This is a genomic window from Alteribacillus persepolensis (genome assembly GCF_900099605.1).
Taxonomy (GTDB): domain Bacteria; phylum Bacillota; class Bacilli; order Bacillales; family Marinococcaceae; genus Alteribacillus; species Alteribacillus persepolensis.
The window spans coordinates 1-57671 of sequence record NZ_FNDK01000004.1 but is presented as its reverse complement, the minus strand read 5'-3'; the positions used below and the strand labels follow the sequence as shown (position 1 = coordinate 57671).

Below are 57671 nucleotides of genomic sequence, written 5' to 3'. Positions count from 1 at the left end.
AAAATAAATCATCATTGTCTTGTCCCATCAGCGGCACATGTTCGGTAAGAACGTTTTCGCTTATAACAACCCCCGCAGCATGAACAGATGTATGACGAGGCAGTCCTTCTATGTGCTGTGCCGTTTTCAATACAGCTTGTGCTGTTGATTCCCGCTCCACAAAAACGCGAAACGCTTCCTCTTCTTGATACGCTCTGGCTAGTGTCATTTGCGGGGCCTGCGGCACAAGTTGAGCCAGCTTATCAATTAACGCTTGCGGAACTTCCATAATACGTCCAGCGTCTCTTATCGCTGCACGCGCACCGAACGTTCCAAACGTGACTATTTGTGCCACCCGGTCTCTTCCGTATTTGTCTGCAACATAACGAATGACTTCATCCCGTCTGTAATCAGGAAAATCAATATCGATATCAGGCATCGTCACGCGTTCTGGATTTAAAAAACGTTCAAACAAAAGACCGTGCTTTAACGGGTCAACATCGGTAATTCCTAAAGTATAAGCGACCAAAGATCCTGCAGCCGACCCCCGGCCCGGTCCTACTAACATACCATTTCCCTTTGCATACGACACAAAATCAGCGACAATTAAAAAATAATCATCAAATCCCATACGATGAATCACTGCGAGCTCTTCATTCAAACGAGCTTGTATGTCGTCTGTCATCACGTCATATCTCTGTTGTGCACCTTGTTGGCAATACACTTCTAATGTTTCAGCAGCGCTTTGGCTGTGAGGGAGGGGATACTTAGGAAGCAGCCTTTTTTCAAAATCAATGGTGATATGACACTGGCCGGCTATTTCAGCAGTATGGTAAACAGCCGTCGTATCATTAGCAAATGCCTGGTCTATTTCTTCTGGGGATAGAAAGTGCCCCCATCCTCTTTCTTTTTTATCACTTTTTATGTCCTTTAACGCTTTTCCCTCTGCAATGGCTTGTAATGCAAAAACGCCATTTTTTTCGCTTGCCTCGGTCATGTGTATATTATTTCCGGCAACAAATGGCACGTGATGGCGCTCTCCTAACGCTTCTACTTGCTGCAAAAGCGACCGCTCTTTATATACAGGCTGTTTTTCTATATATAAACGTCTGCTGTCAACATAATCTGCATAGTGCGACAGCACACTTTCAGCACTTGAATTATCATTTGCGCGCAAGGCTTCTGTTACCTCACTATCAGAAAAAGGCACAATAACAAAACAATTACTTAAAAAAGGCAGACAGTCCTGAAATTCCATCGACTGGTTTGTTTGTTTCATTGTCGCTAATGCCAGTAAATGCTTATATCCTTTATCATTTTCAGCCAGCAGCACAATCGGAAATTCTCCTGGCAATACAATTCCTCTTAACCATAGCTCTAATCCAATAATAGGCTTTATGCTCTTTTGTTTGCACTGTTTATAAAAAGGAATCACACCGTGCATGTTGTTTTTATCGGTAATTGCAAGAGCCGGCATGTTGCATGCAGCCGCTTTATTGACAAGATCACGAATTCTCGCCGTACTTTCAAGCAGACTATATTCGGTATGCGTGTGCAAATGAATGAATTCCATCACAGCTTCTCCTTTTTATCTCTTCCGATCTGTTTCGCTTAGCCGCCTTACTAATAAGTATGAAGGGCTTTTCCGCTGAAAACAAGCATATCACTTTCACCCTTGTCTTATATTTGATATAAGAAGGTTTCTCAAACCCAGGAAGGGGGAATTTTTGTGATAAGCCGTGAATTTGCCGGAACCTTAATTATGGATTTTTTTGTTGCATTCGGTGTCATCATCGGTGGGTCTATCATTGGCGGAATGGGAGCATTGTTAATTGGTAAACCCCCGCTTTCTACTATTCACGATTTAGCTGCCAGTTTGAAAATATGGGCATTGGTTGCTGCGATAGGAGGAACATTTGATGCGATTACATCCCTAGAACGCGGCCTGCTGGCTGGGACACATGCTGACATTTTCAAAACACTAGCTATGATCTGTGCCGCTCTTGGCGGGGCAAACCTAGGCACATTACTGATTCAATGGATTACTCAGGAGCAGATCACTCCATGAGAATCCCCCCGTATTACCGGCGCCCGGGATGGCAGCGTTTTTTTGCAGGCGTTGCCATTGGATCACTTGGCGGCTGGGCATTTTTTCTATTTCAGTTCGGGGCTCTTCATGAAGAATTGGTGATTGAAATCAACAAGCAGCGCATTCAAATCGAAGATCAACAAGAACAGATTGAAATCCTGCGCAGCGAGGAAAAGAAATTAAATGAAGAAAATGAAAAAAAATTAACGATTCAAGAGACAGCTGTTCATTTTACCAATGAAAACAAACTACGCTTAAACGAGCTTGCTCTGTATGAGTTGAAACAACAAGTCGAAGATGAAGTAAAATTCCTCCAAAATAAAAATATCGAAAGTGCAGTAGAAGGAAAGGAACTAATAAAAAACGCGATTGAAAATAAAACGTACCAAGTCGGCGACAATGAATATAAACTTCATATGCAAGAAATGTACATTTACACTACCCTGGAAATATATCTGAGAATCCGTGTACATGAATAAGGGACGACCATTTTTAGAATTTTTTCATAACCACACAATACAAATGAGGAAAATTTCTGTATAATAAAAAGTATCCTTTTGTACTCAAATCCCCCTTCTTCTACTGCCATTTACTTCGAGGAGGTGTTCGTGATGGATTTAACAGGCAAAGAAATGGTAATGAACCGGAAAGAAATGGCGCTTCAGAAAGTGGAAAAGATTAAAGCGGGATACTCTGCCTTTGCAGAGTCACAAGAAGTTTCTGCCATGATTCGAAAAGAGCTCGAAAAGCAGCAAATTGCAGTTTATGAAGATAAAACCGATCTAGGCTCATGGTTTATTCCAGCAAATAAAAGAGACTAGCATGCATACGCTCAGTATTACAACTCCGGACGATATTATTTGTCCGGAGTTTCTTTGTAACTTTTGCACAGCATATCCAGCTCTTCTAATATATCTTCCGTTTCTTTTTTATCTTTGGCTTTTGCCCCGGAAGCCATGGGATGGCCGCCTCCATTATGATTTTGGGCTACTTCGTTAATGACAGGTCCTTTGGAGCGCAGCCTGACTCGGTAGTTCTGATTTTCTGTATCCTCAACAAAAAACACCCATGCTTTCAGTCCTTCTGTATCTGAAAATGAATTAATGACTGCAGAAGATTCATTGACAGTCAACCGGTAACGCTCAAGCATATCATTGGTGATATACATATATCCGAGGCCGTTTCCGGTTAAGGTGAAGTTTGTTAATACTTCTCCTCGAAAGCGAACCAGTTTTTCTTCGCTTTTATAAAACCTCGTAATTAATTCAGCAGCATCAAAATCGTATTCAAGCATTTCCGCTGCGCACCGAAGTGTTTCTGGTGTTGTGTTAGAAAACTGAAAGCGCCCCGTGTCTCCTACAATCCCTGCATACAGCAGCCTGGCGGCGTCCGCTGGAATCTGCCACTTGAAAACACTTTCGCCCTCCAAGGCTAATCCAACAAGCATTTCACATGTCGAACTGGATTCAGTTTGTACCCAGGAAATATCTCCGTATGATTCGACTTCTGGATGGTGGTCAATCTTTATGCGTTTCCCGCCATCTTCTGAGCCCTCTCCATCAATGCGTTCGGTGTTGGCAGTATCGCAAACAATAACGAGTGCATCACCGGACGGCTTTTCATCGGTGTCTTTGTTCATTCGAGCAAGAAAATGCATGGACTCATCATCTTCTCCCATCAAAACAACTTGTTTTTCCGGATAATTTGCTTTAATTAATGCGGCAAGTCCGGCTTGCGAACCAATCGCATCCGGATCAGGCCTTTCATGACGATATATATAGATGACCTGGTACGCTTCGATTGCTTTGATAATTTGCTGTTTCATCATCTCTTCCTTTCTGCTTGCAGCAGCCTTATATTTTATTTGCTTCTATACGCATTTCCCCGTACAATAATGAAAGGACAGCATCATATTTTTCAGGAGGATACGCAATGCCAATATTTATTATTATCCTTGTAATCGGACTAGCACTGTATGTGTTTTATAAAATAAAATCCGTTCGCACAAAAGCTCCCATTGAAAAAAAATGGATTCAAACAAAAGCAAATATGAGCCTCGGAGCGTTTTTGGCAGCTTTTGGCGCCAATCTCCTTTATACCAGCCGTGGAACTGTAGACAACATCGTCGGTATTGTTTTCTTAATAGTAGGATTTGCTAATATTTTCTTAGGTTATCGTGCATACAAACTGTATTTGCCGTATGCGGCAGAAGAAGCAGAAGAACAGCACCTGAACACATAATGTTGCAGCGACCTCCTTTTATGAGGTCGTCTTTTTTGTATTACCGGTCTAATAACTGGGCCATTAAGAGTGCCTTACCAACAATTTCACCTTCATGATACAGTTCCACATCAACTTTCCCATGCTTACGGCCTACTTCAAGCAGTTTTCCTTTCATGTCAATTGTGCTTTCAATTTGAACAGGCTTAATAAAATACAGCGTAATATTTTCAACGACTAAATCTCCTTTTTTATACTGCTTTAACAGCCTGCTTCCCGTTTCTGTAACCAGTGTGGTCAGCACCCCATAAGAAATCATGCCAAGGTGATTAGTCATTTGCGGTGTTACTTCACACTGATAATGATACTCAGAACCCGGCCCGGCATCAGAAAAACGGCCGGTAACTAAATCATCGAGCGTTTCTCCCACGTGCGGCTGACGCTGTGTCATTTGTAATGCTTTCAACACATCTTGTCGACTGATGACACCTAAAAGATGGCGCTGGTCATCAATCACTGGAAGCAATTCAATTCCTTCCCACACCATTACGTGCGCAACTGATGCTACAGATGTACGCTCACTCACAGTAATAGGACTTTTTGTCATCACTTTTTCAATCGATGTTTGCATATTAGCTCCCAATACGTCTTTTGCTGCCACCATTCCTTGCACTTTCATGTCACTATCAATGACAGGGTAGCGGCTGTGGCCTGTACGCTGATTCATCTCGTGCCATTTTTCGACCGTATTTTCTGTCGTCATGAAATACGTGTCCTGCAGCGGAATTAAAATATCATTGACGAGCACAATTTCTTTTTTTATTAACTGGTCATAAATGGCTCGGTTAATCATCGTTGCCACAGTAAACGTATCATAACTTGTACTAATGACAGGCAAATCCAGCTCGTCTGCTAATGCGATAACATCTTCATTTGTATCAAATCCCCCGGTAATTAACACAGCTGCTCCCGATTCCAGCGCTAATTTATGGACTTGGTAACGGTTACCGACAATCAACAAGTTTCCTGGCTCTACATAGCGCATCATCGCTTCTAGCTTCATTGCACCAATCACAAATCGATTCAGTGTTTTATGCAGACCATCTCTTCCGCCAAGAACTTGTCCATCCACAATATTAACGACTTCTGCATACGTAAGTTTTTCAATGTTATCTTTTTTCTTTTTCTCGATACGTATCGTCCCTACACGTTCGATGGTGCTGACCAATCCTTGGTTTTCCGCTTCTTTAATGGCACGATAAGCAGTTCCTTCACTAACCTGCAAATCTTTTGCAATACGCCTGACAGAAATCTTTTCTCCGACACCGAGATCTGTAATATATTGCAGAATTTGCTCATGTTTGGTTGCCATCGTATCACCCCGTTTCTTTTATAACTGTATCACTGCAACTTTCACTCTGTATTATTTCCCATTATACGTATCTGTTAAAATAATAGCAAGGACAAATGTCTGACTATTTAGACAAAACTCCTTTCAATACAACATTGTAAGCGTTGCCAATAAAATGGCACCCCCGTTGTGTTTATATATAACACATAAAAAAGCTGTTTCACGTTTTATACAACAACAGTGAAACAGCTTTAATGCAGGAAAGAAATAACACCCTTGTGACAGGTGCAAGCCTTTCGTTCATATGCTTGTACTATTGTACGTTTAGGATAAATCGACAGATTCGCCTGCCTCCAAGGCTTTTCCTTTATGTGGAGAAATCGACTCTACAAAAGCTCCAGCATCTTGTTGAATAGGCGGCATCGTATTGTAGTGGATTGGCACGGTAAAGCCTGGTTTCAGCCACTCGACCGCTTGTTTTGCGTCTTCTGGCCCCATTGTAAAGTTATCACCAATTGGGACAAACAATAAATCAATGTCATGACGCTCTCCAATCAATTGAATGTCAGAAAACAATCCTGTATCTCCCATGTGATAGATGGTCTTTCCTTCTGCCTCAAAAATAATCCCTGCAGGCATGCCGGTGTAAACAATTTTTTGGTTTTCTTCTTCTGTATAAGAAGATCCATGAAAAGCCTGGGTCAGCTTCACACGGCCAAAGTCAAACGTATATGCTCCCCCAATATGCATTGGGTGTGTTTCAAGCCCTTGCCATCCTAAATATGTCGCCAGCTCAAATGGGGCAACAACAAGCGCATTATTTCGTTTGGCAATATCAACCGTATCGCCAACGTGGTCATTGTGGCCATGCGTTAACAAAATTACATCTGCCTTTACTTTATCAGCTTCTAGGTCACACATACCATTTCCCGTAATAAATGGATCAATTAATATGTTTTTCCCATTTGCTTCAATGTGTACAACAGAATGTCCATGATAACTTACTTTCATGCTATTTCCTCCTCTTTATCTTCTACGGTAATGTCTAGACGAAACCACTGTATCAATTTCTATTCTAGTGTTGTTTTTCCTGTCTGTACAACAAAATAAACGTCGAATTTTTCTATTTCTGCGCTGGTTTATGCTAATATTTCGTTCACGTTCGTAAAAGGCAGGTTTTGTGCATCTGCTACTGCCTCATAAACAAGATGTCCAACATGCGTATTTATCCCCTTTAATAAAGCTGCATCATCACGGCAAGCTTGTTGAACACCTTTGTTTGCTAAAGCCAGGGCGTACGGTACCGTAACGTTGGTCAGGGCGAGCGTCGACGTGCGCGGAACAGCTCCCGGCATATTCGCCACTGCGTAGTGAGTAACGTCATGTTTGGTATAAACAGGATGATCATGGGTCGTTATTTTATCGGTTGTCTCAAATATTCCGCCTTGGTCAATGGCAATATCCACTAGAACCGACCCTGCTCCCATACTCTTTACCATATCTTCTGTCACTAATTTCGGCGCTTTCGCTCCAGGGATAAGTACAGCACCAACCACTACATCGGATTCTTGTACCGCTTCGCCGATCGTGACAGAGTTAGAAACTTTCGTTTGAATAGCTGTCCCAAAAATATCATCCAGTTCACGAAGGCGCATCGGATTAACATCTAATATCGTAACATCTGCTCCTAATCCTACAGCAATTTTAGCCGCGTTCGTTCCAGCTGTCCCGCCTCCGATAATAGTTACTTTTCCGCGGCTGACACCGGGGACGCCTGCTAAAAGAATGCCTTTTCCTCCTTTTGTCTTTTCAAGAAACGCAGCACCCATTTGCGTTGCCATTCTTCCAGCCACTTCGCTCATCGGTGTTAAAAGAGGCAGGGAGCCATTGTCTAGCTGTACCGTTTCATATGCCACCGCGGTTACTTTTTTATTCATCAGCTCTTGTGTCAGCTCCGGCAGCGGTGCAAGGTGCAAATACGTAAACAACAACAGCCCTTCCCGAAAGTAACCGTATTCTTCCGGTACGGGCTCTTTCACTTTTAACACCATCTCTTGCTCCCATGCATCCTCAGGACCATCCACCAGAGCTGCACCTGCTTTTTCATATTCTTGATCGGAAAAACCTGAACCTAATCCTGCTCCTTTCTCCACGAACACTTTATGCTGCTGTTGTACAAATTGAACGACGCCCCCTGGTGTGAGCGCTACACGGTTTTCATTATTTTTCACTTCTTTTGGCACACCAATTTTCATCAGGACAGCACTCCTTCCATCTTGCCTCTTCTGCTTTTATACCCGTTTCCGCACCATTTCATGTGTGAAAAGCAAAGAATGAAAAGCGCTAAACATCTCCCCTTCTTAAAGTATAAAAAGCCCAGGAAGTTACTCCTCGGCTTATGTCTGTTTAACTTGTTTGTGCTTCTTGCCATAACCATGTATACAAATCACCGTTTTCATCCTGCCATCTCACATCCAAACGTTGCAGCTCAGAAAAGCCGTTGTTCTTAAATACTTCAGCCAGTTCTTCATCCGTTGTTTGTTTAGTCACTTGAGCGTGATGATAAATGGATTCTACTTTATCTTTTGCTTCGTCACCGTGATATGCTTTTCCTTTCTCGTGATATTCAAAATCATTTGGACTGTTATATTCCCAATGATATACCGCACCATCTTTTGTTTCAGCGGTCGCTTTAAATAGAAAAATTTCGCTTAACCCTTGTGCTGCCGCAAAGGTGCTGTGGCAGGATAAGCTGAGAATAGCTGTCATACATAAAGCCGCTGCTAATTTCACCGTTATCACCTCATCCATAAGGTGCCAATTATTAGCAGACTTTATACATATTCTATCTGCGTTTATGAAGAACATCCACACCGCCGGTTACTTCCACTACTGAGCCGGTAATCATATCAGCATGATCTTCACATAGAAAATCAATGGTTCGTGCAATATCTTCACCAGCAGCAGGGCGTCCTACCGGTGTATTCACATCTGTAACTTGCTTTGCATCAGCAATCGCTGCTTCCTTGTACTCATCGGTAATGACTCCCGGGCATACCATGTTCACCGTGATTCCGTTTTCCGCTTCCTCAATGGATACTGTTTTCGTTAAAGAAACGAGACCTGTTTTCGCAGCAGCGTAAGCGGAACGATAAATCCAAGCAGGTGCTTCTTGAGCCCCTTGAAATCCATAAGTAACGATTCGGCCGTATTGTTGTTTTCTCATAATAGGAACAGCCGCTTGAAAAAGATAGAACATAGAAGACAAGTTGCCGTGTACCATTTCGTGCCATTCATTCTCTGTATAATCCATCAGCTTTTTTCTTTCAAAAATGTAAGGTCCTGCATTGTTGACTAAAACATCCAGGCGGCCAAATGTTTGATATGCTGCTGCGACTAGCTGTTTTAAGTCATCCGCTTTCGTCACATCGGCTTGAACGAATTGAAGGCGGTCTCCTGCGTGTTTCCAATCTGCTTTCATTTGTTTCATTGCCTCTTCATCACGGCGGTAGCTGACAGTGACAGAATAACCCTTATGTAAAAAACGTTCTGCTACGGACTTGCCAATCCCTTTTGTTCCAGCGGTTACCAAAGCATGGCGCATCTAACCCCTCCTTTCAAAATAAGAAAAGCACAGGCACCTTCGTCTCAGCCATACAAGTTCTGAACGTTCATATAACACCATGCCGCCTTGCCAAAAGCAAAAAAATACCAGGCGGCTGAACGCTGAAGCTAGACATCGAATGTGCCAAATATCTGCGATGATACTCTTCTTTTATCTTACTACGAAACAGCAGCCGCGTAAAAAAATTCAATGTTTGTTGTTTAGAAAATCAGGGAAGTATACGAATACAGACAAGATAGCAATAAGGCGCATATTAGATTTTATAGAACAAAATGAAAGACAAAGGGGGTTCTTTCATGGCAAGATACAATAACATTCTTGTAGCGGTAGACGGCTCGGAAGAAGCAAAACGCGCTTTCAAAAAATCGGCAGAGATTGCAGCGGAAAACAATGCAGCTCTTGTCATTGCCCATGTCATTGACACGCGCACGTTTGCGACGATTGAACAATATGACCGGACCATTGTCTCCCGCGCTGAAACATCTGGACAAGAATTGTTAGACCGCTATAAGCAGGAGGCGCATAACAAAGGAGTCGAAGATGTCACCACCATCATTGAATTTGGCTCTCCACGCGTCAAAATTCCAAAAGACATAGCAAAACAATATAACATTGATTTGATTATAACAGGGGCGACTGGATTAAACGCTGTAGAACGTATGCTTATCGGCAGTGTATCAGAAGCAGTTGCCAGGCAAGCACGCTGTGACGTCATGATTGTCCGTTCATAAATAAAAACACAAGCGTCTTGCTCACGAGCGACAAGTCCTGGAGGAGCCGGCACACGGGGATGTATTAAAAGATCATAAAAATGCCTCTTTGACAGCCCCCTCTTGGCCTATAAGCCTTCCATCATATTCTCTCATTCTGGATGGCTCTTCAGGTTCGCCTGCCGCGACGACGTATGTTGACGGAGCAGCGATAGACATTCCTGTGATACACAAATAATCCGAACTGATTTTTAATAAATCGTTCGGATTATTATATGGTTCTTATACTTGTATCCCAGCCTCGTTATTTTTGTTTGAGCTTTTCTCGTCCTGTCTCAATAGCTTTTTTCACCTGTTCAAAACCAGTCCCGCCTGCACTGTTACGCCTTTTCACAACAGTAGACGGCTTCAGCACATCATAGATGTCTTCTTCAAACAATTCACTAGCCTGTTTGTATTCATCCATCGGCAGATCAAGCAGGTATATGCCTTTTTGAATACATAATAACACTAGTTTGCCTACTACTTCGTGTGCCTGTCGAAACGGCATCCCTTTTGAAGCTAAATAATCGGCCAGCTCGGTAGCATTCGAGAAGTCAGAATGCGTTTCTTTTTCCATTACATCGGTGTTGACTGTCATCGTCTCAATCATGCCTGTAAAGATTTTTACCGATCCCTTCACCGTCGTCACCGTATCAAACATTCCTTCTTTATCTTCTTGCATGTCTTTGTTATAGGCTAACGGAAGGCCTTTTAACAAAGTTAACAGGGAAAATAAGCTTCCATACACACGCCCTGTTTTGCCGCGAATCAATTCTGCCATATCCGGATTTTTCTTTTGCGGCATAATACTGCTGCCTGTGGCAAATGTATCATCCAGCTCAATAAACCCGAACTCTTGGCTCGACCATAAAATAAATTCTTCCGCCAGACGGGACAAATGCATCATAATCATCGCTGATGCGCTCATAAATTCAACAATAAAATCACGATCACTAACAGCGTCAAGGCTGTTCTCATAAATACCATCAAATTCTAACAACTCTGCTGTATAGTGACGGTCAATTGGAAACGTGGTACCAGCAAGTGCCCCTGCACCAAGCGGGGATATGTTCAGCCGCTTCAAACTGTCTTCTAGTCTCGTGTAATCACGCTCTAACATCCAGAAATAAGCCATAAAATGATGGGCTAATGACACCGGCTGCGCCCGCTGCAAGTGAGTGTACCCCGGAATAATTGTCTCGACGTGCTTGTCTGCTTGTTCAACAAGCGCTTCTTGCATTTGTTTAACCAAGGCCATCACGTCCTTGGTGTGTTTACGCAAATACAGATGCATATCAGTAGCTACCTGGTCGTTACGGCTTCGTCCTGTATGAAGCTTTCCACCAACTGGACCGACTTCATCCGTCAAAAACTTTTCGATATTAAGGTGAATATCTTCATTTTGAATAGAATACGAAAGCTCGTCCTTCTCTGCTTTGTTTAATAGTTTCTGCAGCCCTTCTGTAATAGCAGCTGCTTCTTCATCTGTAATAATGTCGCAGGCAGCGAGCATTTTCACGTGCGCTAAACTTCCCGTGATGTCTTCTTCTACGAGCTCTTTATCAAAAGGGATGGATGCCCCAAAGGCATCCACCCACTCTTCCGCACTTTTTGTAAACCTTCCGCCCCATAACTTTGTCATACGTTTACACCTTTCTTTTTCACCATGCTGTGCACTTTTGTTGGCAGTCCCCAAAGCTCAATAAAGCCAACCGCTGCATTTTGATTAAATTCATCTTCTGGTGTATAAGTAGCAAGCTTTTCATTGTAAAGGGAAAGCTCCGATTTTCTTCCTTCTACAATGGCATTGCCTTTGAACAGCTTCACTCTCACAAGACCAGTAACATTTTCCTGCGTTTCTTGAAGGAATGCTTCAAGTGCGTTTCTAATTTGGGAGAACCACAGACCTTCGTAAATCACTTCAGAGAGCTTTTTTTCCACAACTGGTTTAAAGTGTGCTACCTCTTTTGGCAGCGTAAGATCTTCTAACTCTTTATGGGCTTTAATAAGCGTCATGGCACCTGGGCATTCATATACTTCTCTTGACTTAATGCCTACCATTCTGTTTTCAACATGATCAATTCTTCCGATGCCGTGTTTTCCAGCAAGCGCGTTTAACTCAAGAATGAGATCATCAAGCTCATATGCTTTGCCATCTAGCGCAACTGGCTTTCCTTTCTGGAATTCAATTTCAATTGTATCTGGCTCATCCGGTGTTTTTTCAATTGGATTTGTCAATTCATACGCGCCTTCAGGAGGTGTTGCCCAAGGATCTTCAAGAATACCGCATTCGTTACTTCTTCCCCATAGATTTTGGTCAACAGAATACGGGTTATCAAGATCAATTGGGATTGGAATTTCATGTTTTCTTGCATATTCAATTTCTTCATCTCTTGACCAGCCCCACTCTCTTACTGGAGCCAGCACTTCAAGGTTAGGGTTTAGTGCTTGAATAGACACTTCAAAACGAACTTGGTCGTTCCCTTTCCCTGTACAGCCGTGCGCTACCGCATCTGCGTTTGTTTGCTCTGCAATTTCAACCAATTTCTTTGAAATAAGTGGTCTGGATAAAGCAGATACGAGCGGATATTTTTGTTCATATAGCGTATGTGCTTGCATAGCCGGTAAAACAAACTCTTCTGCAAATTCTTTTTTGGCATCAACAGTATAAGATTGAATTGCACCCACTTGCAGTGCTTTTTCTTTTACAAACTCAAGGTCTTTTCCTTCTCCAACATCAAGACCTACCGCTACAACGTCATAACCATTATCGCTTAACCATTGAATCGCTACCGATGTATCAAGGCCGCCAGAGTATGCTAAAACTACTTTTTTATTTGCCATTTATACTTTCCCTCCACCTTCATGCATTGAATATTCATACTGAAGTTATTATTTTTATACATTTACGTGCAAAAATATGAGAGGCGTTTGCCTCGTTCTATTCTATGAAACCATGTGTGCTTTGTTATTAATAACTGTAACAGCGCTGCTTCTTTTTTGCAATACTTATTCATAAAAAAGCATAAAAATTTATTAACCCTTATGGATACGTGACGAACTCATTCCTTTCACACCGGTATTTTCCGATGATTCAACCAAAAACCCTTTTTGCATCCATAAAGCATGAAAATACTGAATTGCTCTGTCTCCTATGATACAATTTAGATATGCATACAGCGTTTATACACAAACCTGTCGATTGCTTTGATGATATGTCCTAAAAAGGAGGTGCAACTATGTGCTGCCTATTTATGCATGACCCAAGGCTTGGAATCAAGCTTCCTGTGCTGAAACGAGACTGGGAACTTCTCGAAACAAGCACACAGTCCCGCATTTTAGCACAATGGGAAGCAATACGCGGGCAGATCCCAGAACGAATTGCCGCGATTGAAAGAAATATTGAACACAAACAAGCTCAGCTCGATACAGAGGAAAACTTCGACATCTGCTGCCGTCTTAATGAAGAGATTGCTGAGCGGGCCTCCATCATTAATGATTTGTGGATATGGTACCGAACACATCCCGATGTATCAAAAACATAGTCAATACTGCTGTAAAAAACGTTTTTCGTAGAAAGCACCTGCCCACGCGGCTGTTTGTTTCGTCGTTGAATAGTTGCAAGCTGCGCCTGCGGCCATACTCAACACCGGCACACCTTGCAGCATTTTTTTACGCAGCACCCTCAAGAGAAACAACTTCCCGGCCTGACGAATTGGCTCATGGAACCAATGAATATCCGTAATTCTTTCTTCTCCTTCATAAAACCAAGGGTATTCATTGGAAAGAGCACCTATTTCTTTTTCTGCATTGTTCCATGCCTGCTTTTGCATATGTTTTGGCAAGGATGCCCCGTGAAATACTCGCAGCGCAAGCATCATTTCCGCCGGATGCAGAACATCATAACCATAACAAAGTGCACTGAGCTGGACAGTGCGAAGGTTTAACAGAAACAGAGCGAGCACGTCGCTTAATGCGAAGAGCCAGCTGCCTGCTCCTGCCAATCCTCCCTGTCCTAATGCCAGCAAGCGCTGTCTTGCCATGAACTGATGATGAATAAAATGAAGCTGGTCAAATGACAACATTTTCAATTCTTTTATATCGTTTATGTTCTCATTAAACAGCCGAGCTTCTTTGATTAATCTCTCTTTGGCTTCTTCATGGAACTGGGAATGCAAAATGAATGACTGTGTATAAAAAAACAACCGGTCGGTCATGCTCAGCATATATGCAGCCTGTTTTTTGGGCAAGCGTGCCAAACCTTTTTCTATTTGGTCATCCACAAACCGCTGATACGTGTTCCTTTCATGAAAATGTTCCTTTTCCCACGCGTTAATTTCGTTATACCTCCGTTCTGCCATGGAACCACGGGGCAAAGTCACCATCTGTTTGCATTACTCCCTTCTCTTCTTCAACTGCCTGATAGTCAAAGCCTTTCTGTTGAGAGAGTGTGTACAGCATATTTAAAATCCTCGCCTGTACGATTGCATATACGCTTTCCTTCGAGTAATTTCCTTGCTCATCTTTTGTTCCTGCCGGAAGACCGGTTAAAATTTCTATCCCATCTTTAATCGTTGAAACGGCCCAAATGTGGAAAAGACCAGCCTCTACTGCTTCAATCACTTCATTTCTAAGCATCAAATGCTTGACATTTTGTTTTGGGATAATCACACCTTGTGTGCCGGTTAATCCTTTTTTCCGGCAAACATAAAAAAACCCTTCAATTTTTTCATTTACTCCGCCAATAGATTGTATTTCACCAAACTGATTAACAGAACCAGTTACCGCTATATCCTGGCGCAGCGGTATTTTTCCCAGCGAAGACAATAACGCATAAAGTTCTGTGCTCGATGCACTGTCGCCATCTACCATATTGTACGATTGTTCAAATGTAATACTGGCAGCCAGCGGAAGCGGGTAATTTTGAGCAAATTCTGCTTGTAAATATCCAGATAAAATGTGAAGCCCTTTCGTATGTATCGAACCTGTTAACAACGATTCACGGTCAATATTGACAATGCCTTTCCGTCCTACATACGTTCGTGCAGTCACTCGGGTTGGATGGCCAAACGCATATTCACCTGTTCGGGAAACGACCAGTGCATTTAACTGTCCAACCGCTTGTCCGCTCGTAGAAATCATAATAGTTCCATCATCAATAGCTTCATACAGACGCTGTTCACTGCGATTTGAACGAAAAAACCGCTCTCTTAACGCTTCACTTACGTGATGATCATGAATATACGCTTCTTCTTCTTTTTCTGCCCAATAATTAGCTTCTATTAAAATCTCTGTTATTTCATCGAAGCGGGTAGACAACTTCTTCCGGTTATTTGCCAGCCTCGTACTGTAATCAATCACTTTAGCTAAGGCTTCTTTTGTTAAATGGCGCAAACATTCTTTGTTGCAAAAGGAGGCGACAAATGCTGCATAATCAAGCTTGTGCTCTTTATTCCGCTCCATGTCTGTGTCAAAATCAACTTTTACTTTAAACAGCTTCCGAAAATCTTCATCTGTTCGATATAAGAGCTGATATAGAGATGGCGTACCAATCATAATCACTTTTAAACGAAGCGGAATAGCTTCTGGTTTGACCACGCTTTTCGTAAAAACTTCGTTATCCTCATACGAGTTCTCCATGCGCAGTTCGCCTGTCTTCAACACTTGTTTCAGTGCTTTCCAAGAATAGGGATGGGCCAGGACATCTGCTGCATTCAAAATTAAGTAGCCGCCGTTTGTTGTATGCAAACTTCCTGCTGTCATCATGTAATTATCTGTCACAAATGATCCAAACGTGCTTTTATAGTCAACTTTGCCAAATAAATTTGCATACGATGGATGTATCTCATAGATAACGGGGGCTCCCTTTGTACTGCTGTGGTCAACAAAAGCATTCACTTTATAGCGCTGCTTCATATCTATCGTGCCAGCAAATGTTTTCGACTGATCTTCGTCGCTTTCTTTTTTCGGAAGCAGCTGCTTCCAATGTTTAATCACATCGTGCTCTAACTCATTTAAAAATTCCTGTATACAAGAAAATTCTTGATAGTCGTCTTTCATCCCTGAAATAAAACCGTGTATGGATTGATGCACCAGTTGTTCTTCTGCTTTTCTTAACCTTTTGCGCAGCTTTCTTTTTGCTGTTTGTTGCAAACGCAGCACTTCATTAACATTTTGTGTTAATTCTTTGCTCTTTTTCATAACTTCTTCGCGCCTGTCTTCAGGAAGCTGATCAAAAGACTCATCACTATGGGCTTCTCCATCTTCATTAAGCGGAATAGCCACTACGCCTTGCTGGGTACGTTCAATAGTAAACTCCTGTTCTTTCGCTTTTTGTTCTAAAGCTTCCCATTTTGCTTTCATTTCGTCTTCATGCTGTTGTGCCATTTCCATTTTGCGCCGTTCAAAAGGCTTCCCATTAAGTACTCTTTCAATTTCATCCTCTATGTCTTGCATCAACTCTTCCATGTCTTGCGCAAACTGAACACCTAATCCTGGCGGTAAAGGCATTGCCTTTGGACGATCGGGCTGTTGAAAATTATATGTATACACCCAATCTTGCGGTGTGCTTTGTTTTTTTGCTATTTCCTTTGTTTTGCGCTTAGCATATGTCGTTTTCCCGGTGCCGCTTGGTCCGGTTAAAAACAAATGATGCCTGTCGTTTTGAACATTTAATCCAAAATCCATTGCTTTTACCGCACGATGCTGTCCGATAATACCACGGTTATCGTGCTTCACTTCATCTGTCGTTTCAAAACCAAATAAATTCGGGTCACATCGTTCTGCAAGGTTATCAGCTGATACCATTAAATCCTTACGCATTTCACTCCTCCATTTGTCTTTATAATTTTGTTGTTACTATGTATTCGTGAAGAGTTGTTCATTTCCTGTCCGCAGAACCAAAAAAGCTCTTTGCTTTCTTACCATCACGATAAAAGCAAAGAGCCTCTTTTATACCTTTACAAACCTAATCTCATTGTATCGCGAGCAATCATCACTTCTTCGTTAGTCGGAATAACGAGCACTTTCACCCGTGCACCGTCCTTATTAATGAATGCTTCTTTGCCGCGAATATCATTTTTATCTACATCTACTTCAATCCCAAAGAACTCCAGGCCGCGACAAATTTTTTCCCTGATTTCTTTACTATTCTCGCCAACACCCGCTGTAAATACAACAGCATCCAAACCATTCATGCTCGCTGCATACGTGCCAATATATTTATGAATCCTGCCTGTGTAAACATCCAATGCGGTTTGTGCGTTTTCATTGCCTTGTTCGGCTTGTTCTTCAATATCGCGCAAATCGCTTGAGAAATTACTTAATCCGAGAATACCACTTTGTTTGTTAAGGACAGAAATCACTTCTTCTGCTGTTTTCCCTGTTTTTTCCATCAAAAATGGAATCAAGGCAGGGTCAATATTTCCAGATCGTGTTCCCATCGCCACACCTGCAAGAGGTGTAAAGCCCATCGATGTATCCACCGAGCGTCCGCCATCAACTGCCGTAATGCTCACCCCATTTCCGATATGGCAAGAGACAATTTTTACGTTTTCCGGCTCCTCGCCCATCAGCTCTGCTGCACGCTGGCTGACATACTTATGAGATGTGCCATGAAAACCATACTTACGCACGCCGTACTCCTTATAATACTCATATGGGATACTGTATAAATATTTCTCTTTTGGCATTGATTGATGAAATGCTGTATCAAACACAGCCACCGCTGGAACATTTGGCAAAATTTCTTTAAACGCTTTAATACCGACAATATTTGCTGGGTTATGAAGTGGTGCTAATTCACTGACTGCTTCAATCCCTTCTAGCACATCATCATCAATCAACACCGAATCCGAAAATTTTTCCCCGCCATGAACAACGCGGTGTCCAATGCCTTTAATCTCATTTAACGATTCAATAATACGATATGTTGTTAATGCATCAAGCAGCATTTTTACCGCTTGTGAATGGTCAGGTATCGATGGGGTATCCGTTATTTCTTCCCCATCTGTTTCTATCGTAATTTTCGGGTCGTCCAGACCGATTCTTTCTACGACACCTTTCGTTATAACTATTTCTTCTGGCATTTGCAGTAATTGAAACTTTAATGAAGAGCTGCCTGCATTAATTGCCATAATTTTCGCCATGAATGTATGCCCCTTTTCTATATATTAACGATGTTTATTATCATTCCAATCACCTTTCTATTTAAACACTGCTTCCTTTCAAAATGCAAGCAAACCCTTGATATAGAGGGGAATTCTTTACATTCATTAAATTCTGATATGTAGGCGTTTGCGAGTTTGAAAAATGTGTGTCAAGAAAACATGACTGGTCTCAAAGATTCTTCTAAAATGTTATTCTTTCCTGCCAGTACAAAAAACCCCGTTTCACACAGCCGGTGTGAAACGGGCAGTCTCATCTTTCCCAAAGTGCGGAGCGCATTAAAGGGAAGAATCAAATCCTTGTTCCTGAAACCATTTATCCATTTGTTTCATCATATCAAGCAATGCGTCTTGCTTTGAAAACGACGGCAGCTCTGCCAGCAGAGCTTGACCAGGCTGTACAACCCCCGGCCCTTTCTTTTGGAGAAGCCAAATACTTTTTCCAAATTGCTCTGATGTGAACATCGTTGAAGGAAGTTGTAAGAGACCGAGAATAACAGCTTCTTCTTTGATATATTCATGCAGGCGAGGGGCTTCTTCACTTTCAAACATGAAGTTTGGAATCAGCAGTACAAGAAATCCACCTTCTTTTAAATGATTCATACTTTTTTCGATTAATAAATGATGAACATAAGAGTGTCCTGACTTGGCTTGAAGCTCAAAAGACTGTGCTACATCGTCTTTTGGATAGTAACCGACAGGGAGGTCAGAGACCACCGCATCAACTGGCGGTGAAGCAAGCTGCTCAATGCTGTCTTGATGAAACAATTCTACATCATGCTCTTGCAAATTAGAAAGTACGTATGCAATATTCAACAATGTTTCATCTACTTCTGCTCCATACGCCACTGCCTCTTGGGATGACTGGTTCAATACAGCACTTAATAAATTGGCTGTTCCCGCCGCTGGATCTAGCAGCGCTAACGATTCACGGCTTGCGGTCAGTTTGTTGACGAGATATCCCATAAACATAGCTACCGCATCAGGCGTCATCGCGTGATGGGGCTGAACTGCTTCTTTCATGCCTTTGATAACAGCAAGCTGGAAGGCTTTACGAATTCCTTCTTTTTTCATCTCACCTGGAAGTTCATTTTCCAGCTTAGACTGAAGCCGCTCTTTTTCCTTTTCAGGCAGTGTTTGAATAATGGAATACTGAAAGATATTCTCGCCAGCTTCCGCTAAAGCATCTAAATATGTTTTGTCTGTATGCGTTTGAATCGTAACAGCCATGTCATCAATTAACTCATACAGCTTTTCCACTTCCGTTACCGGTTCCATCCATATCGTCCTTTCTATGCAATGATACATCTATATCATATTGATTCTTTCTTGCAGTCCTAGGGTTTCCCTTCGAAAGTATAGCAAACCACTAATCTAACGACAATAAAAACCCCATTCCTAAAAAGGAACAGGGTGCACATTCGCTTTTTTGTTATACCGTTTTATTTGGCTTCTTTGGCTGCGTTAATCGCTGCTTCATAATCAGGATGATTAGTAGCCTCTGATACGTACTCTGTATACGTCACTTCACCTTCACTGTTAATAACAAAAATTGAACGTGCCAGCAAGCGAAGTTCTTCAATCGCCACACCATAGTTTTTACCAAAAGAAAGGTCACGGTGGTCGGAGAGAACTTGGAGGTTCTCAATGCCTGCTGCCGCGCACCATCTCTTTTGAGCAAATGGAAGGTCTACACTAATTGTTAATACTTCCACACCATCCAGACTTGCTGCTTCTTCGTTAAAACGGCGTGTTTGCTGATCACAAACGCCTGTGTCAATAGATGGCACAACACTAATTAAACGAACTTTTCCGCTTGTATCCGATAATGATACTTCAGACAAATCATTTGCCAGCACCGTAAAGTCAGGTGCTTTATCACCTGGTTTTACCTCTTGTCCTAAAAGTGTGACGGGATTTTCTTTAAACGTAATTTTTGCCATCATTCTTTCCTCCTTCAAATGGAAAAAATATGTATTCCTCTCCATCGTAAACGTTTCTTCTTACTTTTACAAATAATAACCCTAAAAGAATCGTACCCGTTTTTTCCCACAATAAAACCCGGCAGAACATTTTTTCTGCTCGGGCTTTCACGTGGTGCACTTAAATCGGTGGTGTTTGGTTCGGCGGTTGTTGGTTTGGCGGATTTTGATTATTGTTTTGTGCTTGTTGATTTTGGTTGTTACCACCCTTTAGCATGTCTTGAATTTTCTCTACTACTTGCGGAGTAAACTCAAGCAGCTTTTCATAAAGGTGTGTATTCTCATCCATGTGTACCATTTTTACTCCTTGGGAATTAACGATAAGAAACGCAATTGGGGTAATGGACACACCGCCCCCGCTTCCGCCCCCAAACGGATGATCCATAGCTGCATCATTGTTTCCATTTTTCGTAAATTCACTCCCACCAGCGGCAAATCCAAATCCCACTTTGGTAACAGGCATAATCACTGTTCCATCTGGGGTCTCCACTGGGTCGCCAATAATGGTGTTGACATCCACCATTTCTTTTAAATTTTCCATTGCTGTACGCATTAACCCTTCAATAGGATGGTCGCTCATTAAGACGCCTCCTTGCTGTTAATTTCTGCTTTTGTTTGCTGCCATAATTTAAATACATTACCATTCATATGCTTTATCACACGAATTCCGGCAATGATAGCATGCCCGAGTCGCATAAAGAACATACATGAAAAGGTGGTGTTTAATTTTTTCTGTTGAAAATTTGCATGAATACTCATTTCTGGTGTGCATTTTCTTGTAAAAACCGAAAATGCCAGCGCTTGTGCTCCGCCTTTCACCGACCACAGCATCCCGCTTAGAAAACCAGTCCAAGCAGCGTCTCCTGTCCCTATTTCACTTTTCCACGTAAACTCATACATTTTTATTTTTTTTAGAAATGAAGCTGCAATAGGACGCAGCCCTTGGATATGATTGAGCCATAACCGCAACATTTCCAATTGACTTTTCATTTCTTGCGGAGTTTCTTTTACATCTTTTTCTTTTGCATCTCCAACAGATGCTTTTGACTTTTCTTTAAATACAATAGAAGCAGATTCTTCGTCAAAGGACATGACAGGGATTTCAAAAGTTTTATAAAAAAAATACCACACAGTAATTTTCACTCGAATATCTTGCTTTTTGTCTTTTCGTACAAATTCAATATATGTTTCCACCGGTGTTGCCGCTATGAAAAGAGTTAATAGGAAGAAAACTGCTAAGAGTAAAAGCAATATCATACATCATCCATCCGCCTTTATAAATTATTACCATTTTAACCATTTTTTGTGACATCAAACCTGAAGAAACGTATAAGACAGAAAAAGTGCAATGACAGCAAGTGTCTTCAAAAGTAAAACATTAACGAAGAAAGCTTGCAACATAAACAAAAACGTGTGACACCGCCTTTTTCAGGCAGCGCCACACGTTGATTAATCGACATGCACTACTCTTGTGTCTGCAAACATGTCATGAATCCCTTGTTTTTCGTTCGTAAATCCAACAACAATGTAGATAATGTTGGTAAACACGAGGCTGCGATGGATAAAGCGCCCGACCACTTCCCGAAACAATAAATCCGACCATGATAACGTATGACCGTATCTGTGCACCACTTTTAAACCGAAAATCATTTTACCGAGCGTCTGGTTAAGCCACTTTGTCATGAACAAGAAGTACAAATATGCAGTAACCGTGCTTAACAGTCCTTGTAACGTAAAGAAACCGAGCATCGTTACCGGCTGGTCCATGAACATGAGCGGGCTTAATAACAATCCATTTAAACTGAATACAATCAGCAAGTCGATGATATAAGCCCAAAACCTCATCCAAAAACCTGCATACCGCCGGCTTTTCACCGTTTCTTCCTGCTGTTCTTCTTCTGTCTCAAGCAGTTCTGCACGAGCACTGTCTGTCTTATCAACGTGTCCAGAATGATACTGTTCCTTCCATTCTTGGCTATCTTCCCTATAATGATCCTTATCCATAACCGCTCACCTCCTTACTCTGTGTATAAATACATCGCACGCGGCGCTTGTGATTCCATTAATAAATCTTTTAAACCAAGTAACTCTGCATCTTGAACAAACAAACTGCGAGCCGATGTCCCTAAAAATTGATTAAACGAAAACACCCCATGATAACGCACCACTTGCGGATTAGATAAATCTTGTTCCTCGGTCATCATTGTAATGGTGTCTTCAAGAGACCCTAGTTCATCGACTAAGTCTATGTCTTGTGCTTGCTTTCCTGAATAAACACGGCCATCGCCAATTTCGCGCACTCTATCTTCTGGCATGTCACGGCCATCGGCAATGACTTGAACAAAATCTGCATAGAAGTCATCTACCATTCCCTGCAAAATCTCTTCTTCTTCTTCTGTCATATCACGATTTCCAGACAAAATATCTTTGAACGGACCGCTTTTAATCGTATTGAATTCTACTCCAATTTGTTCTGCCAGATCAGAGTAATTGATGCTCTGCATAATAACACCAATCGAACCGGTAACGGTCGCTGGGTGTGCGACAATCTTGTCAGCAGGGGCTGCGACATAATAACCGCCAGACGCTGCCGTATTTCCCATCGACACATATACCGGCTTATTATGTTCTTCTTGTATTTCTTGTACTTTATCATGTATTTCTGCACTTTCAACTACACCGCCGCCGGGTGTGTTCACTCGTAAGATAATTCCTTTTACAGCCCGGTTTTCACCAGCACTCTCCAGCATCTTTAAGAACTGGCGGTGATTATACATCCCTTGGTTCATAAAAGACGGCGTATCGCCAGTGTCTTGAATGACTCCTTCAATATCAATCACTGCTATTTTTTCTTGCGGCTGCCCTTCGTCTATTAACTCTTCTTCTACACCATTGTTATTCACACCGCCAAACATATTTTCAATATTCGCCGATGCAATTGTCGAAACGAATTGAAACCCTGCAGAAACAATTAGCAAAAGAGCCGCTATCCCAAGGGCAATCCAACGTTTTCCACTCATTGTAAAACCTCCTCTTTAATAATCTCCGCTTGTTAAGCGGTTATACTGAAAACACTCGCCGACTACTGTCGCCAGCACTTTTGTCTGATGGATTTGCTCAGCTGGCATCGTTAAAATATCTTGATCTAAAATAGTAAAATCGGCTGCATAACCAGGTGCGACTTTTCCAAGTTCTGTTTCTTTTCCAACAGCTTTGGCACTTCCCGTTGTATAAAGAGAAACAGCTTCGAACGGTGTAAGTTTTTGTTCAGGAAGATAACCGTTATGTGTTTCATGCGGGGGTTTGCGTATGACAGCTGCTTGAATGCCAATAAGGGGATCCACTGGTTCAATCGGCGCATCAGAGCTTCCTGCACACATCACTCCTTGGCTCAATAATGTTTTCCATGCAAATGAATAGGATAGACGCCTTGCCCCAAGCCGTTCCTCTACCCAAGGAAAATCAGATAAAACAAAGCCTGGCTGCAAATCAAGCACAACATTCAACCGTTTTAACCGCTCGATTAAATCGGGGGGCGTTATTTGAGCATGTATGATACGATCTCTTTTTCCAGCTGGAACAGGATATTCCTCCAGTGCTTTCACTGCATATTCTAACGCTTTATCCCCAATAGTATGGATAGCCACTGGCATGTTTTTCTTTCGAGCCTTTTGTACGAGTTTGCTTAATTGCTGCGGCGTGTGTATACGAACTCCTGATGAAGCAGGATCATCCTGATACGACTCACGCAGGAAAGCAGTCCGGCCGCCAAGCGCCCCATCAGCAAAAATTTTCATCGCACCAAATGATAGATAATCACTGACAGCCCCGTATTCATAACCTTCTTCGAATACATCGTCTACTACTTCATGATGAACAAGCAAATTGGCTCGAAACCGCCAATTCGTTTCATTGATTACTTCCTGAAAGGCTTGAAATGTCCGCTTAAAGCCGCCATAATAATTTAAATCCTCTGTATGTCCTCCTGTTAATCCCTGTTTAACCATATGACCGACAGCTGTATGTAATGCCGTCTTTAATTCTTCATCGCTGACAGGCGGCTGCACGGCTTTCACTAGGTCTGCTGCTTGATCGAGCAAGTATCCAGTTGGCATGCCGTGTTCGTCTTTTACGATAATTCCTCCTGAAGGATCTGGTGTATGTTCTGTAATGCCAGCTCTTTCTAAAGCCACGGAATTAGCAAGTGCTGCATGGCGGCATACCCTTGTCAACAGAACAGGATTATATGGAGCTATTTCATCTAATTCCTCTTTATGAATAATCCGCTGGTCTGGAAAGTTATTTTCATTCCATCCTTCTCCAATTAACCACTGGCCGTCTTTTATGTGACATGCTTTTTCTTTCAGCGCTTCTTTTAACTCCTCAGCACTTTTACAACTAGACAAGTCAAGCTGCAGCATGGCCTCTCCAAGTCCCATCATATGCAAGTGACTGTCTGTAAACCCCGGAAACACCACTGCTCCTTGTAAATCAACACGCTGGTCGGCCGCTGAACATCTTGCTTTTACGTCTTCTTCTTTGCCAGCAGCAATAATTTTTCCATTATTTGTATACACCGCTTCTACTGTATCATTTTCTCCTTGCATCGTGTAAATGGTTCCATTAAACCATAACATCCCCACGCTGTAACACCTGCTTCCCATTTATTGTATTACGTGATATATATAAACAATGTTTCATTTTTACAAAAAATAATCCTGCCATGAAATAGCATAGCAGAAACAAAAGCCTCCCGCCATGACGATGGCCGGGAGGAATCGTTACAACAAATCGTTCATTTTTTGTTCCGTTTTATTTTCCTGTTCATTTCCAATTGTTAATGTTTCCACGTATTGAACAGCCTCATTTATATAGGGTTCAAAATCAAACGCCTCTTCAAAGCGTACCGCTTTATCGCGACGGGGTTTTGTTACAGAATCGCTCGGTAAAAAGATTGTGCAGCAATCCTCATACGGCAGAACAGAAATATCATACGTGCCAATCTGTTCGGAAACTTCCACTACTTCTTGTTTATCCATCGTCACAAGCGGCCGTAAAATCGGTATATTTGTTACTTCGTTGATTGTATGCATACTCTCCAATGTTTGCGAAGCCACCTGGCCAAGGCTTTCTCCATTAACAACTGCTTTGGCATCTTGCTTTTGAGCAATTCTTTCTGTGATACGAAGCATCATCCGCCGCATAATTGTCATCGAATAACTTGATGGAATATGGGCGTGGATAGCTTTTTGCAGTTCAGTAAACGGAACAATGTGTAATCGAATACTGCCACCGAATTTCGTTAATATATTGGTTAAGTCCTCTACTTTCTTGCGCGCTCTTTCGTTTGTATAAGGAGGGCTGTGAAAGTGAACAGCCTCTATTTCAGCTCCACGTTTCATTGCCAAATAACCAGCTACGGGACTGTCAATACCGCCTGAGAGCATCAGTGCAACTTTTCCAGCTGTTCCAACAGGCAGTCCGCCCGCTCCATCTATTCTTCCACACGTAATGTAGGTGCCTTGTTCTCTTACCTCAACAACCACTTCTACATCCGGATTGTGTACATCAACGGTAACGTTTTCGGTGTTTCTTAAAATATGCGCACCAACGTGTTGATTTAAATCTTGGGAACGGATAGGAAATGGTTTATAAGAGCGCCGGGCACTCACCTTAAATGTGCGGTTGTTTCCTTCACGCTGTAAAAAAGCTTGGAGTGCCCCTTCTTTAATAGCTTCTACGTCATTTTCCGTTTTCATTGCTAGACTAAACGAAGAAATACCAAAAATATGTTTCAGCTTTTCCAACACGTCATTTGGGTTTTCATCATGCAGCTCAATAAACATCCGTCCGTACGTTCGCTTTACTTTACATGTACGATGCTCTCGTATCGCAAACTGAATGTTTTCTTTTAACTTGTTTTCAAAGTCTTTCCGATTTTTGCCTTTTAACGCTAACTCTCCATATCGAATTAAAATATGATCATATTTCATGCACGCTACGCTCCCATTACCTTTTTCATTTCTGGAATAATCTCATGAAACACATCAATCAGCTTTTCTATCTCTTCTTTTATCGTCTCAAATGAAAAGCTGATACGTATAGCACTATCCGCCCGTTCCTGGCCTAACCCGGCCGCTTCAATAACGTGGCTTGGCTCATTTAACTTCGAAGAGCAGGCTGACTTCGTTGACACATGAATATCCCGCTTCGTCAACGCTTGGATAATGACTTCCGGCTTCAAACCAGGAAACGATACATTGACAATATGAGGGGCAGCTCCTGTCTGAGGTGTATTCACCTGTGCCCCATCTATCTTTTCCAACTCTTGCAAAAGATACTTTTGCAGTTCATACATCCGTTTTGCTTCTTTCGTATGTTGTTCTCTTGCTAAGCGAAGTGCCTTAGCCATAGCAGCGATACCAGGAACGTTCTCTGTACCGGCGCGTATTTTCTGCTCTTGGCCTCCACCATGAAATAACGGGGACAAAACAGTACCATCCTTTATATAAAGCATACCCGTACCCTTTAAACCGTGAAACTTATGAGCAGAAATCGTGCACAAATCGACGTTTGCTTTCCCCAGGTCAAGCGGCACATGCGCCGCCCCTTGAACATGATCTGTATGGAAATAAAGTTTTGGATACGCTGCTAAACGTTTGCCAATTTCCTCTATGGGCTGAATAGTGCCTGTTTCATTATTAACGTGAATAATTGATACCAGTGTTGTATCTTCCCGCACAGCGTTTTCCACATCTTCTGGACGAATTCTTCCTTCTTTATTCACCGGAAGATACGTCACTTCATAACCAAACGCTTCCAGCTGTGCAAATGCTTCCAATGCGGAAGGATGTTCCACCGCAGATGTAATCAAATGTTTCCCGCGGTTTTGATGCTCTACAGCCGTCCCCTTTATCGCTAAATTATTCCCTTCAGTACCGCCAGATGTAAAAATAACTTCACTTGATTTGACTTTTAAAATAGAGGCAGCTGCTTCCCTTGCCTTCCCTAATAATGTTTCCGCTTCAACACCAGGCCGGTGCAGAGAAGATGGATTGCCAAAATAAGCAGAAGCCGCCTGCTGGTAGGTATCTAACACTTCCTGCCACGGCAGAGTCGTTGCACTGTTGTCCAAATAAACCATATATTTTCCCCTTTTCATCAAAGGTTCTTTCTTACTCCATTCTTCTTCGTTATACTGCGACACTATATCTTACCATACAAGCAGCTATTAGAAAAGCGCAAACGCCTTGAAAAAGGAATGTTCGACTAAGGGAAGGTTCCTCTGCACAAAACAAGCTGACCTGTTAACAGGGTCAGCTTTTATGCGAAGATTATTCATCCACTAACTGGAGCAGCTCGTCAATGGAAACAGTTCCTTCCTCTGGTCCTCTCAATATAACGTCAGAGGAAGGCGTTTCTTGTATCACGTCTTGAGATACTTCATGCTGATGGTCTCTAGCAGGTGTTTGTTCCTCTCTTTCTTTCACTTGTTCTTTTTCTTCCTTTCCGGTCGTTCTGTCTGCATCATCAACGTAAGGGGCAGCTCCAAGCTCTCGGTCGAGCTCCGCTGCTAACTCTTCGGTGCTTTTATCTGCTGCTGTTTCAGGGCTTTTCCCCGCATAGAAAACCGCGGTTGCTGCTAGTATGCCAAAAAAGAACAGTGTTGTAACAGCGACAATGTACACCATCTTCATGGTTTCCTTCCTCCTCTCCCGAGACTATTGTACCATTTAAAACCGGGAGAACGAAGAAAGTGATACAACTTTTGTTCTAAAACCCCTCTCAAAACAAGCAAAAAAGCAAAAAAGAACTAGTTAACCTTATCTCCATTTTGTAATTGTTCCAGCAGATGCGGCTCTTTTCGTTTGACCGCCCCGACCGCTGTGTAAACTGCCTCGTCATAATAACCTTTCCGGAAATGCTCTTCCGCCTTCAGCAGCTGCTCATCAATAGCTTCCGACTCGCTTCGATACTTGTTGCCATGCTGAATAGCTTGTTCGGCAAGATTTGCCTGCTCTAACGTTGTCATTAATTGCTGATGAACTTTTTGCACACTATGTTTTGCATCATCAATGGCTGTATTCACCTTCCCCATTTCAACAGGGATTTCTCCTAATGCTTCTGCTGCCGACACAAGTTTATTTTCTGCTGCATCTACTTCGTTTAAAAGAGCGGATGGAACCTTTGGAAGAAGCGAACGCTCTAACCTCATTCGGTCTTGCAGCATTTGACGGCGCAATGTCTTTAATGTTTCTAGAGCAGACACTTCATCTTTTCTTAGAGAGAACAGCTTTTCTTTCAACGTGCGCACTTGATTTTCCAATGTATGTATATCTTTTTTTATCGCATCAAGGCTTTCTTTTAATGCTGTAAATGACTGTTTGCGCTGATGATACATATCTTGAAAAACACGCCACGTTTTCAACGCCTCTTCTATCCTGCTTTCAGTATTATAATAGCGCGTTTCATCCTCATCGGGGATACGATAACTTTGCTGTACCTTTTCACGCTCGTCTTCTAATTCGTCTAAGAGTGTTTCCACACGTTTTACATCTTGGCGGACATTCGCTGTTTCTGCTTCCACATATTGTCGTGCTTCTACTTCATTTTCAAGTGTCTGATAGATGTATTCGATGTAATCGTGAATCTCTTCTAGACGTTTTTCCGCCTTTTCAAGCTCTAAACTAATCACTGCTTTTTTTATGGAAGGCAGCTCATCCATCACATCTTCTAAATAAGAACGAAATGGTAAATGTTCAAGTGTATATCCTGCTTTTTCCATTTCCTCTATTCCCATAATAACTTCTTTGCATTCTTCGCGTAAATTGGCTTCCACATCAACAAGCATTGCGGGAACCTGTTTTACTTGACTTTCGGTTTGTGACAGATCATTACTCCACTCAGTTAATAACTGACTGGCCTTTAAATGGTTGCCTGCCTCTGTTTCTTTTTCAAACAAGCGAACATTTTCTTTATATTCTTGCAGGCGTTTTTCAAACAAACGTACCGATTCATCTAACGCCAATCGATTCTCAGCAACATACTGTCCGAGCTTTTCTAGCCGTTCTTTGATGTCATCAATGCCCACTCGATTTTCTTGCTCACTGCTTACTAGTTCCTCTACTTCATTGAATATCGCAGTAATGTGGTGGTCAATGTCTGTCAGCTGCTGTCTAGCCTCTTTTAATAGAGACCTGGCAGCTTTGAATTTGTACTTATTAGCCAGCTCTTCGATATCAAAAAACCATTCTTCGATATCAGGAAGTCTCACCCCTACAATTTCTTCCCATTCCTGGCGCCATTCTTCAAACTTTGCCTCCGTCTCTCCTGACATCGTGAGACCTTTCACTCTGGCTATTTCATCTGCCACTGGCTGATTGGCTATTTTCGTTTTCCATTGTTCTAGCTTATCTACTTCTTTATATATCTTTTTTCTTGAAACAGCACCAAAAGCAATAATTCCTGCAATAATAACAACTGCTATTGTAATTACGTATATCATCATGAGTCTTCACTCCAGTTTGACTGCCACTTATGTCATAAAATTTATTCAGCATTGAATTTTTTCGTCAAATTCAGGTAAAATCCTTCTATATATTACATCTTTTGGTTGAAAGTAAAAGAAATACAATTCTATGATAACATGGAAAAGAACTGCATGTGACAGATAAGTAAACGAATTTCAAAAAGGGATGATACTGTGAGAATAAAAAGAGATGGACATATTCACACCCCTTACTGTCCTCATGGCTCTAAAGATTCATTTAAGCAATATATTGAGCGCTGTATTGACGAGGGGTTTGACACTATCACGTTTGCAGAGCATGCACCTCTGCCCCCCGGTTTTAACGACCCGGTTCCTGCCCAAGACAGTGCGATGCCTTTAAGCAGTCTGTCTTCTTATATTACTGCAATTGAGACGTTAAAGGCGGAATACCGCCGTGACATCACCATTTTAACCGGCCTTGAAATTGACTATATTGAGGGCTTTGAACAGGAAACGAAAGCTTTTCTTGATGAGATAGGCCCGCAGCTTGATGACAGCATTTTATCCGTTCATTTTTTACAATCCAAAGGCAGCTATTTCTGCCTTGACTTCAGCCCAGATAGTTTTGCGGCACTTGTTACATCTACCGGCTCTTTACAAAACACCATAGATTTGTATTTTAATACCCTCAAATCTTCCATAGAGAGTGAGCTTGGTCCATACAAACCAAAACGTCTCGGTCATATGACGCTCATCAAAAAATTTCAGCGCCGTTACGGACAGATGGATATTACCGAGCACGCCCGCCACATCCTTGAACACGTAAAGCATGCGGGAATGGAGCTTGATTATAACGGTGCTGGTACTGCTAAACCGCTGTGCCAAGAACCATATCCTCCACATGATATTGCTTTAGAAGCAAAAAAAAGGGGCATCCCGTTAGTATATGGATCGGATGCACACCAAGAAAAGGAGTTAACGCAAGGGCTGACAGCGTTATATCCCTTAGCCCATTAGATCATTATGGCTGGACAAAGTCGGCTTGATGCTGTGTGTGGTGAAAGGGTATCGCTTTGTGCTCTTCTTTTTTCGAATCGCTAAGAAGTACTTTCGATGCCCACTCCCTTAATTCTTTGCGGTACATTTTAATAAAATGCGGCTGCTGCGGATGCAGATGAAACACTTCCCGCACATATTGATGATGGAGATAAGGCATAATAACCATGCCGCGAAACTGCATGATCGTCCACTGCACAGAAACCGGAGCAAAAGTTCCTTCCTGTATGCCTTTTTTCAATACAATCGAATAAAGGTGCTTTTCTTTCATGAGATAAGTACTCGTTATTTCACGAATCAAGGTCGAATCAAGCGTCATTTCCCGAAGTACAAAGCGGGCCCGTAAATGCCGTTCTTTCATAAATGTTAAAACCCTCTCAGCCATATACAGCATTTTTTCATACGAATCATGATGGGGCGTTTTCACAGCCAGCTCCAATTCTTCCATGTATCCTTCTAAAAAGTCCGTCATCAGCGCTTCAAGCAACCCTTGTTTTCCGCCAAAATAATACGAAATGAGCGAAATATTCACTCCTGTTTTGGATGCAATTTCTCGAATCGACGTCCCGTGGTAACCTTTACTCGTAAACAAAACCGTTGCAGCTTCTAGCATTTTTTCCTTGGTGGTTTCGGTGGCGGACATGCCATCGCCTCCTTTATAACTAATGTAGAAACCATGCATAATGTAGAAACCATGCATCATGTAGAAACCATGCATAATGTAGAAACCATGCATCATGAACATATTCGTTATACATAACTTCCCGCTTTTTCGTGGAATCTCCTTTTAAAAAAACTCGACACTTTCTCTTCTAGTTCGGCAAACACTCTCATTCTTGTCGTTTTTCAACGGTGTGATAAACTAGATGTGAATAATAGTAGAAAAGGAGAGTATACGTTGTTTCAACAAGTTGAATATAAAGGAAGTACGCAAGAACAATACCAGCTTCTATTTAAACAATTAGAGGCCTTGCTCGAAGGAGAACCGAATCAAACAGCCAACTTGTCAAATGCGGCTGCACTGTTGTACCAATTTCTGCCGGATGTGAACTGGCTTGGGTTCTATCTATACCACCCTGCTGATAATGAACTCATCCTCGGCCCCTTCCAAGGACTGCCTGCGTGCATCCGCATACCTATGAATAAAGGAGTGTGCGGTACTGCTGCGTATCATCGTTTGACCGAACGTGTACCAGATGTTACACAATTCCCGGGACATATTGCTTGTGATGGTGCAACGCAATCAGAAATTGTTATTCCGCTTATGAAAGAAGGAAAGCTTGTTGGCGTCTTAGATATTGACAGCCCTGTACACAACCGTTTTTCTGAAGAAGACCAAACATATTTAGAAGAATTTGCTGACTTATTAATTAAATATCTATAAGCGAAATACTAACAGAAGCCGCGTCTTATATTGACTTTACATGGCTATCATTATATAATGGCCTTTGTGTAAAAGAGACAGCCAGGGCAAACTTGATGTGTGCACCCTTTCATTTTGTTCCTTAAACCTGCGGCTGACTATTTTGGTTTAAGGGGCATTGCGTAACCTCTAGCTGTCGAGGCGAAGATGCATAAGAACAAAATGAGCATGTCAAGAGATTGTCAACGTTGTTCTTTTTCCAATACTATTATAAATAGAGGAGGTTTCTTGTATGGCTCGTTATACAGGACCAACTTGGAAAAAATCCCGCCGTTTTGGCATTTCTCTCAGCGGCACAGGTAAAGAACTAGAAAAGCGCCCATATGCTCCTGGTGAGCATGGCCCAACTCAACGGAAAAAGCTTTCCGAATATGGTTTGCAGCTTCAAGAAAAGCAAAAGCTTCGTTACATGTACGGATTGAATGAGCGTCAATTCCGCAAGCTTTTCGAACAAGCTGGTAAAATGTCCGGGGTACACGGTGAAAACTTCATGATTCTACTTGAATCCCGTCTCGATAATCTTGTTTATCGTCTCGGTCTCGCTCGTACTCGCCGTGCTGCACGTCAACTTGTGACACATGGTCACGTAACAGTAGACGGCGGACGCGTAGACATTCCTTCTTACCGCGTAAAACCAAACCAAACAATTGGTCTTCGCGAAAAATCCCGCAATCTTTCTGCTGTGAAAGAAGCGGTAGAAGTAAATAACTTCGTTCCTGAATATCTAACATTCGACGAAGAAAAACTAGAAGGAACGTACACTCGCCTTCCAGAGCGTTCTGAACTTCCTTCCGAAATTACAGAAGCTCTTATCGTTGAGTACTACTCTCGTTAAGCTGGCAAAAAAGCAGGTTCCCGCTTGGGGAACCTGCTTTTTCTTTGGTTCTACAGCCGTTATTGGGATTTTAGAAAAAGGTTCTATACATTGTGTCGGAGTGACTCCCCCTTAAGAAAAGGGCAGACTCTTCTCTTACTGTGATTATGCATATTGAATTAAGAAATATTTCTTTTTCCCGCGGCGGATAATCGTAAATGCTTGATCGATTTTATCTTCTTCCTCGATCACTTTATCCATTTGCTGACAACGCTCGCCGTTAATGTACACCGCACCGTTCTTCATATCTTCACGTGCTTGGCGTTTGGACGAAGAAATACCAGCTTCTACAAGCAAATCAATTAAACCTTTCTCCTCTTCTTCGACAACATGAGTCGGTACATCTTTAAATCCTTGCTTTACCTCATCCGCTGTTAACTGTTTGAAATCCCCGCCGCCAAATAAAGCTTCTGATATATGCTGGGCTTGCTTGAGCGCTTCTTCTCCATGTACAAACCGCGTCACTTCTTCTGCCAGCCTGCGATGCGCTTTACGCTCTTCTGGCTGCGTCTTTAGCTCTTCTTCTAACGCTTGGATTTCTTCTTCACTTAAGAACGTAAAGTATTTGAGAAATTTCACGACATCACGATCATCGGTATTGATGAGGAACTGATAAAACTCGTACGGAGAAGTTTTTTCTGGATCCAGCCAAATCGCTTTTCCTTCTGTCTTACCAAATTTCGTTCCATCCGCTTTTGTTACAAGCGGAATCGTAAACCCATATGCATCCGGCTCGTCTCCTTCTTCTCCGCCTTTCATTCGGCGAATTAGTTCGAGACCAGCTGTAATATTTCCCCATTGGTCGCTTCCGCCTATCTGAAGCTGGCAGCCTTGCTCTTTATTCAAATGGTAGAAATCAAAAGACTGCAAAATTTGATAACTAAACTCCGTAAATGAGATACCAGACTGAATACGGGACTCTACCGACTCTTTACTAAGCATGTAGTTTAATCCAAAATGTTTCCCTACATCACGTAAAAACGTAATAATATCCATACTACCGATCCAGTCATAGTTATTTAACACTTCTGCCTTTTTACTGCCGTCAAAGTCAAGGTATTTTTGAAGCTGATTTTTAATACGGCCAGTGTACATACGAACAACATCTTCCTCGTTTAATGTCCGTTCTGCCTTTTTACCGCTTGGATCGCCAATCAATCCGGTAGCCCCGCCTACAAGAGCAAGCGGCTTATGTCCGGCTAATTGAAAACGGCGCAGCGTAATAATAGTCAGTAAATGGCCAATGTGAAGGCTGTCACCCGTCGGATCGAAACCGCAGTACATTGTTACCTGCTTATTATTCAACAACTCATGCAAGCCTTCTCTATCCGTGACTTGATTGATAAGTCCTCTCCATTCCAAATCTTGTAAAACATCCATGCTGTTTCTCTCCTTTTTGACATAATTAGAAAAAAGTTGACCTGTTATCCAGTTCAAATAGCAAAGATTGTCTAGCAGACAGAAGCGCTCTGAAAGTATAAAAAAACGCCCCTTCTTTATATAAAGAAGGGACGATTCGTCTCGCGGTACCACCCTTATTGAAAGCTAGACAGCTTTCCACTTCATTGGTGATAACGGTACCTCCCGTCTTTCCTACCTTAGAGAAAAACCATTATAGGAAAGCAGCTCCAGAACGTAATTCAACATCATTCCTTTGTACCGGCTCCCAGCAGCCGCCGGCTCTCTGAAGACAGGGAGGAATGTGCTACTTCAATCCTTCAACGCTTGTTATGTATGATGATGAGAATGATAGAACCATTCTAACTATATATCTTTTATCATATTCACTCTGCCCCTGTCAACTTGACTAAAAAATACCGAAAACGGATAGGAAGCTTTACACGCGTATGCTATAATATCGTTGAAGTTTTGGGGGGAATTATAACATGCATCAATTTTTTGAAAAACTCAACCGCGGGCTCGATCAAATCAAGAATCATCCCTTTGTCAAAGGTCTTAATATTACATCTCATATTTTTTGGAATCTTCTTTTGATCGGTGCGGTGCTCATGGTGATGCTTGTATTGTTTGCCGGAAGTGCGGGTGCTGGTTATTTCATCTCACTCGTTGAAGACCAGCAAGCCTACAGCAAATCAGAGTTTCAGCATGAAATTTATAATTACGAAGAAGTCAGTGATATTTACTTTGACGATGACACCTATTTGGGGGAATTTCCAGCTGACTTAGAACGAAAAGAACGACCGCTCGAGGACATGTCAGAGCATCTCATTCATGCCGTTATTTCAACCGAAGATGAATACTTCTTTGAACATCAAGGGATTGTTCCAAAGGCGCTCTTACGTGCTACCTATCAGGAAGTAACTGGTGCCAGTAATCAAACAGGCGGGAGCACCTTAAGCCAGCAAGTCATAAAAAATCAGCTGCTGACAAACGAAGTATCATTTGAACGAAAGGCTAAAGAAATTGCGTTAGCGCTTCGAATGGAACAATTCTTGGATAAAGAAGAAATTTTAGAAGCGTACTTGAATATTGTTCCATTCGGACGTAATGCCGATGGGAGAAATATTGCTGGTGCACAGTCGGCTGCAGAAGGCATATTTGGTGTGGACGTATCAGAGCTTAATATCGCACAGGCCGCCTTTATTGCAGGATTGCCGCAAAACCCTTTTACATATACGCCTTTTGAAAATAACGGAAATGTAAAAGAAAACTTTGAAGCCGGCTTGAACAGAATGCAGCTGGTACTTCGCAACATGCTGGAAAATAATTTTATCACAGAAGAAGAATACGAAAAAGCTAAAGAATATGATATTCGTGCTCATTTAGCCGAACCTTCCGGAAGTCTCATTGAAGAATATCCGTACCTTACCTACGAAACACAAGACCGTGCTGCCCGTATTATCCGGGAAAAACTTCTGGAAGAAGATAACGTTAATGTAGAAGACATGGAAGACGATGAAAGGCAAGAAACCCTTTCTCACTACTATCAACAGGCAAAACATGAGCTGGCGCACGGTGGATATAATGTGCATATAACCATCAAAAAAGACATTTATGACGCTATGCAGCGCGCAACAGCACAGTCACAATGGTTTGGGCCTACACGACAAATCAATGGCGAAGCAGAAACAGAAGAAGTTGGTGCCATTCTTATTGATAATGATACAGGGGCCATTCTCAGTTTTGTCGGCGGTCGTGATTTCGAGCGGGAAAATTTAAACCACGCTACACAGGCGTATCGACAAAACGGTTCTACCATGAAGCCTTTGCTCGCCTATGGACCTGCTATGGAGCAAGGCATTGTACAACCTGGCACCATTCTGCCTGATGTACCAAGCACGTATCAATCAACGGGGGGATCGTTCCGAAATGCCGGTGACAGCTACTCTGGCTTAATTACAGTAAGAGAAGCGCTAAAACGATCCAAAAACGTACCTGCTGTTAAAACGTTTGAACGGCTGAACCATGACGTGTCAAGACAAGCTTTACTAGACATGGGATTTAACCGGCTGGATCCTGGGGAACCATATAACTCTGCTCCCATTGGCGGTCTCACTTATGGAACCACTGTAGAAACAAACACAAATGCTTTCACTATATTTGGTGATCACGGGCAATATAAAGATTCTTATTTCATTGAAAAAATTGAAACAAAAGACGGTGAAACCGTTTATCAGCATGAAGTGGAAACCAATCAAGTGTTTTCCCCACAAACGGCCTTCTTAATGACAGATGTTTTACGAGATGTGTTAGAACCTGGCGGAACAGCCGGTTCGCTGCCAGGCAGAATGCGGTTTGGCGGAGACTGGGCAGGAAAAACAGGTACCTCTAATGAAACAAAGGACTCATGGTTTGTTGGTTACAACCCTAATGTGACATTTGGAATCTGGATTGGCTATGACACACCGCGCACGATTACATCACCCTATAAGGGGTTAAGCTATGGAGCAAGAACACAACAAATATGGGCTGATATGATGAATGCTGCGTATGAGGCAAATGCAGATGTATTTCGTATTAATGATCAATTTGAACAGCCCGATGGTATTGTCCGTCAAACCATCTGCGGTATCTCCGGGAAACTGCCTGATTCTCTTTGTTTGGAAGCTGGGCTTACGACAACTGATTATTTTAATGCAGCCTATGTGCCAACAGAACATGACAGCAACTTAAACCAAACAACATCTGTTGAGATTAACGGTGTTATGTATAAAGCCTATGACGCCACCCCATCTGAGTTCACACAATCCGGGGTTGTAGTGGAAGAAGACTTCTTAGCCGATGAAGCTCTAAATGAATACTTGCCGGACAGCTGGAACAATATCGTGGCAGACAAAGCTGCTCCTAGCAATGGAAGAACCCCAGCTCCTGTTACAGGGGTTTCAATGAGCGGTAACTCCTTAAGCTGGAACCAGCATACGGATAATGACATCGTTGGCTATCGTATTTATAGAGGAGACGGTTCACGAGTACAGTCTATTCGAGGAAACACCTCCACTTCTACTAGTGTCAGCAGCAGCGGTTCGTTCTTTGTCACAGCTGTCGATTCGATGGGCAGAGAGTCCACCGCTTCCGTAACTGCTGAGCGGCAAGCTGCACCGTCTTCACCGCCTGAATCAAGTGAGGAAGAGTCCGACACGAATGATTCAACAAGCGATAATACCGAGGAAGAACCAGCTAACGGCGACAACAATCAAACCGAAAATCAGGAAGAACCAGAAAATAACAACAGTGATGAACCAGACAACGATCGTAATGAAACAGATGATGATTCCAATACCAATAATGATTCTGATAACAATCACGCCGAAAATGAAAATCCAGGCGAATCACAAGAAAACAACGACCAAACAGATGATTAACGCCATTAGAAAACAAAAGTACCAAGAGTCTTCAAACATTGAACGAACAACAGGCTTTTTGGCAAGCACCCTTTTCTTGCACATTAAAACAGATGAAAACCTCATATAGAACAAAAAATTCCCTGCCGGTATACCGGCAGGGAATTTTTATACTCTTTTAATCTTCCATCGTAGATAAATCACCAGTTGGCAAGTCAAGCTCCCACGCTTTCAGGACGCGGCGCATAATTTTACCACTGCGCGTTTTCGGCAATTTATCACGGAATTCAATTTCACGCGGTGCTGCATGAGCAGCCAATCCTTTTTTCACGAAATTACGAATATCTTCTTTCAAATCTTCCGTCACGTCATATCCGTCACGTATAGCAATAAACGCTTTAATAATCTCACCACGAACAGGATCTGGTTTTCCAATAACACCCGCTTCAGCTACAGCTGGATGTTCAATAATTTTACTTTCCACTTCAAATGGCCCTACGCGCTCACCAGAAGTCATAATAACATCATCAATACGGCCTTGGAACCAGAAGTACCCATCTTCATCCATGTAAGCAGAATCACCAGATACATACCAGCCGTCTAATTCAAAGTAGCTGTTATATTTTTCTTCATTGTTCCAAATCGTTCTCATCATCGATGGCCAGCCTTTTTCAATAGCAAGGTTGCCCATGCGGTTTGGCGGCAGCTCATTGCCTTGATCATCAACAATCGCTGCTTTCACTCCTGGTATGGGTTTACCCATGGAACCTGCTTTGACGGTCATTGCAGGATAGTTACAAATCATCATCGCACCCGTTTCTGTCATCCACCATGTGTCATGAATACGCAAGTCAAAGACCTTTTCACCCCAACGGACAACTTCAGGATTGAGTGGTTCCCCAACACTTAAAATATGGCGAAGGCTGGATAAGTCATAATTTTTTACAACCTCATCTCCTGCACTCATCAGCATACGGAAAGCTGTCGGCGCACTGTACCAAACAGAAACTTTGTAATTCTGTAATGTTTCATACCAATCTTGCGGGCTGAAACGGCCGCCGCGAACCACATTCGTAACACCTGCAAGCCATGGTCCAAATATACCGTAGGACGTTCCAGTCACCCAGCCTGGGTCTGCGGTGCACCAGTACACGTCACCATCTTTTAAGTCCAATACCCATTTTGCTGTTGCATAATGCTGAACCATGGCATTATGAACATGCAAAACTCCTTTCGGCTTTCCAGTAGATCCGGATGTGTAGTGTAAAATAAGGCCGTCTTCACGATCCACCCATTCCGTTTCAAAATCCTCGGATGCTTCTTGCAAACGTGAATCAAAATCAAGGTAAGGACCTTCTTCTTTTACATTTTCTCCTCGAACAAACACCGTATCAAGATTAGGAAGATCATCGACAGGTACACGTTCCAACAAGTCAGGAGTTGTTACCAGTGCTTTCGCCTCGCTGTCTTCAAGACGGTCGCGAACCGCCCCTTCCATAAAAGCTTCAAATAATGGACCGACGATAGCCCCAACTTTAATAGCACCAAGCACGGCAAAATACAATTCTGGAGAGCGAGGCATGAAAATAAATACTCGGTCTCCCTTTTTAATACCTGCGTCTTTTAAAATATTTGCTGCTTGATTGGTTTTCTGTTTCATCTCAAGGAATGTGTATTTTTCGTTTCTATTGGCATCACTGTAATACAATGCAACTTGATCTTTTTTATTAGGAGAGTCGGCATGGCGGTCAATTGCTTCGTGGGCCATATTTACTTTTCCAGTTTCAGACCAGCTGAATTCTTTTTCGATTTCAGACCAGTTAAAATTTTTAGCTGCTTCTTCGTAGTTTTTCAAGTTGTAATCTCCATTTTTTGGTGGAAGCGTTTGCACTTTCATATACCATCTTCCTCTCTAATAGTATGTAATTTGTGTACTAATACACACCTTTGGATGTGTTCTGATACACATTATAATATATATTGAATTTTTCTTCAATTTTTAATTATGAAACCAGTTAAAATGTTAAAAAACTGCTTCTGTTATTATATACCTTTTCTCTGTTATCATTAAACTGCTTTTTTAATTTTACAGATGATTCCACTGAGAGTTTCCAATCATGTATAATGGAATTAAACAAGATAGGTAATTAAACTTTTAAAGGTGGTACATGGATGATCCATAGAAAAACATACTATTCTCGGGAATTACACTTCGATGGGAGAACACTGCTTATAGAAGGCCCTATCTCAGGAAGGAAAATTTATGATTATGATTTTCATGAGGGGCTTACCGCCTTTCGGCCGCCGGAAGAACAAAAGAAAGCTCTAATCGGGATTGCGGATCTTCCAGAAGGACGCATCCACGCAGTCATCGATGAACACACTATTGTCGGCTATGTAACGTTTTTGCACCCTGATCCATTAGAACGCTGGTCTGAAGCTGAGATGGAAAACTTGTTAGAACTCGGTGCGATTGAAATTGCTGCGGAATACCGCGGAGCCAAATTAGGGACGAATTTGCTTCAGTTCTCTATGTTAGATGACTTTATGGAAAATTATATTATCATTACAACAGAATATTATTGGCATTGGGATTTAAAAGGCAGTGGGTTATCTATCTGGGAATATCGCAAAGTGATGGAAAAAATGATGAACGCTGGTGGGTTAGAATGGATGGCTACGGATGATCCAGAGATTTGTTCTCATCCTGCTAATTGTTTGATGGTGAGGATTGGCAAAAATGTTAATCACGAAGATATTCAACGTTTCGACAGCGTGCGCTTTTCACAGCGTTTTATGTTTTAAAAGTCTGCTCTGCCTATCCCTTTGTTTTATTTACCCAGTAGTGAAACCGCTTAAAAGAGGTGACAGTAGATACCATGCTTGTAGAAGAAATTATGAAAACAAATGTGTCCACTATCGAACCAAATACTTCAATAAAAACCGCTATGGAGCTGCTTCATAAGCATAAAATTAGACACATTCCCGTCATTGACCAACAAAACAAAGTCGCAGGGATTGTATCTGATAGAGATATTAGAGATGCCAGCCCTTCTGTGTTTCATTTGAATGAACCTGATGAGCTGCACTACCCGGCTTCTAAAATTATGAAGTTTCCTGTCATTACCGTGCAGCCGCTTGATTTTGTAGAAGAGGCTGCCGTTACATTATATGAAAATGATATCAGCGCTCTTCCTGTCGTAACAGATGAAGACAAACTTGTTGGCATTTTAAAAGAATCTGATGTACTGCACACCCTTGTAAAGTTAACAGGGGCACATCATCCGTCATCACGCATCGAAGTCCAGGTGCCAAATGTTACTGGTCAGTTAGCCGAAGTTTCTCAAGTTTTTAAGGACAATAAAGTCAACGTTACCAGCGTCCTTGTCTACCCAAACCCAATTCCTGATACGAAAGTGTTAGCCTTCCGAGTACAAACGATGGACCCGCGCCGTATAATTGAGCAGCTTCAAACAAAAGGTTATGACATCACATGGCCTCGTATTCCGGGGATTAACCTATGAGCCAAGAATCCATTTTTGTATACTCGGAAGGACAACTTTCTTATAAATTCAGTGATCATCACCCATTTAATCATCTGCGGCTGCAGCTAACCCATGATTTATTAACGTCATCAGGTGCTCTTTTTGCAGATGATGTCATTGCGCCAAGAACGGCAACCGATGAGGAAATTGCCTTGATTCATGACAAGCCTTATATAGACGCTATTAAATCGGCGGGGAATGGAACATTAAGCCGCGGCATTGCTAACAATTACGGTATTGGTACAGAGGACACTCCTGTTTTTCCACACATGCATGAAGCATCTGCCCTGCTCGTTGGGGGAACCTTAACCGCTGTTGATGCCGTCATGCAAGGGCGCACACAGCATGCTCTTCACTTAGGCGGCGGGCTCCATCACGGCTTTAGAGGAAAAGCTTCGGGATTTTGCATTTATAATGACAGTGCCATTGCTATCGAATATTTGAGGCAGAAACATGATGCCCGTGTGCTGTATATTGATACAGATGCCCATCATGGAGACGGGGTGCAGTGGGCCTTTTATGATGATCCGGATGTTTGTACTCTATCCATTCATGAAACTGGACGCTATTTGTTTCCTGGAACAGGAGAGGTACATGAAAAAGGCGCTGGACAAGGGTATGGCTTTTCCATTAATGTGCCTATCGATGCATTTACCGAGGACGAATCGTTTCTTGATTGTTACGAGCGAACTTTTCGAAAAGTTATCGAATTTTTCAAACCAGACGTTATTTTGACACAAAATGGAGCCGATGCCCATTATTATGATCCATTAACGCACTTGTCCTCTACGATGAAGACATATCGCTGTGTTCCAAAACTTGCTCATGAGCTTGCCCATGAATACTGTCACGGGAAGTGGATTGCAGTAGGCGGGGGCGGCTATGATATATGGAGAGTTGTTCCTAGAGCCTGGGCGATGATTTGGCTGGAAATGACCAACCAAACAGATGTATTAAATCACCCTATCTCTCAGGATTGGCAGAAAAAATGGCAGCCGAAAGCACCTGTTTCGCTGCCAAACTCCTGGAGTGATCCGGGTGATTTATATCCTGCTATTCCAAGACGAAGCGAGATTACTGCAAAGAACAGCAAAACCGTTGACAAGGCATTATTTCATATTATTAACGAACAACAATAACATTCTAAAATGTAAATGGTACCAAACGTGGAAGCTGGGACAAAAGTATAGAAACCATATAAAAATCCGAACGGTTTATTAATAAACCGTTCGGATTTTTGTTTATTACAGGAATTTCTATCGTTGCTCCGTCAACATACATCGTGTTCCGCAGGCACGGGGCCTCAGCTAACTTGGTAAAGAACAGCCCTTTACCAAATGGACTTCGGCTCGTGTTTCGACGCACAGGACGTGTTGGTGTCGGCGTTGGCCACACGATGTGGCTGGTCTTAGCCGACGTCCTGCAGAAATCTTCGTATGTTAACAATACCTTAGCAGACACTTTCATATTTTATTGTTCGGCTTTTGAGTGACCAGTTTTACACTTAACCCCTGCTTTTCTCTCAGCGAGCAGATTCTCTCGTTTCTTCTTCAAACGCCGGATCAGAAATAACGATAACGACTCGGCGGTTTTTTTGCATATTCTCTTCTGAATTATTCGGAGCAATTGGCTGCGTCGCACCATATCCCGTTGCCGCAAAACGGTTCTGTTCGAGATCATGGCGGCTGATTAAGTAACGGATAACGCTGCTGGCTCGAGCACCTGATAGTTCCCAATTAGAAGGGTACCGATATGTAGAAATTGGGCGGTTATCGGTGTGTCCCTCTACTTTCACCAGGTTAGGAAGCAATTCCAACAATGTACCTACCTTGTTTAAAAAAGGTTCACCCTCACTTAATATGTCTGCTTCCCCCGTATGAAATAACAGCTGCTCCTGTAAAACGAGGACAACCCCACGGTCATCCCGTGTCGCTGAAATGTATTCATTCAAGTCATTTTCTTCTAAATATGCCTGCACTTCTTGCAGCAGTTCATCAAGATTAATTTCTTCCTCTTCTTGTGCCGTATTTGCATTGCCAGCAGACGAATCAGTGTCCATATTTTGATTTTCCAATTCTGCTATCGAAGAAAACGATTCAAACATGGCTTGATCCTGAAACGAATCCGCAATAGCTTGAAATTTCTTTGCATCAATAACAGACATGGAGAACAACATAACAAAAAACACTAGAACGAGCAGCACGATATCGGAGAAGGTTACCATCCATTTCGGCGACCCCTTCTGAGGCTTTTTTTCTCTACGCCTCATTAGCGAGTTCCTCCGTTTCTTCCAATTGTTCCTGTTTATTGTTTTTACGCACAAACGCTGTTAATTTTTCTTCCAAAATCTTTGGATTTTGGCCGGACTGCACACCGATAACACCTTCAATGACGATTTGTTTTACAAAAACCTCATCTTCTGTTTTTTGCTCTAACTTATTAGACATTGGCAAAAAGACTAAATTTGCTAAGACTGTCCCATATAACGTCGTCATTAAAGCTACTGCCATATTTGGTCCGAGTGTTGCAGGGTCTTCCAATTCTTGCAGCATGAGCACAAGCCCAATCAACGTCCCGACCATTCCCCAAGCTGGTGCATATTCACCAGCCTTTTCAAAAAAGAGGCGCCCCTTGCGATGCCGCTCTTCTAGTGCAACAACCTCTGCCATCATAATATCTTTAATCACGTCTGGTTCCATTCCGTCTACAGCAAGGAGAACGCCTTTTCGAATGTATGGGTCTTCAACTTCATCTAACTCCGCCTCAAGTGCCAGCAGCCCTTCACGTCTTGCTTTTGTAGACAGATGGGAAAAGGTGTCGATGAGCTGCGGCAAGTCATTATCATCATGACGAAAAGCCTGCTGTGCTACTTTTGGCATCTTCTTGATTTCTTTAAACGAAAAGCTAATCAACAACGCTGCTGCAATTCCACCAAAAACAATTAGAAAAGCAGTTAACTGAATGAAAAAGACAACCGATTCCATGCCCGCGTTGGTAAATATGGCAAACAGCAATGTAGAGATGCCTAAAAGGATACCGATGGGTGTCAATATATCAAGCTTTTTCATATATCGATCCTGACTCCCTGTGTGTAATTTTTCCATACCGAACATGCAGGCACGAACAAGCAAATTGCCAAACAAAAGTTCAGCTTCTTTAACCAGCTTGGCAGCTTAGAATGAAGTAGAGTCTCTATATTCTAAACGATGTGGTAACTGTACTACTTCATCCTGCACTTCTTCTTTATTCATATACTTTGTCAACAGACGCATTGAAACAGCTCCAATATCATACATCGGCTGTACAACCGTTGTAAGAGTCGGGCGGACCATCGTAGCTAAACGTGTATTATCAAAACCGATGACTTCTACTTCATCGGGAACACTCACGCCGCTGTCTTGCAATCCGTGGATAACTCCTAGTGCCATTTCATCTGTCGCCGCAAAAATAGCTGTAGGCGGGTTATCTCTTTTTCTTAACTCTTGTACAGCTTCTATTCCTGAATCGTACGTGTAATCTCCGACAGTCACTAAGCTTTCATCAAAGCCTGGTCCGTTTTGTTCACATGCTTCTTTATATCCTTGAAACTTCTGATAGCCATTCATTGGATCTTCTAACGAACCAGATACCATTCCAACTCTTTGATGGCCAGCCTCTATCAGCTCTGTCACCGCGTCAAATGCAGCTTGACGGTAATCAATGTTGACAGATGGAATCTGTTTGTTTTCATCAAGCGTTGCTGCTAATACGACAGGAACAGGGGAGCGTTTAAACTCCTCTACGTGTTCTTCTGTAATCTCGCCGCCCATAAATAAAATGCCGTCTACCTGCTTTTCTAGGAGTGTGTTAATTAAATGGATTTCTTTGTCTTTGTTTTGGTCTGAGTTACTTAAAATAATATTGTATTTGTACATTGTTGCGATATCTTCAATTCCGCGCGCTAACTCAGCAAAAAAGATACTCGAAATGTCTGGGATGATAACTCCTACTGTCGTGGTTTTTTTACTGGCAAGTCCTCGTGCTACGGCATTAGGACGGTATCCGAGCCGTTCAATGGCATCTAATACTTTTTTCCTCGTTGCTGGTTTTACATTTGGGTTTCCATTCACTACTCTTGAAACAGTAGCCATGGATACACCTGCTTCTCGTGCTACATCGTAAATGGTTGTGTTCACTCCGAAAGCCTCCTCGTCTATTTCCTTTCATTCATTTTCATAATGTAGTGTTATCATATTATAACTAGAGGAGGTTCCGCAATTCCTTTCCCTAGTTATATCGGTATGTTCACCAAATTTTACACAGTTTTATACTTTTTTCATGAAATTTACGTAACAATAGCCACATAAGCTATTAAAAACGTCTCCCCCAAAGCTTGGAGAAGACGTTCAGGTCTTTATAATTTATACAACCCAGAGTCACGCAAAGACTGGAGAAAATCATGGAATTGTGGAATATCCATCTGCTGGGCAGAATCAGACAATGCAACTGCTGGATCGGGATGCACTTCCGCCATCACCGCATCGGCTCCAATAGCTAAAGCCGCTTTGGCTGCCGGAAGAAGCAAATCGCGTCTGCCAGTAGAGTGTGTTACATCCGCTAGAACCGGAAGGTGTGTCTCTTGTTTTAACACAGGAATGGCTGATATATCTAATGTGTTTCTTGTCGCTTTTTCAAATGTGCGGATGCCTCGTTCACAGAGCATTACATTTTCATTTCCTTTAGCAAGAATATATTCTGCCGCTTTGATGAATTCATCAATGGTTGCAGACAAACCACGTTTTAATAATACTGGTTTATCAACAGCACCTACTTCTTTTAACAAGTCGAAGTTTTGCATGTTCCGGGCACCGATTTGGATAACATCGACATATTCTGATGCTTCTGCGATTTCTCCTGGTGTCATTACTTCACTAATAACAACCATATCAAGCTCATCCGCAACGCGTCTTAAAATTTCCAGCCCTTCTAGCCCGAGTCCTTGGAAATCATAAGGAGACGTACGAGGTTTAAAAGCACCACCGCGAAGCAGTCGAATCCCTTGTTCTTTCATTGCTGAAGCTACTTCATATACTTGTTCGTAACTTTCAACAGAACATGGTCCGGCAATGATTTTTTGTGACCCATTGCCAATTTCTTCTCCTTTTAAATCGACAATGGTGTCTTCTGCTTTTTTCTTGCGTGACACGAGCAATGCTTTTCGATTATCATCTTCCTGCAATTCCAAACTAGCTTGAAAGATTTGCTTAAATAAATGCTGAAGAGTGCTTGTTTCAAATGGTCCTTCGTTATTTTCTGCAATCATATCAAGCATTTTTCTTTCTCTTACTGGGTCAAAGCGCTTTTGGCCGCTCACACTTTTCACTTGGCCAATTTCTTGTACAATGCGTGCCCGCTCATTTATCGTGTCCAATAGTTTCATATTTACGTCATCAAGCTGACCTCTTAGGTTTTCTAACTGTTCATTGCTCACTTTCTCCACTCCCTATGATTTGATTTATTTTTCCTTTTTTCGTCATTCGGTGTTACATTTCTTAGTAATTAATGACTATTATAAACGATTTGTCTGTAAATGTCAGCCTTTTTTCTTTATTAATTAAACGCTTTTAAGCACTAAAGTAAAAAATACTTATATAAAAGTGGATTCCTTAATACTGTCTATTAAATTTTTTTACAGACGAACATAACGTTCATTAAATAACAAGTGATTTGCACTTGATATCAGTATGCGCTCCATCGTCTCTCTTATGTTGCGACAAATAAAAACCATTGCAAACACTTGACCTAGACATCAAACATAAACAAAAACTCCGCGGCTTTTGCCGCGGAATGAGTGTATATTCATTTATCGGTTTGCTTGCTGTTCTACGGACGTATGGAGCTCTTCGATATCATTTTTGACTTCTTGTTCTAATTTTTCACTCATCTCGTCATCTAAATCGTCAGACAGCTCATCTGCCAGCTCATCTGCTGTTTTTTCCTCTTGATCAGCTGCTGACTTTGATGTTGCCTCTTTCACACGATCATAGAGCTGGCTGGACTGCTCGGAGACATTTTTAGCAATACCAGAAGATTTCTCTTTTGCAAGGGATGCCCATTCTGTTCCTTTTTCATAAGCATTTGTTGTAAGTGTACTCGTCTTTTCACGAGCTGACTGCGCACTTTCTGATATATCGCCGCGCAGCTCCTTCCCGGATTTTGGAGCGAGCATCAATGCAGAACATGCACCGATAATTCCCCCTATTAACGTACCAATCACAAAATCTTTCGTATTCATATCTGACATACCCTATCACCCTCCTGCAGAATTAGAATTTTCATTGTGCTGCTCTTTTTCCTGTTTCTTTGCTTGCCACTTGGCGTACAAATCGATTGCTGCATTTCCCCACTGAACAGCTTGAGCCACTTGTTCGGATTGTTGCTTTGATTGGCGGGCAACTGTTTCAGACAGTCCACGAAAAGAGTGGTTAACCGTATCAAGGGAATCTCCGACGTTTTGAAGAGATGCAAACAAACCGTTCAATGATTCGGTTTTGTGCTGTACGTCCTCTGCAATTTGATTTGTTTTTTGAACCAGCTGTTCAGACTCTTTCGTAATACCCTGCATTTGATTTTCAAAGCGTTCCAGCGTAATAGAAACCTTTTCCATGGTGCCGGTTGCTGCTTTTAATGTTTTTATAACAAAAATGGCAAGTGCTGCAATTGAAAGTGCTACAATCAATGCACTTATGTAGAGTAGTTCCATTGAACGATGCCACCTCCTTCTCTGAGTTTACCACTTTTCCTTGGTTCTGAAACATTTCATTTTACCCAGCCATGTCACATTCGCTAGTTAATATATCAATTTCGCTAAAAAACGATGAAATCCTTCTTAAATATTAGAAAAACTCGGCTTGCCGCTCCAATCAAATAAAAACCCGTTTCCTGTCTGTTTTAGGCAGAAAACGGATGATCTCTTTATGAAGAAGCATATTCTTCATATGCCTGCTGAAATTTTTGAATATCCCCTGCTCCCATAAACAACAAGACACCATCTTTATGTGCCGCTAATTGGTTTACATCGTTTTCCGTTATAATATGTGACCCTGGCACTTTTTCTTGTAAATCTTCAATCGTAAGCGTGCCTTTGTCTTCGCGAGCAGAACCAAATATATCACATAAATACACGGAGTCAGCAGCTTGCAAGCTTTCAGCAAATTCTTCTAAAAATGTTTGCGTTCGTGTGAACGTATGCGGTTGAAACACTGCAACAATTTCACGTCCTGGATATTTTTGCTGAGCAGATTCCAGTGTTGCTTTAATCTCTGTCGGATGATGGGCGTAATCATCAACCAGTATTTGTGTTCCAAATGTTTTTTCCGTAAAACGCCGCTTTACTCCCGGAAATGACGCAAGCTGTTCTTTAATCACAGAAGCCGGCACTTCCTCATAGTGACACAGAGCAATCACCCCTAAAGCGTTCAACACATTATGTCTTCCAAATCCTGGAATGGTGAATGTCCCAATACGATCTCCGCGTATATGCAAATCAAACGTTGTGCCGTTTTCATCATAGTGAATATTATCAGCATTAAAATCATACTTTCCATCAATGCCATAATACATAATGGGAACAGGAGCATTCAGCGTTTGCAAGTATTCATCATCACCGCATGCAACAATCCCTTTTTTCACTTTTGCTGCCATTTCCTCAAAGGCAGACACGACATCTTCCATATCCGTAAAATAATCCGGATGATCAAAATCGATGTTTGTCATAATCGCGTAATCAGGTTCATACTGCAAGAAGTGGCGTCTGTACTCACACGCTTCAAATACAAAAAAACTGCTGTTTTCTTCACCTTTTCCTGTTCCATCACCAATTAAATAAGACGTAGGTTTATACGCCCCCAGCACGTGTGCTAAAAGCCCAGTCGTGGACGTTTTCCCGTGTGAGCCGGCTACTGCAACCGATGTGAATTGTTCCAAAAAATCCCCTAAAAAGACAGGATATTTTTGTACGGGAATACCGCGCCGCATTGCTTCTTTCACTTCATCATTTTCTTCACCGTAAGCAGCAGAAGCTATCAACGTCTGGTTATCTTTAATGTTTTCTTTTTGAAAAGGGAGAATAGGTATGCCTTTATTTTCTAGAGGCAGCTGTGTAAAAAAACGCTTTTCTACATCAGACCCCTGTACAGTAAAATTCATATCATGAAGGATTTGAGCAAGTGCACTCATTCCTGATCCTTTTATGCCTATAAAATGATAGGTAGTCATAATTACGGCCCTCCATCTTATCCTGCTGCCCGTTTGTTGACAGGCTCACAAACACAATGAAGCTCACCTTCGTTGGTTTGTTATGTACTTTTATTTTGCACTTTTCCCATTATATCAGAAACCAGCAGCCGCTCCAATCCGTAATCAGTCTCTCCGGCTAACGTCCTCTGCATAAGACAGCAGCATCACTCCATGCTCTTTCATAAACCGAAGACGCTGATGCTTTTCTTCTTTTTCTTTGATTGCCTGGCTCCACTCCTTCGCCTCATTTGACATCATCAAAGGAACTGCAGGGCTGATTAGCCGATTTTCAAAACCACACCAGACCGAACGCGTCAGGAAATAGGGATACATTCTCTCCAGTGATATGGATGACGATGGCAAGGTCGTTAAATACACGGTTTCATTGTTTGCCCAAGACACCGCTTTTACTCCATTTTCACCTGTTTGCACGAATGTATACGGCTCCAATGCTGCTGTTAATATCACGCCGCTTAATTGCACTTGAGCACGTGTCAAGTCTTTCATTTGCTCTTTAATAAACATATCAAAAAGCCGCGTCCCAATGATGGTAATATAGTCAAACATAAACCAGTCCGTAAAATAGTGATGCCAAGGCTGTTGTTCTATTCTCTCCAAAGAACATCCTGTTTTTTCAGAAAACAGATGCTTTGCTCTTACTTTTTCTCGCAAATTTGTGTGGTAGACAAGCCACTGTTGAAAGGTACGAAGCAGCGTATCTAGTTCACGATCCATTTGTTGTTGCTTCCGTTTGCGGTACTCGTTAAAATCCGGTACCTCACAAGCCATATGAAAAGACCCTTTCCACTTTTACATTTTTTCTATTATACTCGCTCTAATCGAGGGTTAGGTTTAAATTTTCTGCCTGCTTTTGCTTGGTGCTTTCCATTCAATTTTACATTATCCCCTGTAAACCCAATGTTAATCTGCAGCAAGCTTCGCCCGACACCATACATATCTACAGGAACACCCTGCTCTTCATAAGCAGTGATTTTTTCATCATTAAAACCGCCGCTTGCCATAATATTAACGTGGGTAAATCCTTCCTCATCCAATGCACGTCTTAGTGCAAAAATTAACTCCGGGTTCACCCCGCGCGGGTCAAATGCTCCCATCACTTCCGGATGCCTGCAAAAATACCGGTCAACCATATTATTAGATGTATCCAGCCGCACACCTTTTAAATCATCGCCAAACTCACGGGCTACTTTCAATGAATCAATAATTACGTCATTGTTATAGTCAACTAGTGCGACCAAATCGTCTTCCGGATACGTCTCTGTATAGGCTCTAGAAGCAGCTACGATATCGCCTTCAAATAATTGAATGAGCGCATGGGGCATCGTTCCCATTCCACGTTTTCCCCACCATTCACTCATAGCATGCGTTGCTTGCGCTTTTGATCCGCCGATGTATGCTGCATATCCGTCTCCAGCTTGTTGAGTGAAATGATCATCACGGTCTCCCATAAAAATAACAGGCTTTTGCTTCCCGGACTTTCGTGCCGCTTTCACCACATTATATACATTCGTGGCTACGGATGTGCGCCGCGCAAAAATTCCATCAATCACTCCTTCTAAAAAACCGAAGTGCTGGTATGGCCCGGTAATCGTCAGTACTGTCTCATAAGGCTTTACTTTATCTCCATCTTCAAGCGAATAAATCTCTAACTCGTCAGGATTTTTCGAAAATGTCTTAATCAATGCAATAACTTCATCCGTACCACAAAGTACAGCATGCGACTTTTGAAAAAACTGCATCGTTACAGTATCATCTGACTTATATTTTTCAGCAATTTCTCTCGTTTTTAAAAAATAAACAGCCGAAAACCAGCCATCCCCGACGCGTTCATCAAACTTGAACGTTTTATTTGTCAAACGCTTGATTTTCCCTTGCATTTTCAACTCAATTTCTTTCATGTCCCTACTCCTTGTTTTCCGTTTTTCAATGTATTATTGCAGAAAAAGCTGCCTCAAAAGAAAGTACGTTCAAAGGAATAGCCATCCCTGCCGGGCAAACACTTCCTCTCCTGCGTACTCTCCACTTTTGAGACAGCCCCAGATTGCTGCTGTTTCTGTTTCATAAATTCCATGTTCCTCTTTTTTAATGGGGCACAGAACTTTTCCCGCGTTCCATAATTACAGCCTCTACAATTTCTTGCACGTCCGTTTCCGTAACGTCTCGTAAACCATCTTGAAGAACAATTGGTACATGCCGTTCTTCTTCTTTCAACAACGCTAATGCTTGCGGATACATAAATTCCAATAATATTTCCAGCTGAATCTGTTCCATAAGAGCTCCTCCTTTTTCATAAGAAGTCGACTTACGTAAAAATTCAGCCCTTTGCTGCGATGTCTGCTGCAATGGAATGTGTCATAACTAGATTGTTAAAAGGCTGGTTTGATGCAATAGAACTGTATCACTACCTATCATAAAGAACCTTTTCTCTAATGACAAGAAAAAAAGCATAAAACTTTTGTCACTCTGCTAGTATATTATCTTGAATCTCATGATATGTCATAAGAACGCGGCGGGGTTTACTGCCCATTGACTCAGAAATAATGCCTCTTTCCTCCATCATATCAATCAATTTTGCTGCTCGATTATATCCTATCGAAAAGCGGCGCTGCAGTGAAGATGATGAAGCACTTCCTTGTTCTGCGATAAATTTACAGGCTTCCGGAAACAGTTCATCCCCCGTTTCATTCATATCAACCTGTTTTTTTAACTCGTCTCTTTTAAATAAGTAATCCGGGTGCTTTTGTTCCTTAACAAAATCCGTCACTTTGTCAATTTCTTCATCTGTCACAAATGTTCCTTGTACACGAACTGGTTTGGGCTTCCCATTTTCATGGAACAGCATATCCCCTTTACCAATCAGCCGCTCTGCTCCACCCATATCCAAAATCGTGCGAGAATCGGCTTGTGACGATACAGCAAACGCTGTTCGACTTGGAATATTTGCTTTAATAAGCCCAGTAATAACATCGACTGAAGGGCGCTGTGTTGCTAACAGTAAATGAATACCGCAAGCTCTTGCCTTTTGTGCAATACGGCAGACAGCATCTTCTACGTCTTGGGGAGCAACCATCATCAAGTCTGCTAATTCATCAATCACAATGACAATATACGGCATTTTCAACTCAGTACGGCCGCCTTTTATCATCTTTTCATTGTATTTTTTAATATCACGCACACCTTCATGTGCAAGCTTTTCATAGCGGCTTTCCATCTCAGACACAGCCCACTTCAGGCCTGCGGTTGCTTCTTTGGCATCATTAATAACCGGTGCAGCTAAATGTGGTACACCTTTATATGAGGCTAGCTCGACCATCTTTGGATCAATTAACAACAATTTTACCTCTTCTGGAGATGCTTTATACAGCAAACTAAGCAGAATAGAGTTGATGCATACACTTTTCCCTGAACCAGTAGCTCCGGCAATGAGTCCATGCGGCATCTTTTGCAAGTCAGATACAATTGGATTTCCAGATATATCAAGCCCCATTGCGACGGTTAACGGTGATTCACTGCGCAAAAAAACGTCTCTTCTTAATACTTCCCGCAGCATAACCGGAGTGCTTTTTACATTGGGCACTTCAATTCCAATTGCATTTTTACCTGGAATAGGGGCTTCCATTCTTAAATCTTTTGCCGCTAAAGCAAGCTTAATATCATCAGTCAGGTTCGTGATTTTGTTTACTTTCACCCCTGGCGCCGGCTGCACTTCAAACCGTGTCACCGATGGTCCTTTACTGACATCAACAACCTTTGCATTCACGTTAAAGTTTTCGAGTGTCGATTCTAATTGTTCTTTTTGCGCTTGTAATGTTTCTTCACTGTCGTCTTGCTGGCGCGGTGGAACATCCAGCAATTGAAGGCCCGGAAATTGATACGCTGCACGCTTTTCTGTCTGCTTCTTCTCTTTTTTCTTGTCACTTGAATACATTAAAACGTTATACGGTATCGTCGAAGGACTTCCTGTACGTTTCGTTTCGTTTTGTGCATTGGAATGTTTTTGGCTTGTTTTTTCATGCTTGTTATCCGGCTGTTTCTCCCCAGCAAAGGTTTCTATTTCTTTCGTTTCGACCTCATGATGGACGGTCTCGGTAGTTTGATCTTCAAATTCTGCTTCTAAAGAAGCATCATCTGCATGAAACGCAGAGTCGTCAGCATCGCTGCCGTTATATGCAACAAGCTCCTCTGCCGGAGAATATGCTTTAATGGCAGTTGATTCACTTACTTCCTCGCTCGTTTGACTTTCCTCATCCTGTATCTGTTCATCAGCCAGGTAAAAGTCATTATATTCCTCTTCTTCATCTATGTTTTCCTCGTTCTCTTCCTCATAGGAATCTATGAATGTTTCCTCTTTATCTGCAGTGTATAACTCTACTACCTTTTGGTCTTCTTGATTGGCAAATGCCGTGTCCCACACGTTCGCATTCAAACCACTTTCTGCTTCTTCTGCCTCAACCATTCCCTCGGCAGAATCTGTCTGTTCAACCTTCTCTCTCGGAAGCTCTTGTTCCTCAACCGGTTCAATTGTTTCGTTATTTTTCCGCAAACTGTCCGGATGCAGCTTCACTTTTTCAAATCCAAACACTGGCGAAGGTATATCTGCAGGAGTGAAGTCATTTCCTTGGAAATACGTTTTTTTCGACAGCTCCTTTTCATGTGACGAAGCTGATTCTTTGCTCCGCTGGTCGTCTGTTCCTTGCTGTTTCGTTTCCTGCACACTCGTATCACGTTTTCTTTCGTTGACAGGCTGAACAGGTGTTTTAGCAGTGGTAGCAGATACTTCATCCCAGGAAGACCATTGCTGTTCTGCCTCTTGACGTGGTTTTTCGTTGTTTTGACTAGGGCGTGCTTCTCGCTTTTTATCCACATCCATTGGAAACCGAAAAGCGCCTTGTTTTGGATAATGATGAACAATTCTTGCTTTTGACGGTTCGTGTTCGGCATACATCCGCGGTCCTGTTTCAGGTTTTTTTGTTTTTGACGCGGCGGAGGACTTTGCAGACGTATCTGATTGCTCCTCCCAAATATCAGTTTCCTCTCCAAATACAAAGTTTTGTAACTTCTTTATCATTCGTTGAAAGGAACCGGCCATGTTACCATCCCCTTTGCTTGTACTTTAAAAAATGCAGCTTTCATAATCTATTGCCACTCAAACGTAACGGCAAACTAATTTTTTGGTTCTCATACAAATGTTAGGGTGCACATACGGTGTATGTTGATGGCGGTCACAGAAGACACTTGCCAAAAAAACAGCACCACCTGCCTAGAAAGGATGAGATGATGATCACCCCAATACATATGATAGAACCAAGTTTTTCTCTTCGATATTAACAAAGCCTTTATCCATATTGTAAAGCAGCCAAAAAAAAACCACTAGCCCTCAACTAGTGGTTTTTGGAATATCCTACCTTTGCCTCAATGATCAGCCGTGATATTGTGCTAAAAAATCGCTTCCTATCTCATAACTTTCATCGAGAACGAGAATACCTTTTTCTTTTGATGCATCAGGCAGTACTAATTCTTTTGCCGAACAAATCATGCCGTGAGAAGCAACTCCGCGCAATTTTGACTTTTTAATTTTCATTCCAGTTGGCATCGTTGCACCTGGAAGGGCAACAACGACATTCTGCCCTTTCGCTACGTTGGGAGCACCACAGACAATTTGATGCGTACCATCACCGGTCTCTACTTGACAGACACTCAACTTGTCAGCATCCGGATGTTTCTTTTTATCCTTAACATACCCGACAACAAAAGAAGGTTTCTCCGGCAGCTCAAGTTGTTCTTTTATACCATTGGCTTTCAAAGCGGTTTGCACTGTATCAAGAAGACTTCCTGTTACAGCAAGCATCCCTGTGCGGTCAATCGTGCCATACGACGAAGCGTTAAAAATGTGATAACCAACGGTTTCTTCACTATCTTTATGGTACAGCCTAGCGACATCTCCAACGTTCTCCACACTCCGTTTGGTTTTATCAATCTCTTTCATCGAAACGAGAAGCGTATCCCCAATACCTTGCTTGTTGTAAAATACATTCATAATTACCGCAACTCCTTCATCTCTTCATTTCCGCTTCATATTTTATCACATTCAAACACCCTCTGCGACGCGTTCTGTTTATTTGCTCGGCTTTTTTCGCGCGAGAATAAAAATTGGTTCTAGCTTTGCGTTTTCATATAAAAATGGCAGCGCTGTAATAGGTACGCGTCCATTGGAGAAGAACCGAAACGACAATTGTCCTAAAATATCATAGCCTTGCTGATTACGGATATCAGCAAAAATCAAAACGTCTTGATGAGGCACCGCAATAGCAGTATCCCCTTCCATTCGTTTATCCATTTCTTCAACAAATGTTTCATTTAAGATGCGGCTGGCATCATATCCATCATTGGTATTTACAAAATAAAAGATATTTCCAGCCACTTCATCTTTTTTATATGAATTAGATACTGAACGGATATTAAATAAGGCAGCTTCCTTTATTTCTTCTGGTGTAAATCCCTCTTGGACAATAATTTCCTCTTCTAGCATCGTGTAAGCTTCTCCCATATCCAGCGCATAATAAATCCGTGTCTCCGCGGTATGGTCGGTATATAACAGTTTTTTCCCCTCTTTGGTTTCTTCAGGAAACGATGTCGAGCGGATAACAGGGTATATATACTTTTCCTTCCCCTTTAATGTAACCTCCCGCTCCATCGCTTCAAACGAACTGTTAATATAATGAACAGCATCCTCTAATGCCTGTTCATGATTCTTTTCGTGCTTAGCCAGGAGTTTGTTAACATCTAATTCTACTCCTTTTTTTAATGCAGTATGGTCCACACGAATCATGCTTTTTTCTTTATCAAACGAAAAAGAACGGTTTTTTCCAGTGAGTCGCTTTTCTAATCTATTTTTAAACTCAATAATATCCACAAAACGTCCTCCTTTGTCATTATCAATGGCGTAATGACGAACTTGTCTTAGTTTAACATGTGCTCTCTTGTTTTAAAAAATGTTGTGCTGTCCGCTTCTTTTCATCTAAACCTTTTGACCCGTATGATCATTTAAAATCGTGAAATTGGCCGTTTCATTGTGTCTGCACCGAGGTGCCTCATACTTTGTAACTAAATATTTTCACTCACAAAAGAAAAGAATCATATTTCATTCTATCAAGAACGTTTCGCTTTCTTGCAGCTATCGTGCTTGTGCTTCTAGTAAACAGTACGATTTCCACTCTTGTCTTGCAAGCTATTGACTCAGCTCCCATTAACCTCGGCGTATCATGTGTTGTGTTAAACAATTTCATAAATATCATCGAAAAACAATTAGTGAATGCAAAGAACATTTATATGTCACTACAAGAATGAAACAATGACTTTGCTAAACGGAAATCAACATTGAATACAGAAGAACTTCCCTCCCTTCCGCCCAAATTGCTTAATAAATTTATGTATCCATGAAATCAAACGAGGCTGTATCAAAAGGTCATGAAAAATGACCTTTTGACAGCCCTTTTTTCGATTCTATAAGGTTTGTGGTTTGAATGAACGTATACCCTATCGTATGAATGGCTCTTCCGGTTCACTTGCCGCGGGCAAGGCTTCAGCTAACCGATGGAAGACCGCCGTCGGTGGATCTTCAGCTCTTGCTTTTCCCGCAGGCGTCTCACCTGGTCGCCAACCAAAAATAATGGACGAAAAAACTCCAACATTCTTTTTTTTATGCTAAACACACAAAAAAATCGCCTCTTTCGGTATAATGAAGTCACCACAACCCATTAACGAAAGAAGGCGATTTTTTATGAGTAACCTAACGGTCACTTTCCAAGAGTATACCATGAATCAGCTGTATCTTCCTATGGATTTTTCCGATTTAATCCCGAAAGATCACGTCGCCCGAATCGTGAGCGACATGATCGACGCCCTGGACGATCAGCTGTTTTTTGATGCTTATAAAGGGCGGGCGTCCTGCCTACCATCCGAAGATGATGGCGAAAATCGTCTTTTACGGATACACCCAGAGCCTATTTTCTGCGCGAGC

General features: G+C 42.0%; 52 protein-coding genes, 1 pseudogene and 1 other annotated feature (1 of these 54 running past the window's edge). Of the genes and pseudogenes, 14 read left to right on the top strand and 39 right to left on the bottom strand.

The window, feature by feature from the left end; translation table 11 throughout:
* Positions 1-1552 carry the 5' end (the start) of a DNA polymerase III subunit alpha gene (gene dnaE, locus BLT18_RS05270; protein WP_091271897.1) on the bottom strand. 1784 nt of this gene lie to the left of the window's left edge, so only the first 1552 of its 3336 coding nucleotides appear in the window; it begins with the start codon at positions 1550-1552; the stop codon falls past the left edge of the window.
* Positions 1553-1741: 189 nt separating this feature from the next.
* Here dnaE and BLT18_RS05265 point away from each other — a divergent pair, with 189 nt between their 5' ends.
* The 3 genes from BLT18_RS05265 (at position 1742) to BLT18_RS05255 (ending at position 2889) form a co-directional block, all read left to right on the top strand.
* Positions 1742-2047 carry a YtrH family sporulation protein gene (locus tag BLT18_RS05265; RefSeq protein ID WP_175487384.1) on the top strand — a complete coding sequence of 102 codons (306 nt, stop codon included), beginning with the start codon at positions 1742-1744 and terminating at the stop codon, positions 2045-2047.
* The gene (gene ytrI / locus BLT18_RS05260) at positions 2044-2547 is read left to right on the top strand and encodes a sporulation membrane protein YtrI (protein ID WP_091271895.1); all 504 of its coding nucleotides are present in this window, start codon (positions 2044-2046) and stop codon (positions 2545-2547) included. Before BLT18_RS05265 ends, ytrI begins: the two co-directional genes overlap by 4 nt.
* Positions 2548-2679: 132 nt before the next feature.
* Positions 2680-2889 carry a hypothetical protein gene (locus BLT18_RS05255; RefSeq protein ID WP_091271894.1) on the top strand — a complete coding sequence of 70 codons (210 nt, stop codon included), beginning with the start codon at positions 2680-2682 and terminating at the stop codon, positions 2887-2889.
* A gap of 35 nt (positions 2890-2924) precedes the next feature.
* On the opposite strand, the gene BLT18_RS05250 is transcribed toward BLT18_RS05255, so the two are convergent.
* Positions 2925-3896 carry a DHH family phosphoesterase gene (locus tag BLT18_RS05250; protein ID WP_245705185.1) on the bottom strand — a complete coding sequence of 324 codons (972 nt, stop codon included), beginning with the start codon at positions 3894-3896 and terminating at the stop codon, positions 2925-2927.
* Between the two features lie 104 nt (positions 3897-4000).
* On the opposite strand from BLT18_RS05250, the gene BLT18_RS05245 reads away from it, so the two are divergent.
* The gene (locus tag BLT18_RS05245) at positions 4001-4309 is read left to right on the top strand and encodes a YtpI family protein (protein WP_091271890.1); all 309 of its coding nucleotides are present in this window, start codon (positions 4001-4003) and stop codon (positions 4307-4309) included.
* A gap of 40 nt (positions 4310-4349) precedes the next feature.
* Here BLT18_RS05245 and BLT18_RS05240 read toward each other — a convergent pair whose 3' ends face one another.
* The 5 genes from BLT18_RS05240 to BLT18_RS05220 all read right to left on the bottom strand — a co-directional run bounded on the left by BLT18_RS05240 (position 4350) and on the right by BLT18_RS05220 (position 9243).
* Positions 4350-5660 (bottom strand): CBS domain-containing protein, encoded by a 1311-nt coding sequence (locus BLT18_RS05240; protein ID WP_091271888.1) that lies wholly within the window; start codon positions 5658-5660, stop codon positions 4350-4352.
* A 303-nt stretch (positions 5661-5963) separates the two neighbouring features.
* Positions 5964-6650, bottom strand: a complete 687-nt coding sequence (locus BLT18_RS05235) for a metal-dependent hydrolase (RefSeq protein WP_091271886.1) — start codon at positions 6648-6650, stop codon at positions 5964-5966.
* A 128-nt stretch (positions 6651-6778) separates the two neighbouring features.
* Positions 6779-7894 (bottom strand): alanine dehydrogenase, encoded by a 1116-nt coding sequence (ald, locus tag BLT18_RS05230; RefSeq protein ID WP_091271884.1) that lies wholly within the window; start codon positions 7892-7894, stop codon positions 6779-6781.
* A 151-nt stretch (positions 7895-8045) separates the two neighbouring features.
* Positions 8046-8432 carry a hypothetical protein gene (locus BLT18_RS05225; protein WP_091271883.1) on the bottom strand — a complete coding sequence of 129 codons (387 nt, stop codon included), beginning with the start codon at positions 8430-8432 and terminating at the stop codon, positions 8046-8048.
* 52 nt (positions 8433-8484) lie between these two features.
* The gene (locus BLT18_RS05220) at positions 8485-9243 is read right to left on the bottom strand and encodes an SDR family oxidoreductase (RefSeq protein WP_091271881.1); all 759 of its coding nucleotides are present in this window, start codon (positions 9241-9243) and stop codon (positions 8485-8487) included.
* 317 nt (positions 9244-9560) lie between these two features.
* On the opposite strand from BLT18_RS05220, the gene BLT18_RS05215 reads away from it, so the two are divergent.
* Complete coding sequence (locus tag BLT18_RS05215; RefSeq protein WP_091271879.1) at positions 9561-9995, top strand: universal stress protein; 435 nt, start codon at positions 9561-9563, stop codon at positions 9993-9995.
* A gap of 283 nt (positions 9996-10278) precedes the next feature.
* Here BLT18_RS05215 and argH read toward each other — a convergent pair whose 3' ends face one another.
* Together argH and BLT18_RS05205 are read right to left on the bottom strand one after the other, a co-directional pair.
* Positions 10279-11658: an argininosuccinate lyase gene (gene argH / locus BLT18_RS05210; RefSeq protein WP_091271877.1), complete on the bottom strand. Its 1380-nt coding sequence runs from the start codon at positions 11656-11658 to the stop codon at positions 10279-10281.
* Entirely contained in the window at positions 11655-12860 is a 1206-nt protein-coding gene (locus BLT18_RS05205; protein WP_091271875.1) for an argininosuccinate synthase, read from the bottom strand. Before BLT18_RS05205 ends, argH begins: the two co-directional genes overlap by 4 nt.
* A 395-nt stretch (positions 12861-13255) precedes the next feature.
* Between BLT18_RS05205 and BLT18_RS05200 the strand changes: the two genes are divergently transcribed.
* Positions 13256-13561, top strand: a complete 306-nt coding sequence (locus BLT18_RS05200) for a hypothetical protein (protein WP_091271873.1) — start codon at positions 13256-13258, stop codon at positions 13559-13561.
* Here the strand turns inward: BLT18_RS05200 and BLT18_RS05195 are convergent, their stop codons facing one another.
* The 14 genes from BLT18_RS05195 to BLT18_RS05130 all read right to left on the bottom strand — a co-directional run bounded on the left by BLT18_RS05195 (position 13562) and on the right by BLT18_RS05130 (position 29671).
* On the bottom strand, positions 13562-14401 hold the full coding sequence (locus BLT18_RS05195; RefSeq protein ID WP_091271871.1) for an EcsC family protein: 840 nt from the start codon (positions 14399-14401) through the stop codon (positions 13562-13564).
* Entirely contained in the window at positions 14358-16838 is a 2481-nt protein-coding gene (locus tag BLT18_RS05190) for a Lon protease family protein (RefSeq protein ID WP_091271869.1), read from the bottom strand. The genes BLT18_RS05195 and BLT18_RS05190 overlap by 44 nt, the downstream gene beginning before the upstream one ends.
* 137 nt (positions 16839-16975) lie before the next feature.
* A complete protein-coding gene (locus BLT18_RS05185) occupies positions 16976-18163 on the bottom strand; it encodes an acetate kinase (RefSeq protein WP_091271867.1) in 1188 nt (395 codons plus the stop codon).
* 297 nt (positions 18164-18460) lie between these two features.
* On the bottom strand, positions 18461-19459 hold the full coding sequence (locus BLT18_RS05180; protein WP_091271865.1) for a class I SAM-dependent methyltransferase: 999 nt from the start codon (positions 19457-19459) through the stop codon (positions 18461-18463).
* Positions 19460-19623: 164 nt separating this feature from the next.
* Positions 19624-20124, bottom strand: a complete 501-nt coding sequence (tpx, locus tag BLT18_RS05175; protein ID WP_091271864.1) for a thiol peroxidase — start codon at positions 20122-20124, stop codon at positions 19624-19626.
* Positions 20125-20284: 160 nt separating this feature from the next.
* Positions 20285-20743, bottom strand: a complete 459-nt coding sequence (gene ytfJ, locus BLT18_RS05170; RefSeq protein ID WP_091271862.1) for a GerW family sporulation protein — start codon at positions 20741-20743, stop codon at positions 20285-20287.
* Positions 20743-21420: a DUF2953 domain-containing protein gene (locus BLT18_RS05165; protein WP_091271860.1), complete on the bottom strand. Its 678-nt coding sequence runs from the start codon at positions 21418-21420 to the stop codon at positions 20743-20745. The genes ytfJ and BLT18_RS05165 overlap by 1 nt, the downstream gene beginning before the upstream one ends.
* A 192-nt stretch (positions 21421-21612) precedes the next feature.
* Complete coding sequence (locus tag BLT18_RS05160; RefSeq protein ID WP_091271858.1) at positions 21613-22167, bottom strand: RDD family protein; 555 nt, start codon at positions 22165-22167, stop codon at positions 21613-21615.
* A gap of 14 nt (positions 22168-22181) precedes the next feature.
* Positions 22182-23183, bottom strand: coding sequence for a signal peptide peptidase SppA (gene sppA, locus BLT18_RS05155; protein ID WP_091271857.1), 1002 nt, complete (start codon positions 23181-23183; stop codon positions 22182-22184).
* 15 nt (positions 23184-23198) lie between these two features.
* Positions 23199-24800, bottom strand: a complete 1602-nt coding sequence (locus BLT18_RS05150) for an amidohydrolase (RefSeq protein WP_322787557.1) — start codon at positions 24798-24800, stop codon at positions 23199-23201.
* 144 nt (positions 24801-24944) lie between these two features.
* Complete coding sequence (gene thiI / locus BLT18_RS05145) at positions 24945-26156, bottom strand: tRNA uracil 4-sulfurtransferase ThiI (protein WP_091271854.1); 1212 nt, start codon at positions 26154-26156, stop codon at positions 24945-24947.
* A gap of 5 nt (positions 26157-26161) precedes the next feature.
* Entirely contained in the window at positions 26162-27307 is a 1146-nt protein-coding gene (locus BLT18_RS05140; protein ID WP_091271852.1) for a cysteine desulfurase family protein, read from the bottom strand.
* 190 nt (positions 27308-27497) lie between these two features.
* Entirely contained in the window at positions 27498-27860 is a 363-nt protein-coding gene (locus tag BLT18_RS05135) for a hypothetical protein (RefSeq protein WP_091271850.1), read from the bottom strand.
* Between the two features lie 116 nt (positions 27861-27976).
* Positions 27977-29671: a septation ring formation regulator EzrA gene (locus BLT18_RS05130; RefSeq protein WP_091271848.1), complete on the bottom strand. Its 1695-nt coding sequence runs from the start codon at positions 29669-29671 to the stop codon at positions 27977-27979.
* A 195-nt stretch (positions 29672-29866) separates the two neighbouring features.
* Here BLT18_RS05130 and hisJ point away from each other — a divergent pair, with 195 nt between their 5' ends.
* Entirely contained in the window at positions 29867-30670 is an 804-nt protein-coding gene (gene hisJ / locus BLT18_RS05125) for a histidinol-phosphatase HisJ (protein ID WP_245705184.1), read from the top strand.
* 4 nt (positions 30671-30674) lie between these two features.
* Here hisJ and refZ read toward each other — a convergent pair whose 3' ends face one another.
* Positions 30675-31352, bottom strand: coding sequence for a forespore capture DNA-binding protein RefZ (refZ, locus tag BLT18_RS05120; protein WP_175487382.1), 678 nt, complete (start codon positions 31350-31352; stop codon positions 30675-30677).
* A 255-nt stretch (positions 31353-31607) separates the two neighbouring features.
* Between refZ and BLT18_RS05115 the strand changes: the two genes are divergently transcribed.
* Positions 31608-32093, top strand: a complete 486-nt coding sequence (locus tag BLT18_RS05115) for a GAF domain-containing protein (RefSeq protein WP_091271845.1) — start codon at positions 31608-31610, stop codon at positions 32091-32093.
* Positions 32094-32364: 271 nt separating this feature from the next.
* The gene (gene rpsD / locus BLT18_RS05110; protein WP_091271844.1) at positions 32365-32967 is read left to right on the top strand and encodes a 30S ribosomal protein S4; all 603 of its coding nucleotides are present in this window, start codon (positions 32365-32367) and stop codon (positions 32965-32967) included.
* A gap of 144 nt (positions 32968-33111) precedes the next feature.
* On the opposite strand, the gene tyrS is transcribed toward rpsD, so the two are convergent.
* Positions 33112-34386, bottom strand: coding sequence for a tyrosine--tRNA ligase (tyrS, locus tag BLT18_RS05105; protein WP_091271842.1), 1275 nt, complete (start codon positions 34384-34386; stop codon positions 33112-33114).
* A 124-nt stretch (positions 34387-34510) separates the two neighbouring features.
* Positions 34511-34737: a binding site (T-box leader), on the bottom strand.
* Positions 34738-34892: 155 nt separating this feature from the next.
* Here tyrS and BLT18_RS05100 point away from each other — a divergent pair.
* Positions 34893-37829, top strand: coding sequence for a transglycosylase domain-containing protein (locus BLT18_RS05100; RefSeq protein WP_091271841.1), 2937 nt, complete (start codon positions 34893-34895; stop codon positions 37827-37829).
* A 157-nt stretch (positions 37830-37986) separates the two neighbouring features.
* Here the strand turns inward: BLT18_RS05100 and acsA are convergent, their stop codons facing one another.
* Positions 37987-39705: an acetate--CoA ligase gene (acsA, locus tag BLT18_RS05095; RefSeq protein WP_091271839.1), complete on the bottom strand. Its 1719-nt coding sequence runs from the start codon at positions 39703-39705 to the stop codon at positions 37987-37989.
* A 275-nt stretch (positions 39706-39980) separates the two neighbouring features.
* Between acsA and BLT18_RS05090 the strand changes: the two genes are divergently transcribed.
* From BLT18_RS05090 to BLT18_RS05080, 3 genes are all read left to right on the top strand, one after another.
* Positions 39981-40613 (top strand): GNAT family N-acetyltransferase, encoded by a 633-nt coding sequence (locus BLT18_RS05090; protein ID WP_091271838.1) that lies wholly within the window; start codon positions 39981-39983, stop codon positions 40611-40613.
* A 74-nt stretch (positions 40614-40687) separates the two neighbouring features.
* On the top strand, positions 40688-41332 hold the full coding sequence (locus tag BLT18_RS05085; protein ID WP_091271836.1) for an acetoin utilization AcuB family protein: 645 nt from the start codon (positions 40688-40690) through the stop codon (positions 41330-41332).
* Complete coding sequence (locus tag BLT18_RS05080; RefSeq protein ID WP_091271835.1) at positions 41329-42492, top strand: acetoin utilization protein AcuC; 1164 nt, start codon at positions 41329-41331, stop codon at positions 42490-42492. The genes BLT18_RS05085 and BLT18_RS05080 overlap by 4 nt, the downstream gene beginning before the upstream one ends.
* A gap of 383 nt (positions 42493-42875) precedes the next feature.
* Here the strand turns inward: BLT18_RS05080 and motS are convergent, their stop codons facing one another.
* From motS to BLT18_RS05010, 13 genes are all read right to left on the bottom strand, one after another.
* On the bottom strand, positions 42876-43622 hold the full coding sequence (motS, locus tag BLT18_RS05070; protein WP_091271832.1) for a flagellar motor protein MotS: 747 nt from the start codon (positions 43620-43622) through the stop codon (positions 42876-42878).
* Complete coding sequence (gene motP / locus BLT18_RS05065) at positions 43612-44421, bottom strand: flagellar motor protein MotP (protein ID WP_091272044.1); 810 nt, start codon at positions 44419-44421, stop codon at positions 43612-43614. Before motP ends, motS begins: the two co-directional genes overlap by 11 nt.
* A gap of 105 nt (positions 44422-44526) precedes the next feature.
* Positions 44527-45528 (bottom strand): catabolite control protein A, encoded by a 1002-nt coding sequence (gene ccpA / locus BLT18_RS05060; protein WP_091271830.1) that lies wholly within the window; start codon positions 45526-45528, stop codon positions 44527-44529.
* A 218-nt stretch (positions 45529-45746) separates the two neighbouring features.
* Positions 45747-46823 carry a bifunctional 3-deoxy-7-phosphoheptulonate synthase/chorismate mutase gene (locus BLT18_RS05055; protein ID WP_091271829.1) on the bottom strand — a complete coding sequence of 359 codons (1077 nt, stop codon included), beginning with the start codon at positions 46821-46823 and terminating at the stop codon, positions 45747-45749.
* Positions 46824-47195: 372 nt separating this feature from the next.
* The gene (locus tag BLT18_RS05050; RefSeq protein ID WP_091271827.1) at positions 47196-47636 is read right to left on the bottom strand and encodes a YtxH domain-containing protein; all 441 of its coding nucleotides are present in this window, start codon (positions 47634-47636) and stop codon (positions 47196-47198) included.
* 6 nt (positions 47637-47642) lie between these two features.
* Entirely contained in the window at positions 47643-48095 is a 453-nt protein-coding gene (locus BLT18_RS05045) for a DUF948 domain-containing protein (protein WP_091271825.1), read from the bottom strand.
* Positions 48096-48307: 212 nt separating this feature from the next.
* A complete protein-coding gene (gene murC / locus BLT18_RS05040; protein ID WP_091271823.1) occupies positions 48308-49609 on the bottom strand; it encodes a UDP-N-acetylmuramate--L-alanine ligase in 1302 nt (433 codons plus the stop codon).
* A gap of 144 nt (positions 49610-49753) precedes the next feature.
* Positions 49754-50419, bottom strand: coding sequence for a hypothetical protein (locus BLT18_RS05035; protein ID WP_091271822.1), 666 nt, complete (start codon positions 50417-50419; stop codon positions 49754-49756).
* A 35-nt stretch (positions 50420-50454) separates the two neighbouring features.
* A complete protein-coding gene (locus tag BLT18_RS05030) occupies positions 50455-51549 on the bottom strand; it encodes a nicotinate phosphoribosyltransferase (RefSeq protein ID WP_091271820.1) in 1095 nt (364 codons plus the stop codon).
* Positions 51550-51733: 184 nt separating this feature from the next.
* The gene (locus BLT18_RS05025) at positions 51734-51922 is read right to left on the bottom strand and encodes a hypothetical protein (protein ID WP_091271818.1); all 189 of its coding nucleotides are present in this window, start codon (positions 51920-51922) and stop codon (positions 51734-51736) included.
* A gap of 187 nt (positions 51923-52109) precedes the next feature.
* Entirely contained in the window at positions 52110-54740 is a 2631-nt protein-coding gene (locus BLT18_RS05020) for a DNA translocase FtsK (protein WP_175487381.1), read from the bottom strand.
* 330 nt (positions 54741-55070) lie between these two features.
* Positions 55071-55688 (bottom strand): YtpR family tRNA-binding protein, encoded by a 618-nt coding sequence (ytpR, locus tag BLT18_RS05015; RefSeq protein ID WP_091271817.1) that lies wholly within the window; start codon positions 55686-55688, stop codon positions 55071-55073.
* Positions 55689-55766: 78 nt separating this feature from the next.
* Positions 55767-56564 (bottom strand): DUF1444 family protein, encoded by a 798-nt coding sequence (locus BLT18_RS05010; protein WP_091271815.1) that lies wholly within the window; start codon positions 56562-56564, stop codon positions 55767-55769.
* 867 nt (positions 56565-57431) lie between these two features.
* Between BLT18_RS05010 and BLT18_RS05005 the strand changes: the two are divergent.
* Positions 57432-57671 (top strand): annotated as a pseudogene (locus tag BLT18_RS05005) (transposase); the annotation flags it as partial.

Coding starts and splice junctions, on each gene's coding strand:
- BLT18_RS05085 (WP_091271836.1), top strand. CDS start 40,688: ATGCTTGTAGAAGAAATTATGAAAACAAATGTGTCCACTATCGAACCA.
- motS (WP_091271832.1), bottom strand. CDS start 43,622: ATGAGGCGTAGAGAAAAAAAGCCTCAGAAGGGGTCGCCGAAATGGATG.
- BLT18_RS05020 (WP_175487381.1), bottom strand. CDS start 54,740: ATGGCCGGTTCCTTTCAACGAATGATAAAGAAGTTACAAAACTTTGTA.
- motP (WP_091272044.1), bottom strand. CDS start 44,421: ATGAAAAAGCTTGATATATTGACACCCATCGGTATCCTTTTAGGCATC.
- refZ (WP_175487382.1), bottom strand. CDS start 31,352: ATGTCCGCCACCGAAACCACCAAGGAAAAAATGCTAGAAGCTGCAACG.
- BLT18_RS05265 (WP_175487384.1), top strand. CDS start 1,742: ATGGATTTTTTTGTTGCATTCGGTGTCATCATCGGTGGGTCTATCATT.
- BLT18_RS05215 (WP_091271879.1), top strand. CDS start 9,561: ATGGCAAGATACAATAACATTCTTGTAGCGGTAGACGGCTCGGAAGAA.
- BLT18_RS05150 (WP_322787557.1), bottom strand. CDS start 24,800: ATGTTATGGTTTAATGGAACCATTTACACGATGCAAGGAGAAAATGAT.
- tyrS (WP_091271842.1), bottom strand. CDS start 34,386: ATGGATGTTTTACAAGATTTGGAATGGAGAGGACTTATCAATCAAGTC.
- BLT18_RS05160 (WP_091271858.1), bottom strand. CDS start 22,167: ATGGATAAGGATCATTATAGGGAAGATAGCCAAGAATGGAAGGAACAG.
- BLT18_RS05045 (WP_091271825.1), bottom strand. CDS start 48,095: ATGGAACTACTCTACATAAGTGCATTGATTGTAGCACTTTCAATTGCA.
- BLT18_RS05140 (WP_091271852.1), bottom strand. CDS start 27,307: ATGGTTTATTTGGACAACAGTGCAACGACTCTGCCGTGGCAGGAAGTG.
- BLT18_RS05240 (WP_091271888.1), bottom strand. CDS start 5,660: ATGGCAACCAAACATGAGCAAATTCTGCAATATATTACAGATCTCGGT.
- ytfJ (WP_091271862.1), bottom strand. CDS start 20,743: ATGAGCGACCATCCTATTGAAGGGTTAATGCGTACAGCAATGGAAAAT.
- BLT18_RS05050 (WP_091271827.1), bottom strand. CDS start 47,636: ATGTCAGATATGAATACGAAAGATTTTGTGATTGGTACGTTAATAGGG.
- ald (WP_091271884.1), bottom strand. CDS start 7,894: ATGAAAATTGGTGTGCCAAAAGAAGTGAAAAATAATGAAAACCGTGTA.
- BLT18_RS05180 (WP_091271865.1), bottom strand. CDS start 19,459: ATGGAACCGGTAACGGAAGTGGAAAAGCTGTATGAGTTAATTGATGAC.
- ytrI (WP_091271895.1), top strand. CDS start 2,044: ATGAGAATCCCCCCGTATTACCGGCGCCCGGGATGGCAGCGTTTTTTT.
- BLT18_RS05080 (WP_091271835.1), top strand. CDS start 41,329: ATGAGCCAAGAATCCATTTTTGTATACTCGGAAGGACAACTTTCTTAT.
- argH (WP_091271877.1), bottom strand. CDS start 11,658: ATGACAAAGTTATGGGGCGGAAGGTTTACAAAAAGTGCGGAAGAGTGG.
- BLT18_RS05195 (WP_091271871.1), bottom strand. CDS start 14,401: ATGGTGACTTTGCCCCGTGGTTCCATGGCAGAACGGAGGTATAACGAA.
- BLT18_RS05135 (WP_091271850.1), bottom strand. CDS start 27,860: ATGAAGATGGTGTACATTGTCGCTGTTACAACACTGTTCTTTTTTGGC.
- rpsD (WP_091271844.1), top strand. CDS start 32,365: ATGGCTCGTTATACAGGACCAACTTGGAAAAAATCCCGCCGTTTTGGC.
- BLT18_RS05030 (WP_091271820.1), bottom strand. CDS start 51,549: ATGAAAGAAATTGAGTTGAAAATGCAAGGGAAAATCAAGCGTTTGACA.
- BLT18_RS05190 (WP_091271869.1), bottom strand. CDS start 16,838: ATGCGTAAGGATTTAATGGTATCAGCTGATAACCTTGCAGAACGATGT.
- BLT18_RS05245 (WP_091271890.1), top strand. CDS start 4,001: ATGCCAATATTTATTATTATCCTTGTAATCGGACTAGCACTGTATGTG.
- BLT18_RS05090 (WP_091271838.1), top strand. CDS start 39,981: ATGATCCATAGAAAAACATACTATTCTCGGGAATTACACTTCGATGGG.
- BLT18_RS05200 (WP_091271873.1), top strand. CDS start 13,256: ATGTGCTGCCTATTTATGCATGACCCAAGGCTTGGAATCAAGCTTCCT.
- thiI (WP_091271854.1), bottom strand. CDS start 26,156: ATGAAATATGATCATATTTTAATTCGATATGGAGAGTTAGCGTTAAAA.
- sppA (WP_091271857.1), bottom strand. CDS start 23,183: ATGAGTGGAAAACGTTGGATTGCCCTTGGGATAGCGGCTCTTTTGCTA.
- BLT18_RS05165 (WP_091271860.1), bottom strand. CDS start 21,420: ATGATATTGCTTTTACTCTTAGCAGTTTTCTTCCTATTAACTCTTTTC.
- ytpR (WP_091271817.1), bottom strand. CDS start 55,688: ATGAATGTATTTTACAACAAGCAAGGTATTGGGGATACGCTTCTCGTT.
- BLT18_RS05250 (WP_245705185.1), bottom strand. CDS start 3,896: ATGATGAAACAGCAAATTATCAAAGCAATCGAAGCGTACCAGGTCATC.
- BLT18_RS05025 (WP_091271818.1), bottom strand. CDS start 51,922: ATGGAACAGATTCAGCTGGAAATATTATTGGAATTTATGTATCCGCAA.
- BLT18_RS05255 (WP_091271894.1), top strand. CDS start 2,680: ATGGATTTAACAGGCAAAGAAATGGTAATGAACCGGAAAGAAATGGCG.
- BLT18_RS05235 (WP_091271886.1), bottom strand. CDS start 6,650: ATGAAAGTAAGTTATCATGGACATTCTGTTGTACACATTGAAGCAAAT.
- BLT18_RS05205 (WP_091271875.1), bottom strand. CDS start 12,860: ATGGCAAATAAAAAAGTAGTTTTAGCATACTCTGGCGGCCTTGATACA.
- BLT18_RS05100 (WP_091271841.1), top strand. CDS start 34,893: ATGCATCAATTTTTTGAAAAACTCAACCGCGGGCTCGATCAAATCAAG.
- BLT18_RS05035 (WP_091271822.1), bottom strand. CDS start 50,419: ATGGCTTGTGAGGTACCGGATTTTAACGAGTACCGCAAACGGAAGCAA.
- BLT18_RS05130 (WP_091271848.1), bottom strand. CDS start 29,671: ATGATGATATACGTAATTACAATAGCAGTTGTTATTATTGCAGGAATT.
- BLT18_RS05185 (WP_091271867.1), bottom strand. CDS start 18,163: ATGGCGAAAATTATGGCAATTAATGCAGGCAGCTCTTCATTAAAGTTT.
- BLT18_RS05220 (WP_091271881.1), bottom strand. CDS start 9,243: ATGCGCCATGCTTTGGTAACCGCTGGAACAAAAGGGATTGGCAAGTCC.
- acsA (WP_091271839.1), bottom strand. CDS start 39,705: ATGAAAGTGCAAACGCTTCCACCAAAAAATGGAGATTACAACTTGAAA.
- murC (WP_091271823.1), bottom strand. CDS start 49,609: ATGACTACCTATCATTTTATAGGCATAAAAGGATCAGGAATGAGTGCA.
- tpx (WP_091271864.1), bottom strand. CDS start 20,124: ATGGCAAAAATTACGTTTAAAGAAAATCCCGTCACACTTTTAGGACAA.